Below are 55,002 nucleotides of genomic sequence, written 5' to 3' on the forward strand. Positions count from 1 at the left end.
ATGGGTGTCATTTTAAAATAAATAACAAGCGCTGCAGCTTCATGCAGCATACAGTGCTTGTTGGCATGTAATGCGTTAAACGCTAATTAAAACTCATAACTTATTTTGGCTGAGAAGTTACGTCCTGGTTGGGTGTATTGGCTAAAATCAGCACTTGCCGATTGCCCTGCAATTAGCTCAAAAGGAACATATTCTTTATCAAGCAAGTTAAGTACACCTACATTTAGCTGCCACGCCTGCCATTCGTAGTTTGCATATAAATCAACAACGCCGTAACCATGTCCTTGGGTGGTTTTGTCACCATTTGTATCAAGTACCACATCCGATTGCGATTTAGCTAAACGCCACGCAGCGGTCCAGTTAACATTGCCAAGCTCCGTGCTTAACAATACCGAGCCGTTTAGCGGGCTAATACTGGTAAGTGGCTGATCGGTTTCTTTATTTTCACCATCAACATAGGCCACATTTGCTTCCAGTAGTATATTTTCAGCGACATACATGGCAACTGCGGCTTCAACGCCGCTTATTTGGGTTTCACTAATGTTTTGATACTGAAACAAGGTTTTGTTTACGCCAGGAATATATGTTGGCTCAACACCCACTACGGCTGTTTCTATAAAGTCATCGTATGCTGCATAAAAAGCACTTAAATTTACGCTAATATCGCTGCTGGCGTATCTTAGCCCAAGCTCAAATGAGTCGCTGCTTTCAGGGTCTAAATCGGCGTTTGGTAATATTTGATAAAACGGCTCAACGCCGTGGCTTTGATAGGCTTGGTCGTGTGGTGGTATTTTAAAGCCTCGTACGTATTGCCCGTACCAAGATAAATTATCGTCAACTTGATATATAACACCTAGTTTAGGCGAAAAAGCCGATTCGGTAATATCATCAAGCTGCGCATCGGCGTATAGCTCATCACTTTTAGCCTCAAGGGTGTAGTAATCATATCGCACACCTGCAATAACCGACCAAGCACTGTTTTTAAAAGAAATACTGTCTTGTACGTAGGCACCCATTAAAGAGGTATCTGCCCCTGGGAATGCTTCTTGTTTTTGGTCTGTAAAATCAACCGTGCCATCGGCTAAAACACGGGTTTTAAAACGTGGGCGGGTGGTGTCGTATAAGTCTACATCAACCCCATATACCACTTCGTGTTCGGTAGTTTCTCCTTTTAGCCCTTTATTAAATACCGCTTTTAAACCTAAAATATTTTGCTCAAAACGATAGTCGTTATAATCGGTGTAGGTGCTTGCATCACTAACTTGGTCGCTTTGTTGCTCGTAACTGCTGTAAGACACTTGCCCGTGCCATTTATCAAACGCAGCGGTTGCTACCTGCGAATGATAATCGAGCGCCAGCGACCAATTAGTGTCGTCTTCTTCTGTTTCTTGAACGGCGGGAGTAATAACTTGCTCAGTTGTTTGATTAAAGTAATCGAGGGTGTATTTAAGTGTGCGCTTTTCATCCAGCTGTTGCTCAAGTTTAACTAATAAAGCGTCCGATTTCGCATCGTAGCCAGGTAAGTTCTCGTCATAGTTTTGTACTTCTTCGCTGTCGCGGTGGCTATAAACCGCGCTTACTGCAAAATCGGCTAAGTCTTTTGCTGCGGTAATATCACCGGCAACTTGATTGCTTTGACCTTGATACCCCAGCGCCATTTTTAAAAAGCTGCTGTTATCTTTTAAATAATCACTAGGGTCTTTAGTGGTTATAACCACAATACCACCCAGCGCATCAGAGCCATACAAAGACGATGCAGCACCTTTGGCTACTTCTACTTGTTTTACGCCTGCAACATCAAAGTAATTGCGGCCAACTAAATAGCCCCCTCCGCCTGCGTAACCGTCGTTAGTGCGTCGGCCATCTTTTATAAATACAACACGATTACCACCAACGCCACGTACAGTCAGTGTTTGCGCGCCTGCACCACTACCAGTAGTTGCAATGCTAGGATCGTATTTAAACATAGTTTGTAAATCTACTGCTAGCTGGCGTTCTATGTCTTGCTCGGTAATAACCGATACAGAGCCTGTTACATCTTCAAGCTTTTGTTCAAAGCGCGAGCCACTTACAACAATGTGATCTTCAATAATTTCTTCAGCAAGGCTTGTGCCTGAGCCAATTAATAAAGTTGCTAAAGCAGTAAATTTAAATGCAGAGGGGTTCATTTTAACTCCAAATGATAATAGTTATTATTTACACCAAGAATGTTACAACTAAGTCAAAATAAGATCAATTAATTATGATAATCATTTTCATTTAGATTTATTTAATTATAATAGCCAAAAAATAAAAACCGGAGTATGTAATGAAATACCTATTTATAGTGTTTGCTTTAATGGCTCAACCTACGTTTTCACAAGAGCGTGTTATTAGCGCAGGCGGCACCCTAACTGAAATAATTTATGCGCTAGGCAAACAAAATATTCTTGTTGCTGTTGATCAATCTAGCATCTACCCGCAGCAAGCTACGCAATTACCACAAGTAGGTTATTACCGCGATTTAGCAGCAGAAGGCGTACTTTCTATACGCCCAACTACCTTATTAGCACTTGAAGGCGCAGGGCGAAGCCAAGCACTTAAGCAAATTGAGGCAACAGGGGTTAAGCTCATCCATTATAAAAAACCGACCTCAGTTAACGAGCTACTTGCGCTAATTAAACGCTTAGGTGACGATTTAAACGCCAAACAAGAAGCACAGTCACTTATCACTCAAATTACAAACTCGCTGCCTGAAAAAGCAAAACAGCAAACGCATAGTGCACTATTTTTACTCTCCGCTAATGAGCGCGGGCTTGTTGCTGCAGGGCAAGAAACCGTGCCTAATTTATTATTTAGCTACGCAGGCATTACCAATATAGGCGCTACGCAATCAGGCTTTAAAGCAATTAACCGCGAGATGCTAGCTGTAAATCAGCCCGACTTTTTAGTCGCGCCAACGCATGTTGTAAATAGCCTTGGTGGTAAGCAGGCTTTTTGTAAGCAACCTTCATTGCGTTTATTAAAAGCCGCGCAAAACTGTAACTTACTTGTAATGGATAGCCTGCTCTCGCTTGGCATGTCGCCGCGTATTGCCAAGGCAATTAATGAGCTTAGCGAGTATAAAACACGCTTATGAGCACCCAAACATTAAGCAGCTTTAAACCTGTAACACTTAGCCATGCTCATAAATGGATGCTATTAGCCTGTGTGTGTATCTTTGCTTTAGCGCTACTTAGCATAGGGTATGGGCCTGCAGGCTGGGATTGGCGCTTAGCCGTTGCATGGCTTGCACCTGAGAGTTTTAGTCAGTTTGATGCGCTACAAATTAATGTGGTTATGCAAATTCGTTTGCCACGTTTTATGCTTGCTGTGCTTGTAGGGTTGGTGCTTGCCCAAACAGGCGCCTCAACACAAGCGCTGTGCCGAAACCCATTGGCCGACCCATCTATTATTGGCATTAGTGCGGGTGCGGCCATGGTTGCCGTTGCCTTTATTGCATTGAGCGCACAGCTAAATTTTAATGCTCAGCTTTATTTACCTTATGCCTCGTTTTTGGGGGCGCTTGGGGTAACCTCGCTGGTATATTTTATTGCTAAGCAACAAGGGCAAATTAATATCACCACACTTATATTAGTGGGGGTGGCTATTAACGCATTGGCATTTGCGGTTATTGGGCTATTGAGCTTTTTTGCCGACGACAGCGCTTTGCGGTTAATTAATTACTGGACTATGGGCTCATTAGCTGGAGCAAGCTGGGACACTATTGTACAAGCTGCACCATTGCTACTTATTAGCCTTATTGGCTTGTGGCGTTTAAAAGAGCCCATGAACCTACTACTTATTGGCGAATCCCAAGCTCAGTACCTAGGGGTAGACACCAATAAACTTAAGTTATACGTAATTATACTTGTAGCATTAGGGGTAGGTGCGGTGGTGGCGCTTACTGGCTTAATCGGGTTTATTGGCTTGGTAGTCCCGCATATTGCCCGCTTAATGGTAGGGCCGCATTTACGTAATATGCTGCCGCTTTGTATGCTAATTGGCGTAGTGGTATTGCTACTTTCTGACTGGTTAGCACGCATTTTAATTATGCCAGCAGAGCTACCCATTGGTATTATTACCGCACTGTTGGGAGCGCCATTGTTTATTTATTTAATTGTTAAAAGTAAGCGAGGTTGGTCATGATCACGTTTAACAATCTCAGCGTTGGTTTTGGCAGTCATAGCGTTTTAAACGCTATTAACGGCAGCGCTAAGCCAGGGCAACTAGTCGCATTACTTGGTGAAAATGGCGCAGGTAAGTCTACTTTGCTGCATACCTTAGCGGGTATGCACCCCTTTACCGGTAATGTGCTTTTTAATAACAAGCCGCTGGCCACTCACCCTAAAAAAAGCCTAGCCACACAGCGCGCAGTAATGATGCAAGCAAATCACGTAGGGTTTGATTTTACTGTATTTGAGCTTATTGCTATGGGCCGCTACCCATACGTAGAGTCGTTAAAAATGCAAAGCGAAAAAATACATAAATACGCCGCTATTATGGATTTAAGCCATTATTTAACTCGCCGCGTAAGTGCGCTTTCGGGCGGCGAGCAACAACGTGTGCATATGGCGCGCACTTTAGCGCAGCTAAACGCCTTTACACATTCGGCAGAGCCAAAACTAATACTGCTCGACGAACCAACATCAGCGCTTGATATGCGCCATCAGCATGCTTTGCTCAGCTGCGTTAAAGCATTTGTAGAGCAGGGCAACAGCGCTATTATTGCAATACACGATCTAAATTTGGCCAGCCTGTATGCAACCGATGCGATTTTACTGCACAACAAAAAAGTGCTGCAAAGTGGGCCAATCAACACTGTACTAACTGAACAAAACTTACAACAAATGTACGCCATGAAACTGCACGTAAACCCACACCCTTATAACGATGCACCCATGGTTTTTTCTCAACGTCAGGAGTTTTTATGAGAGAGCAAGCGTTAAACGATGCGCGTACCTTGGTTTACAAAACCAATGCCGGTGTCATGTCGACCATTTCTAATAATTTACGCGGCTACCCGTTTGGCTCAGTTACCCCCTATATGTGCGACGAACAAGGCCGTATATACTTTTTTATTAGCGATATAGCCCAGCACACTAAAAACTTAAAGCACGACTCCCGTATGAGCCTTACTATATTTGACGCCGCCGACAGTGGTGATCAAAACGAGTACGGGCGAGTAACGCTTGTAGGCGATGGCTTTGTTGTGCCAAGCGAGCAAGCACACACCTTACTTAATAACTATGTTGCCCTATACCCCGAAGCCGCTAGCTATCGCAATGCACACGACTTTCAATTATGGCAATTAGACGTAGTACGCGTGCGCTACATTGGCGGCTTTGGCAAAATATTTTGGCTTGAGCAAAACGAATGGCAAGGCGAGGCAAAAGGCTGGGACGAAAGCCAGCAGCAAAGCATGATTAACCACATGAACGACGATCATCAAGATGCTATGTCGCTTATATTAATGCAGCACTACAAGGTTGCTGATAACACCCCAATAATGAGCGGCTTATTACCCACAGGCTTTTATATTCAAAGCCAAAAGCGTAATTACTTTATTAACTTTAAAACACAGTGCAACAGCCCGTTAGAGGTTCGTAAAGCGTTGGTTGCACTCACTAATCAAGCCCGCTATAACTAAAGATATGACGACATAGTTAACCTGAGCCCTGGTTAAAAGATTCACTAACTATGTCGTTATTTTATAAGCAAACTGTTTGCTCGCCGCGTTTAGCTAACGCTTTAAAAGCGGCTTGTTGATGCTGTTTTTGCACATAACGAGGTGGCAAAGCGTTAACCTGCAACTGATACCCACTTTGATTAGTTTGCACACGTGTTACCGGCGATATCCAAACAACATTAAGCGATGGTGCTAACCGCTTAATAACGCGCGCTATACCTTCACCATTTTTTACATGAAAATCGCCGGCTATATGCATTACCTGCGCACCGTTATGATTATTTAAATAGTTAACAATAGACTCAGCCATGGTTTCATCCCAGGTAACTTGCGCAGCATAATAGTTTTCGTTTTGACTGGGCGAGCCGTGGTGCATTGATGCCATAAAGCGTTGTTTATAATCACTCGGAGAGGTATCAATAGTGCTGGCAATATAACTTTGCTGTGTTTCATCAAGTTTATTTAAGTAACTTACCCCTTGCCTGCCTATACAGGTAACTATATTTTTAGGGGCATTTGCTGCTATTACATCGCTATTGTTCGCTTTAGCCAGCTCTATAATTGGCCGATAATCGCTTTTGTAATTGGGCCACGCTTGGGTATTGTCAATTAAATATTGCTCGCCAATTTCCCCTTTAACGTACTGGTTTAAAATAGGCTGATCGGCACGGCTAAATTGCTCAAGCGACAGGGCAGTGCGTTTATTACTTTTGCTTAATTGCTCAAATAACTTTGCCTGAAATAAATGCACACCGGGGTGAGTATGCCACTCACCCACTAAAACTACATCGGCATTTAAAAGTGTTTGCTCTAATGATACAGACCCAACAGGCTTTGCTTGTGCATTGTAAAGTGCTGAATAATATAACGATGAGCTTTTATCGGGCAGCATCGTAGTTGTGCTACAGCCGCTCATACACGTCACTAACACCAAAGTTAACATAGACTTTTTCATACACACCTTTAAAACCGATTAATACAAATAATTATCAATATCATATATTTATAACACCCATTAAGCCACCCAGCAAAACACAAAAACCAACCAACGCAAATAAAAACAATTATCATTTGATCTATTTGTATTTCTGCTTTACAGTTTTAGCAAGTAAATAAATGAGGAACATAGTATGGCTTTGCCATTTTTATGCGCTAGGCATAAGCAACATGTTTTGTGCCAACCAGAACAAGCACTTATAGATATTGAAACTGCACAATTAAGTGGTGAGGCATTATTTAAACAAGCCCAGTTTGCACAGGCGTTACCGCATTTAGGGAGTGCACTAGAAAGCGTTACATTACTAACGCAAATGCATAATTACGCCGATAAAACGCAGCTTATCCAAATAACCTCACTCACTGAGCGCCTGTATGCCACGCTGTATTTTTTAGGCGAAAAACACGCAGCTCATAATGCCCTAGCGCAATCAATTAGCCTGCTATACGACCTTTTTTATTGTGACGACAAACTCAGTGACTTTGTATTTGCGTGTATTGCGCAGCTTAAAAAGCTCGCATTACAACACCCACAACACCTTACAGAGCACTAATATATGCACACTTTAAGCGAGTACCAGCAGTGGCAAAGCGATACAAAAGCAGGTAACGAATGCTTTAACAGTAGCAAAATTAAAAGTGCTAAAAGCCACTACCATGTTGCTTTATCGTTATCTAATACCTTGTTAAGCGCACACCCAACAGATAAAGCCGCTGTATGTGCTATGTTGGTCGCCCATCATAATTTAGCAGCGTTACTCGCACAGCAAACGCAATGCGACTCAGCCTACAGTTTATTAAAACAAGCCCAACAGCGCCGAGAAAAACAGCTTAGCTATAACCATAAGCACAACGACTTATCGACTTTATTGTGGGGGCTGAGCAAAAACCGCAGTGAGCTTATGGTGTTTGTTAAAACGCATTCATTTACACCCATCTCGTTTGCACCACAGAGTCTTAATTAAAGGAGATAAACAATTGAAAAACTTACTCGTTATTTTTATAGCTATGGTGAGCCTACCGCTTTTTGCCCACGAAGGTCATGACCACGCGCATTGGTCTGCTGCGTACTTACACCTACTGTTTTATGGCGCCATTATAGCCGTAGTAGCCGCATTTTCGTTTTCGTTTTACAAACGCACCAAGCGCAAAAAATCATAAGGAAATGCAGCATGCTTTACTCATTTATTAACAGCCTAGATAAACTTTTAAAATTTAAAAGTGCTGCAGCGCATTGCGATATTCCTTGCAAAATATACGACCCAAGCACGGCACAAATTGCAGCATTAAGTGTAATTAGATTTATAGATATTATTAACGAATTAGAACAACCGCTATCAGTGGCAAATAGCGCACAACTTGCGCGGTTAGTACGCGAAAAAGAAATTCATGCAGCTAAAGTAAAAGAAGAAGTACGCGTAATTTGGGGCGATTACTTTAAACAGCCTCAGTTTGATCAGTTCCCAGATACGCATGCATTAGTGCATTCAATTATGCTTACTGCATCAAAGTGTAAACAGCATATAGAGCGCGAACACGCTGAACAATTACTCGCGCTAGTCAATCAATTTGCAGACTCATTTTGGCAAACCAAAGGCATTGCAACCTATCAAGCAAAAAGCCCATACCCGCCAAGCGAGCTCGTGGTCTACCCAGACCTAAAAAGCGCCTAGCTCTCACGTTGTGTTAAAGTGCAACATAAGCAAAGTAAGGGGGCAGAGTATGTCTCCTACTTTTTTTGATTTAGATTATGTGCTAAGTATGTGCTGGCCAAATATAAACTACAAACTGGGTGATGTTGTACTAGTAGAGCACCCAAAATATGGCCGCATCATCAAACGTATTTGCCATATAGGATTGCATAATACCTACTTATTAAGCGGCGACCATGTCAGTAGCACCAGTACTAAAGAGCTTGGTTTAATCAAGCAAAGAAATATTTTAGGCCGCGTTATATTTCATATAAAACAGCCGCGCCACAAAAAATAAAAGTAAGGCTACTTTGCCAGCAGCTTAAAAAACTTTAGCTTGCTAATATAAGCAGCTTGTAGGGCGGTTAATGTGTTTAAGCTTGCTTGCTAAAATTGGCTTGGTATTTTTTGGTTAATACCAAAACAATAACGGCCAGTAATAAAGGGACAAACGATGCCCATAAAACGGTGTGCCAACCGTAAGCACTTAATAACCCACCTGATGAAAAAGAGCCTACCGCCATTAAGCCAAACACAATAAAATCACTAAACGATTGGGCACGGTTTTTTTCTTCTGGCTTGTGCGTTTCGAGCACTAATGCTGATGCCCCTAAAAAGCCAAAGTTCCAACCTATGCCTAACAAAATTAACAGCGTGTAAAAGTGATATACACCTTCACCTAAAAAGCCTATAACTGCTGAAATTGCAGTTAAAATAATACCAAAAACAGAAATACGAGCAGCGCCAAAACGTGCAATGAGTTTGCCAGTAAAAAAGCTAGGTGCATACATAGCAATAACATGCCACTGCATTCCTAAGTTTGCTGACTCTTGGCTATGTCCGTGCATATGCATTGCCAGAGGTGCCGATGTCATTAAAAAGTTCATCACCATATACGATGCTGCACCACAAATAACCGCGCTTATAAATCGTGGTTGCAAAGCAATTGTGCTCAACGGTCTTCCTGAATATACTTGATTTGCTAAAGGCTTAGCCAATTTAACGCCAAACAAAATAACACCTGCAAGAGCCGCGACAATGGCTTGCGCTATAAATGTGGCAGCAAACATTTTGTCTGACCACAGGTGCATGGTATGCGTAACTAACTGCGAGCCAATAACACCTGCAGCTACGCCACCTGCCATTACCATAGAAAGCGCTTGCGGGCGTTTATTTTCGGGCACGCCATCGGTTGCAGCAAACCGAAATGATAAGGCCACTGCCGAATAAGCGCCGCCTAATAGCGCAGATAAACAGTACAGCCAAAAGCTGTCTATATACAACGCTATAGCCGCTAATAGTCCGGTTAAAACACCGGCGCCAGTGCCAGCCATAAAGGCTGCACGGCGGCCATATTTTCGTGCTAATTCACCGGCGGGTAAAACACACAACGCCATGCCCAAAACAAAAATAGAAACAGGTAAAGTGGCTAAAAGTGCAGTAGGAGCAAGCAAGCTGCCCACTACCGCACCTGTTGCGTATAGCACAACGCTATTAGCCCCAGAAAGTGCCTGGGCTAACATTAAACGCCATAAGTTAGCTGTTTGAACTTGAGGATCGCTCGGCTCAAGCCTATCTGAGTCTATAGCGTTTAATTTTTGCATGATTTCACTTTCCTAAAAATATTCAAGGGGCTTAAAAGCGATTTATGGTTGAAGTATTTAAATGTCTAACGCCACTAAAAAGCGCGATACCATGTTATAAGCAGCCACAGTTGCTACCGCTTCTACAGTTTGCGTTTCGCCAAATAGTGCTTTTAAACGTTCAATCACGTCGCCATCAACATTTACTTTAGTGGTTGACTGCTCAGTAAGTTCAAGCAAAGCCAGCTCCTGCTCAGAGAATAACGCAGCATTTACTACCACGCTTTTAAGTGCAGTGGCTTTTTCATCGCTACCGCCAGCTTGTATGTATGCAGGGTAGTGCACATTCCACTCAAAATCGGCTTTGTTTAATACCGCCACACGCAGCATAATAAGTTCGCGGTACTCAAGCGATAAGCCAAAGTTTGCTCTAACGCGCCCTAGCAACTCATTCCAGCCTTTAGCTAAAGGAAAGCTTTTTAGTAATACTCTATCTATGCCTATTAGTTCACCGTTTGGACGACGACCTTGCATTTCGGCTAGTAGTTCGGCTGGGACTTGCTCGCCATCTTGCCATGGCGATACTCTTACTTGTGACATAATATTTACTCCTAATTAAACGCCACTTTAGTCATTAAAGTGGCTAACTTGGAGCAAAAGCTTACGGGGAATGAACGAGGTTAACCACAGAGATTATCTTTTACTATGGTAAATATTTTCTTTACTGCTGTATGTTATAAAAGTACTCCTGAGCTTTAATCTCTTTTAGCCCGCGGGTTTTCTACCTCTTTAAATAGCCATTCTTTAAATGCCTGTATTCTTGGCAGCTCAGCACATTCGAGGCGGTAAATAACGTAATACGCCAAAGGCGATTCAAAATAAATATCAGGGAATAACCTAACCAATCGCCCTGCGGCTAAGTCATCTTTAGCCATAACACTGCGTGCTAACGCCACGCCGTGACCATCAATAGCTGATTGCAATACAGCCGCTGAGTTATTTATTTGAATGCTTTTAGTAGTTAAGGGGCCTGTTACTCCGGCTTTTTTTAACCACGCCGACCAAGACGGAAAACCCGTATGATCGTCCATTGATTGATCGTGTATTAGGGTTTCGTTCAATAGTTTATCTAGGGTGTTTAAGCGATTTGAGTCTTGTAAAAACTTAGGTGAGCATACCGGGTATACCTCTTCATCCATTAGTTTCTCTGCACTCAAGCCTTGCCAAGTGCCTGTACCAAAGCGTATGCCTATATCTATACGCTGCTCAGTAAAATCAACAGGTTTTAAATTAGTGTTTAAATTTACACTGGTTTGCGCACATATTTCTTGAAAAAAATGCAACCTAGGTAATAACCATTTAGCGGCAAATGCAGGGCTTACTGCAACCGTTAACGCACCGCTTACGGCGTTGTCTTTTAAAATGTCTAGCCCTTGGGCAAGTTTATCAAACCCTTCGCGTATTAATGGCAGGGCACTTTGCGCGGTTTCGGTCGTTATTAGCCGTGTTTTACCTGAGCTCATTCTATGAAACAGCGGCGTGTCGAGCCACTCTTCTAATGTTTTTACCAACTGCCCAACGGCTGCTGGGGTTACGTTTAGCTCATCAGCTGCCGCTGAAAAGCTTTGGTGCCTTGCGCTTGCTTCAAACGCTTTTAATGCATTGAGATGTATAGGTGATTTCATACGGTAAACTTTTTCTTTATTGATGACTCAGATTATCTCGTTTGTTAAAGCAAGTAAATAAGTAAAAAATACCTCCCAAGCCAAACAGCAAGTTACTTGCTATTAGGCAACCCAAAACTTTTTATTTATATAACAAATACGGCACATAGTGGCGCTTGGAGAAATAATCATGACTAAGCAATTTTTAGGTAAGAAATTACTCGTTATTGGTGGTACTAGCGGAATGGGTTTTGACACGGCTCGATTAATTTTAGAGCAAGGCGGCCACGCTGTTATTGTTGGCCACCGTAAAGAAAAAGCCCAAGCAGCAAAAGAGCAGTTATCAGCTTTAGGCACTGTTGAGGTGTTAACCACTGATTTAACCAGCGACAAAGGCGTGCAAAACTTAATTAACACACTTTCACAAGACCACGCGGACGTCGATTTACTGGTAAATGCGGCCGGCGTGTTTTTCCCTAAACCATTTTTAGAGCACGAAGCGACTGATTACGATCAATACATGCAAATTAACCGCGCGTTGTTTTTTATTACACAAAAAGTAGCCGCTAATTTAGTGGCAGCAAAACGCGCAGGCGCCATTGTAAATGTGGGCTCTATGTGGGGTAAGCAAGCTATTGGTGCTACACCATCGTCAGCGTATTCAATGGCTAAAGCAGGCTTACATGCGCTAACGCAACATTTAGCAATGGAATTAGCAGCGCACAACATTCGCGTTAATGCAGTATCGCCAGCGGTTGTACAAACGCCAATTTACGAAGGTTTTATTCCTAAAGCACAAGTAAACGATGCCCTACAAGGCTTTAACAGCTTTCACCCAATTGGCCGTGTAGGCACAAGTGAAGATGTCGCTAACACCATTGCGTTTTTACTCAGCGACAAAGCCGCTTGGGTCACAGGTGCAGTATGGGATGTTGACGGCGGCGTAATGGCAGGTCGTAACTAAATACTGTAAACGCTAATGGGCTAAAGCAGCCCATAACTAAATTTAATCACTGGAGAAAAAATATGGTTTATTTACAAATTACATTAAGTGTTGACCACGGTAATAGAAAAGCAGCAACAGAGGTTTTTAATACCTACAAAGCCCCATTTTTAGACACGGTAAGAGGCGCAGTTTCAAAAGAGCTATTAGCGCGTGATGAAGATGTACAGGTACTTCACGGCTTTGAAACTATTGAGCACGCTCATGAGTACTTAGAAAGCGATTTATTTAATGCCGATGTAGTTACCGCGCTCGCGCCACTACTTACTAATGAACCAGAAGTTCGCATTTACTGCGTAGCTTAGTAAAAATTTAAGATAGGGGAGTAAACAAAAATGTCACAAGATTGGAACGCGTACCGCAGCGAAGTAATGAGCACTGTAGGTGCTTTTGCAAAGCAAAGCCCAGATACCCTAAGCGGACTAATGACAATGGATGGCGCTGGCGAAAAAACAGGTCACTTAACGCCTAAATTACATGAGCTAATAGCGCTCGCTGTTGCAGTAACAACACGTTGTGATGGGTGTATTGCGATGCACACTAAAAAAGCGGTTGAGCACGGCGCAACAATTGGTGAAATATCTGAAGCGTTAGGCGTTGCTGTAGCCTTAAATGCAGGTGCTGCGCTAACTTACAGTGCACGAGTACTTGACGCTCACGCACAATTACAAAACGCTTAATAAGCGTAAATTTATAGAGCAATAACTTATGTTATTGCTCTTATTTTATTTAGGTTGGACAAATGCGAGTCAATTCAGATTTTTCACAACAAGCTTCCATGCTAGCAAGTCAATATAGTTGGCAAACATCGCCTCAGGCGGGTGTTGAGCGGGTAATGCTCGACAGAATAGGCGCTGAAAAAGCCAGAGCAACGAGCGTAGTACGCTACGCGCCTGAGTCTACTTTTCCAAGCCATGCTCACCCAGGTGGAGAAGAAATAATGGTACTTTCGGGCACTTTTTCAGATGAGTCGGGCGACTACCCACAAGGCTTTTATTTACGAAACCCACCAGGGTCTTCACATGCACCTAAAAGTAAAAATGGCGCAACCATTTTTGTAAAACTGTGGCAAATGTGCGTAACAGAAACCGCCCCAGTGCGCATAAATACACACGATCCGGCTACGTGGATAACCCAAAATAGCCGCCTAATATGCCCGCTTTATAAAGATGATAACGAGGTAACTAAACTGGTTAAGTTAACCCCGCAACAGCCCCTATTTGATAGCCTAAAAGCATATAATGCCTTAGAGCTATTTGTACTAGGCGGCAGCGTAATACACAACGAGGCAGAATATTCAAAAGGAAGCTGGCTAAGGCTGCCAAGTAATAATAAAGCGTTAATATCAGCGGGAAATAACAGCGCTACAATTTACCTAAAAGTAGGAGACTTTAACAATATAGGCAAAAACATAGGCTGTGGAGGCTAAATAATGCGTACAAAAATTGCGATTATAGGCGGTGGGTTAAGCGGCGTGTATGCAGCTTACCAGTTAGAGCAACAAGGCATTACCGATTACATATTACTTGAAGCCAGAGACCAATTAGGTGGCCGTATTATGGACTTTACAAGCCTGTCGCAAGCGACAACAAATAGCTTTGATCTTGGCCCAACGTGGTTTTGGCCAGAGTTTCAACCGCAATTAAATGCGATTATTAAAACCCTAAACCTAGAAACATTTGCCCAGTACGAGCAAGGCAATACGTTAGTAGAGCGCTCACATACACAGCCGCCCATAGCAATGCCCGGTTATACGCATGCGCCTACGTCTATGCGGTTAAAAGGTGGTATGGGCACACTTATTAATGCCTTACATGCAAAGCTTAGCAACAAACAAATAGTGACCGGCGCTTTGGTTAAAACAATTACCCACCAACACGGTAATATTGAAGTTAACTTTAGCACCTCAAACACAACCGATAATAAAGTAAACGTTGAGCACGTAATGCTTGCGCTACCACCACGCTTAGCCGCAAGCCAAATAACATTTACCCCCGCATTGCCAAGCAATTTAGTATCGCAGTGGCAAAATACCGCAACCTGGATGGCACCCCACGCTAAGTATATTGCTGTGTACGATACGCCATTTTGGCGCAAACAAACGCTCTCGGGCAGTGCCCGCAGCAGCGTTGGGCCAATGGCAGAAATACACGATGCATCAAACCCACAAGGCCAAGCCGCATTATTTGGCTTTATTGGCATACCCGCCGATGATCGCAAACGCATTAGTAATGAAGATTTAATCACCCATTGCAGGGCGCAGTTAGTCAGGCTTTTTGGCGCACAAGCCGCCACTCCCAAAGCCGATATTATTAAAGACTGGTCACAAGACCCACTCACAGCAACACATTTAGATACACATGCTGCGAATACACATGCACCAGCACCTTACATAACTGCGCAAAATGGCCCGTGGCATCAAAGCTTAGTCGGGATTGGCAGTGAGTGGTCGGTGCAATTTCCGGGCTATGTTGCCGGTGCGGTTGATGCAGCAAACATAGGCGTTGAGCTGTATTTAAAAAATGTTAAGCGTGCTGTGTAATGGCTGAGAGTTGAGCTAAGCGTTTTAATGAATTGCTCATAACGGCTGGTGATGGGCGGTTATGAGCGAACTACGGAGATTAGACATAATTTTTGCGCAAATCCGCTACAGACAAAGAGCGGACGCTCAGGTTTCAAAACTCATAGTGCTGCTTTGTGCCAATAGAGGATCACCAGCCTAAACTCGTTTTTGCCCCAAAACGAGTTAACGTAAATGCTCTAAGGGTGGCTTTAAGCGGAGAGCAAAGAGTCGAACAAAATCATTTTTGGACAAAAGTGATTTAACGTAATTACTCTATAGGTCGCAAAGTTACCCTAAATTCTAGGCTTGCTCATCTGATACGGAAAGACCACTGTTAAATATTGACTTGGAACAGGTAAAAACTACTTTGAATTTAACTCTATCCCATTTGCCTCTGACCATTTTCTTAAATCATCTAAAATAGAAAGTGCTGATTTGCCAAAATCAGTAAGTTCGTATGTAACAGCTATGGGTCTATCGCTTATAACCCTTCTAATTACCATACCTTCTTCTTCAAGTTCCTTGAGACGTTGATCAACCATTTTTTTTGTTGCGCCGCCTAGCATTCGAGTCAAATCATTAAATCGGACTGGCTCATCTTTTAAATGATAAATGATTGATCCTTTCCATTTTCCACCGATCAAACGCATACCTTTTTCAATCGCGCAAGGCTCCATGCACGCGTTATAAACTTTTTTTCTTCCCTTACCATCTGTTTCTATTGAACTTTCCACAGTTTCTCTCTTATTTTCTTAAGGTTACTAAAAGTATACTAATTGATTGCAGTTAAAAGGTATATAAAATATACCACGGTTAGGCATTCAGAATAAATTTTATTTTTGGAGAAACACAAATGAGCAATATTTTAATTATTAATGGTCACCAATATTACCCTTTTTCAGAAGGCAAGCTAAACACTACGCTAGTAGAAAAAGCAGTTTCTATATTAGAGGCAAAAGGCCATAAAACTCGCGTAGTTACAATCTCAGAAGAGATTAATATTGAGAAAGAACTTGAAAATCATCAATGGGCTGACATCGTAATTCTTCAAACCCCGGTAAACTGGATGGGTGTTACCTGGTCATTCAAAAAATACATGGATGAAGTCTATACAGCGGGTATGGGTGGTGCACTATGTGTTGGTGATGGTCGTGACGAATCTGCACCTAAAAAGAACTATGGCATGGGTGGCACACTAACTAATACAAAATACATGATGTCTCTAACGTTAAATGCGCCAGAAGAAGCGTTTAATGATGAAAACGAATTCTTTAATGGAAAATCAATTGATGACCTATTATTCCCTATGCATATGAACTTCAAGTTTTTTGGTATGAAGCCTATGGAAACATTTGCATGCTTCGATGTGATGAAAAATGCAGAGATTGAAAGCGACTTCAAACGTTTTGAAGCTCACATTAACAAACATTTTTAAGGGGTAGTTATGAGCGTTGAATATACTACTAAATTACACGCGGGAGCTGACTTCCCTGTAATTGAAGCAAAGCTATTAAATGGTGATATTAAAAAGCTTTCTATTCCTGAAAATGGTTTGGATTGGAAGGTGGTTGTTGTTTACAGAGGTCAACATTGCCCTCTTTGTACACGATACCTGAACCAATTAGAAAACGCGAAAGACTTACTTGCTCAAACAGGCGTAGATTTGATCGCCGTTTCTGGTGACAGTAAAGAGCAACTCGAAAGTCACATGGAAAGACTTAATGTGGCTTTCCCTATTGCATACGGCCTTACCCTTGAACAAATGAAAGAGCTTGGGTTGTATATATCAGATCCAAGGTCCCTAGAAGAAACCGATCATCCATTTGCTGAACCGGGGCTATTTGTAGTCAATAGTGAAGGAAAAGTTCACGTAGCAGACATTTCTAACAATCCGTTTGTAAGACCTGAACTTCAGTCTCTAATTAGTGGCTTAGCTTGGATACGAAACCCTGACAACAACTACCCAATTCGTGGTATGCATAAATAGGAGCTACTATGAAAAAGGTTGTATTGACTGCTGTTATTTCAGCCCTATTACTTGGAAACGCATTTGCAGATGACACAATAGTCGAACCTGCTCACATCACATCCCCAAAACAATATAAACTTCTTCTTGAGAACGAACAGGTTACGGTGCTTAAGATGACACTTAAACCTGGAGAACAAGATAATTGGCATAAGCACAATGCTGAGACTGTTTACTTCGAAAAAGGTGGCAAGGCAACGATAATAACGAGTGAAAAAGACATGACTTTGGAGATCCCGGATGGCTACGTGATGTGGCATGACCAATGGGAACACCAAGTTAAAAATGTTGGTAACAAAACAATCACTGCAATTATCGTAGAGAAGAAATAATGATGTCAAAGACCCAAACTAACGATTGAAATCGTTTCTGGTGTGATATGTCCTAGGTGTGTAATTGGCTATAGTCGCTTAAAAGCAGCATTAGCCAATTGCCTTGCCCTGAATCTTTAGTCACTCTGTAGCATTGAATTAGAACGATTGGGACAGTTTGGTTTCCATTCTAATGAGCATAAACAATTTAATCATGAATGACTGCTCATGACACAGCACCGCCCTTCGCTCATAGTTGACCTCTGTCCCTAAAAGTGCAATTTCCGCAATACGTAATCTTCTGCCGCTTAATTACAAATAATCGAACACCAGCTTTTGGCACTCTCCAGCCCCTCAACAACATAAAATACTGTAATAATTGGCAAGGTATTTTAGTGTGTCGGATGGCGCTTCGCTTATCCGACCTACACAGGCACATACCTAACAGCTTAACTTAATACTCCCCCTAAATTATTAATTCACTTTAACGCTCTACATTTAACAGCAAAGCCATTTACACATTTGAGCGTGTTGATTCTATAAACCCTTTTACATAATCAAGCTGCAAGTCGCCATCGCGTACGCCTACATTCACGCTTTTTTGCAGGCCTTTATTACCTATGCTAATGCCTTTTATGCCTAAACGGCTTTCGTGCGACGATACTAGCCACTCGGGTAGTGCTGCCACGCCACGATTGGCAGACACTAATTGCAGCATCATTTCGGTGCTTTCTATGGGTACTCTGCGTTTGGGTTGCACGTTAGCGGGGTCTAAAAATCGAGTGTATACATCTAAGCGGTTGTAACCTACGGGTACGGTGTAAAGTATTTGGTCTTCGAGGTCTTGCGCTGTAACAAACGCTTTGTTGTATAACGGGTTTTGCTCGCTCACGACAATACATAAATTGTAGTTAAACACCGACCTAAAGTTTAAGCCTTTTATATTGATGGGGTCGGGGGTTATTAGCACATCTATTTCGTTGGCTTTGAGCGCTGCTATGCCATCAAATCTAAAGGCACTTTTTATTTCTACGTCTACCTCGGGCCATGCTTTTAAAAATTGCTGAATTTTACCCATTAACCATTGCTCACACGGGTGGCATTCCATGCCTATGCGCATGATTCCTCGGCGGCCTTGGGCAAACTCTTGTAATACTCGCTCGGCATATTCAAACTCGGCGACCATTTTGTCTGCAAGCGAAAGTAAATACAGCCCCGCCTGAGAATATACAAGCGTGTTACCTTTACGATGCCACAGTTTTACGCCAAATCGGCGCTCTAATTTAGCAATAGTATGGCTCACAGCCGATTGACTTAAGTTTAAACTTTCGGCCGCGGCGGTCACGCTTTTAAGGCGATTAACCTCTTTAATAATGTGTAGATGATTACGTTCAAGCATTATGATTTAAATTCATTCCAAAACCAGTTTTTACCATTAGTGTTCATAATTGTATTTTGGTAATATTATCACATTACATACCCAAGTCTATGCACTTTGCTGTTGTGCTATGTATATACACCAGCAAAACACCTCGCATTTAACGTATTACCAGGAGATACAGCCTATGTTTAGCGACTCTATCTATACTTTTATATTAATAGGTATAGGGGGCACACTAGTGTTAGATATTTACGCGGGGTTACTCGCTAAGTTTTTTGATTTACCCGCCACAAATTGGCGATTAGTTGGTCGCTGGGTGGGCCATATGAAGTCGGGGCAATTTTGTCAGCCTGCGCTACCTAAGGCCGAAAAAATACCGGGTGAGCTTGGTATTGGTTGGGTTGTACATTATCTAATAGGCATTGCGTACGGTTTAATACTAATGGCGTGTGTAAACACCCAATGGCTTAATTTACCAACCATACTCCCTACCTTACTGGTTGCGTGGTTTGGCATAGTTGCCCCCTTTTTTATAATGATGCCGGGCATGGGAGCGGGTATAGCTGGTGCAAAAACACCTAACCCAACAATTACGCGCATAAAAAGCTTTGCAGGGCACACTGTATTTGGCTTAGGCATGTTTTTAACCGCACTGGTTTTAGCATAATTTTAAGTAGGAAAGCAGACTATGAACATTTTAAATTTAAGCACCTATTCTACGCATATAAAAATAGTGGGCTTATTAGCTATTGTTATTTCAATAGCTGCGTGGAGCACAGATTTATTAGGCATAGTGTATGCGTGCCCCTATTGTAGAGTGCAGCGCACTGTAATAGGCCTGTTAGGCTTATTATTAATAACGCCTGCGGTTACACACTGGATAGGCAAATATTTTGCTTTAGTAATTGGCTTTTTTGGCGCAACAGTGGCCGCTAATCAGCACTTTATGAGCTGGAAAAAAATATCAGCAGGCACCTTTGAATTTAAAGATAACCTGTTAGTTGACCCCTTTATTTTATCGGCCTGTGCGCTAACAGGTATTATTGGGCTCACTTATTTAGCAGTAGCAGCCGCAAAATTACCTGCTAAAGCGGTTTAACATTAAATAACGTTACTAAAACCAGCAAGGCGCACTTTTATTAAAAGTGCGCCTTGTTTTTAATTTATGTAGTTAACTGCTCTAAATCTGTATATTTCAATCTACTTATTACCACCTATCTAAAAATAACTCACAGGCTTCTAATAGTTTTTCGCGTGCAATACCGTCTCTTGATTGAATAGAAAGGCCATTAATAAAGGTATCTAAAATTAGCATAAATTGCTCTACGGGCATTTCTTGTTGCCACTCTTGCTGGGCTGTTCCGCGCTCTATGCATTTTACAAGCGCTTTACGAATGTCGTTGCGTACCGACAGCGCCATTTGCTCAACTTCTTTATTTTCGTCGCCGCAATTTAAGCCAGATAAAACAATCATGCAGCCCGATGGTTGCTTAGTTGAGGTTTGCATATGAATGGTTTTAAACACCATGTTTTTAATCGCTGCTTTTGCAGGAACCGACTCGTTTTCTAACTCCGAAAAGGTCTCTCCACAGGTGCTGGTATAAAGTGCTAAACATTCACTGTATAGAGCTTGCTTTGAGCCAAATGCTGCGTAAAAACTCGCAGATGAAATATTGCCTAACACTTTGCGTAGCTCAGCTAAAGAAGTGGATTCGTAGCCTTTTTGCCAAAATAAATCCATTGCACTTTTTATTGCATCTTCACGGTTAAACTGGCGTGGGCGTCCGGTTCGGGCCATATAAATTACCTCAAGTAAGTAAATTTTAAATAAGTGTATTGTTAGTTAAAACACTCAAGCCCGAAATACTAAGTATTGTCGGGCATTGTGCTGATCATATCATAAGTTTTAAATACAGTTGCTGTGCTAAGCACCTAAGCGAGTAAAGTATTGCTCTACATCTAGTGCTGCTTTACACCCAGAACCTGCAGATGTAATTGCCTGCCTATAATGGTTATCGCTTACATCACCTGCGGCAAATACGCCAGGAATATTCGTTAATGTTTCACCATTTTCAAACCCAGAATACACATTAATGTAGCCATCGCGCATATCAAGCTGATCTTTAAAAATATGTGTATTAGGCTGATGCCCAATGGCAATAAACACCCCATTAACGCTCAGTGTTTCTCTATCTTGCTCCGGTAACGTTGATTTAATAGTAATTCCTGTAACGCCGTTAGCGTCACCCACTATTTCATCTACTTGGTTATTCCACTTAATAGTTACTTTACCTTGCGCTACTTTATCAAATAGGCGCTGCTGTAAAACCTTTTCGGCACTGAGTGAATCACGACGGTGAATAAGCGTAACGTGCGAGGCAATATTAGCTAAATATAAAGCCTCTTCTACAGCGGTATTACCACCGCCAACCACAGCTACGCTTTGGTTTTTATAAAAAAAGCCATCGCAGGTTGCACACGCCGATACACCCTTACCTTTAAACTCAGTTTCGCTTGGTAGGCCAAGGTACTTTGCCGATGCGCCCGTAGAAATAATTAACGCATCAGCGGTGTAAGTTTGCTGACCTTTAAGGACATACGGCCTTTGCTGCAGATCCACGTGTGTAATGTAGTCATGCACGATTTCGGTATTAAAATTTTCAGCATGTTCTTTAAACTGCCTCATCAGTTGTGGCCCCTGAATACCCGTTGGGTATCCTGGCCAATTTTCAACATCAGTTGTTGTTGAAAATTGGCCACCCACTTCAAGTCCAGTAATTAGTAATGGTTCAAGGTTTGCTCTAGCTGCATAAATTGCTGCAGTGTAACCAGCAGGTCCTGAACCCAAAATTATCAACTTTCGATGTGTACTCATTTACCACCTCTTTGGCGTACTAATCTTTTAAAATTAGCGCTTGTAGCTCTGGCGCAGGCATCATACCTACAGAGCGATTTACTTCTTTACCGTTTTTAAATACAACCACAGTAGGAATACTTCTTACCGCTAATTTGGCTGCAACTGATGGAAAATCATCAATATTAAGCTCACCCATAATAATGTTTTCATCGGTAAGGTTATCGGCTACTTGCTCGTAAATAGGCGACATCATTTGGCATGGAGCACACCACTCAGCCCATAGTCTTACAACTAATTTAGCGTCTTTTTTGTTTAGCGATTCGAAGTTTTCATCATTTAATTTAATTACTTGGTTAGTCATTTTAGTCTCCTAGTTAAAAGTAAAAATCGACCCACAGTGACACACCTATATTTCGCCTAACAGGGTATTTATATATGCAAACTACGCATAATAAACATCAGAGTTATAAACGTGTTTTAAAGAGAGACTAATTAAAAAAGAGGAACAAACTCTTAAAAGTCTCAACTTTAAACCCGTTACCCTACACACTTATGGATCGATTGATCCGAAATTTACACGCAAGAAGAGGGAGTGTCAACAACTTATAGAACACTCAATCCACAAATAAGTAAAATTAACACTTAAGAGGCCGTGCTAAGCTATTATCAGGAGGCAGGTATATTTTTATTTTTTAAATTAAAGCAATGAGTTATAAAGTAAAAAAACAGCACAGCTAGGAGCTGAAATTTAAAATAATTAATTTGTAGTTTTTAGGGTAACAGCAGGGTGAGTGAGCTATATACAATCGGCAGCGACAAAATAAATGAGTTAATGGCTAATTTTAATAACCGCTAACATATCGTCTTCGTCCTCATCGAGGCCCACTTCCTCAAACCCAAAGCCTGAATAAAACTCTTTAGCTATTGGGTTTTGCGGGTTGTAACAAATTTCGATTTGTTCAAGCTTAGGATTTGTTTTAATCTCTTTAATTGCCATAGCCAATGCTTTGCGCCCAATGCCTTTATTTTGATAATACCAACTCCATTAAGTATGTGTTCTAAATTTTACGCCGAAAAAACCATTCAGTTCTAGGCGTAAATTGATGTAAATGGTTGTTCCCTTTACGAAATTTAAAACAAAGAAATGGGTTGTTTTAGCAAGTAAAATAGAGCAGCTATTTATTGGAGTTGGTATAAGTTTTATCAACCATAAAGCGCCAAATAGAAACCTTTGTTGGAGTTTCTTGTACCCACATAAAAAAGCCTACTGGCAGAGCATATAGGTAAATCGCTTTACAGGTATACCCGCTATTATAGTGCGCCTCAACTAGTGATCACATATTACACGCTACGTATTCTTCTTGTGTTTTAGCAAGGCCTAAATCGCATACGGCTTCGTAATTATTGGCGGTGATGTCTTCCAATGAGAGTTTCATGTTTTTCCTTAAAAATACATTATTTATGTAGCTATAAACTTACCAGAAGCTGTACCTATAAAAAATAAGTGATTACTTAAAGAGCCTTAATTATTACCTTTTTAGGATAAAAACAATATGTTATATTATAACAATTAATGTATTTAGCTCTATTTAAGTAAGGCTTAGTTTATGAAAACGTTTATAAAAGGGTTGAGCATTGCTCTGCTAGTAGGGTTGGGTTTTAGCGCTCATGCACATACTCATAAACATGTGCATGGAGAGGGTGAGTTACTTATTGCCCAAGAGGGCAGTGTGCTACAAATGCAGTTTATTATTCCTGCTGCTGATGCGCTAGGTTTTGAGCACCAAGCTGCAAGTTCAACCGATAAAACTGCGATTAATGTACTTGCCCAGCAGTTAAAAAATAGCAGCCAGGCTATTGATATAGATGGACAGTGCATTTTACAGAGCACCGAAAACTCACTGGCTCACAGCCACAGTGAGCACGATGAGCACGATGAGCACGATCATCATAATGTTGAAGCGACTTACAATTTTAACTGCAAATCACCCGTTGTGGGCTTTTCGGTCACATTGTTTAAGTTAATGCCTTCACTTAATGCGCTTAACGTGCAGTGGATTAGTAACACAGGACAAGGCTTTAAAGAGGTGACGCGCAATAACCCTATCATTAATTGGCAAAGCTAATATTTGATCACCAACGCGTATTACTCCTACATAACCTGCTAATAAAAAGAGCCTATAAGCATGAAAAGCCAACTTATAAAAAATGCCAGTGTAGTAAATCAAGGTATAACAAAAACCTTAGATGTACGTATTACTAACCAGTTTATTGAATGCATTGCGCCTAATATCACCCCGAGCGAAAACGATGATGTAATTGACGCAAAAGGCGCGTACTTACTCCCTGGTATGATTGACGACCAAGTGCATTTTAGAGAGCCAGGGCTTACTCATAAAGGCTCTATATTAACTGAATCACGCGCAGCAGTGGCCGGCGGCATAACCAGCTATATGGAAATGCCCAACGTTAATCCTTCAACCACAAACAAAGCGGCACTTGAAGAAAAATACGCCATAGCCGAGCAGCACTCTTATGCCAATTACTCTTTTTACCTTGGCGCAACCGAGCACAATTTAGAGGATATTAAAGCGCTCGACCCTAAAAAAGTCTGTGGCGTAAAAGTGTTTATGGGGGCATCTACCGGTAATTTATTAGTAGAGAACCCACAAGCGCTTGAGGGAATTTTTCGTGAATGCCCCGTGCTGATAGTTACCCACTGCGAAGATGGTAAAACCATTAGCAAAAACACTCAGCGCTATGAGCAACAAGGCATTATACCAAGTATTACCGATCATCCTAAAATACGCGACGCAGAGGCTTGTTATGCTTCATCGTCGTATGCGGTGTCGCTTGCTAAAAAGTACAATGCGCAATTGCATGTATTACACATAACCACCGAAAAAGAGCTGAGTTTATTTACTAAAGGCGATATAGCCCATAAAAGCATTACCGCAGAAGCCTGTGTACACCATTTATACTTTAGCGAGCAAGATTACGAAGCCTTGGGCAACTTAATAAAATGTAACCCTGCCATAAAAGCTAACACCGACCGCGATGCGCTTATAAACGCGGTTAAAAATAAACAAATAGATATTATTGCCACCGACCACGCCCCGCATACGTGGCAAGAAAAACAAACCGATTATATTAACGCGCCAGCAGGTTTACCCTTAGTAGAGCACGCACTTTTAAGCTTACTTGAGCATGTAAAGCACAACCGCTTAAGCATTGAACAAGTAGTAGAAAAAACCGCGCATAACCCCGCGCTGCGTTTTAAAGTAGATAAACGCGGCTTTATAAAAGAAGGCTACTACGCCGATTTAGTGCTGATAAGTACACAGCAAACCACAAAGGTGAGCCACGACGCTTGCCGCTACCTATGCGGTTGGACACCTTTTGACGGGGTTGAGTTTTCTTCAAAAATACTCAGCACTTGGGTTAATGGCGAGCGCCTTTACGATGGCAAAACGCTCACTAAACCAAGCAAACCTGCTATGCCTCTTATTTTTAATCGTTAACCGGAATAGTTAAATTTATGAATGCTAAAAGCCATTTGCCCGATATTACTTCGCAGCCTAATTCTTTTAATGCACGCCCATTACAATGGGTGGGTATGGAAGAGGTTTCGCTGCCGTTACATATTTTAAACAACAAAGGTGAGCAACTACATACTCACGCCAAAGCAGGCATATTTGTTAGCCTTGATAAAGAAAATGCTAAAGGCATACATATGTCGCGCTTGTATTTATTACTTAATGAGCAATTGGCTAATAAGCCTCTTAACGGCCAAGTTTTAACAACGCTAGTTGAAAACATGCTGAGCTCTCAGCAGGGCTTAAGCTTAAGTGCCAAAGTAGATTTAGCTTTTGAGCTTATAATAAACAAGCCGGCGCTTTTGTCTAAACAATCTGGGTTTCAGGCGTATCCAGTGGCTATTAGCAAAACAATCAATAATGGCGTTTTTAATACCGAGCTTAGCCTAACAATTCCTTATTCTAGCACGTGCCCCTGTTCGGCCGCGCTTTCTAGGCAAGCGTTAAGCGACGCCGTAGCAGAGCAGTTTACAGAGCAGCAGCTTGATAAAAACACTTTATTAGAGTGGCTTACATCGCAGCAAGGCAGTGTAGCGACCCCGCACAGTCAACGCTCGTATGCGTATATAACTATGAGCTTACAAGGCGAGCAACTTCCTGATTTACCCACTCTTATTACACAAATGGAACAAGCCATAGGCACACCAGTGCAAACCGCGGTAAAACGAGAAGACGAGCAAGCCTTTGCCAAATTAAACGCCGAAAACTTACTGTTTTGTGAAGATGCCGCCCGCAGGTTAAAGCACGCCCTTGAGCAAAATACAGATATTTGCGACTACCACTTTAAAGTTGAGCACCAAGAAAGCCTACATGCGCACAATGCCGTAGTGTACGACCAAAAATTTGCATAGTAAGCGCGTTAAATAGTAAGGAGTAAACATGTTAAGAAAAAACCCAAACGGCCACATGCCAAGCGTAGCGCAAAGTGCATTTATAGACCCAACCGCCATTATTTGCGGTAAAGTGATTATTGAAGACAACGTATTTATTGGCCCCTATGCAGTAATTAGAGCCGACGAAGTAGACGACACCGGCGACATGCAGCCTATTGTTATTAAAAAAAATTCAAACATACAAGATGGGGTGGTTATTCATTCTAAATCGGGAGCGGCGGTAACTATTGGCGAGCGTACATCTATAGCGCACCGCTCAATTATACATGGCCCATGTAGTGTAGGTGACGATGTATTTATTGGCTTTAACTCCGTAGTATTTAGAACCGATATTGGTAACGGCTGTGTAATTAGGCACAACTGCGTAATTGATGGGCTAGATTTACCAAACAGTTTTCATGTACCGCCAATGACCAATATAGAGCCTGGTTTTGATTTAAACAGCATAAGTAAAGTACCGCCAGAGTACTCAAGCTTTTCTGAATCGGTGGTTTCGGCCAATCACGATTTAGTAAAAGGCTATAAAAAACTGGCAAACGAACTCTAACAACAAAGGATAAATTTCATGAACGTGCTTAATGCATTAACAATTACTTTTATTGGCGCACTTAGTATTGGCTGTACCTCTAGCGTAACACCTACAAATAGTGCCGCAGCTGAGCCTAGCGCACTAATGGCAAACACAGCGCAGCCATTCAAAGTAGTAACGTGGAACGTTGAGCACTTAGCTTACCCAATTAACACCGGCTGCAAACCCAGAACGCCTAGCGATATTGAGGCTATGAAAGCCTACGCAAATAACTTAAATGCTGATGTAATCGCCCTGCAAGAGGTAGCGTCTAAAGAAGCATTAAAGCAAATATTTCCCCAAAGTGAGTGGCAACTTATTGTGTCGAATAGGGCTGCAAGCCCAGCATACACATGTCGTAAAACGGGGGCTTTATCAACTCAGCAAAAAGTGGCTTTTGCAGTAAAAAAAAGCATTCCGGTGTTAAAAAGTATGCCCTTTGAAGCGCTAGGTTTAACAAAAGCAGGGCTACGTTATGGTTTACAATTAACAGTAAACACGCCACAGGGCGCCACCGATATACTTAACGTACACATGAAAAGCGGCTGTTTTGTAGATGACTACCTTAAAAGTGACTCGCCAGCATGTAAAACCTATGCCCAACAAGCACCGGTTTTAGATAGCTGGATAGCAAAGCGCGAGACAGCAAACACTCCATACATTGTACTGGGTGATTTTAACCACCGTATTTCTGCTCCCTATAATCGATTAACCCGCACTTTAATAAGTAATGAGCGCTCAACAAACATAACCACTAAAAATTTACCCGGTTGCCAAGCACGCTATCCTGCGCCTATCGATCATATAATTGTGGGTAAAATGGACGCTGAAAACATTGCAAACTCTGCTCAAGTGCATCTTTTTAAAAATATGCAAAAAGAGGCCATGCTGAGCGATCACTGTGCGGTGTCGGTGTCTATTGCCGATAACACAAACGCACTATCAGCATCGGTTTTGTGGCAAACAACTAGCAAAGAGTATGAGGCATTAACAACTTACATGTATCAACAAGCTCAATCAGCAGTGGCGCAATTACCACGCTCTGCAACTAATTGGGTGGCTGTGATGGATGTAGATGAAACCGTACTTGATAACTCGGCTTATCAAAAGCAAACCGAACTGAGCGGTAAAGGTTATACCTCAGATACGTGGCAAGCCTGGGTAAAAAGCGAAAATGCAACGCTAGTACCTGGTGCTAAATCGTTTATAGAAGCACTTTATGAGCAGGGCGGCAAAGTAGCCTTAATTACCAATCGCAGTAAAGCAAACGATGAACACACATGGAATAACCTTAAAGCCGTTGGCTTACCTATCACGGTTGAAAATACCTGTTTAATGGGCCGTTCTGAGGCTGATAAAACGGCTGTAGATGGCACACACTTTATTAACGATAAAGACCTTCGCCGCCAACAAATAACACAAGGTAAAGCCGACTGTTATAGACCTAAAGGCACGCAAAATAACTGGCAACAACCGCAGGTTATTAAATTTCAGATAGGTGATAATATAGAAGACTTCAGTGGCATCACCCAAGAATCGGCTAATATAGAAGCGTTACAACCAAAGCTTGGAAAGTCTTTATTTTTACTACCAAACCCTATGTACGGCTCGTGGTAGACACTATTTAACCAAAGCTCAGGTTATTTAAAAAGGAAAAAACATGACAGATAAACCTTCAACGCCAAGCAGTTCAGGCTGTACTAACACAAGCTGCTGCCCGCCACCGCAAAGCCCGATTACACGTGGCACGCCTAAAGTCGGGCGAAACGATCCGTGTGTATGTGGTAACGGCCGTAAATATAAAAAGTGTTGTGGTAAAAACGCATAAATTGCAGCAAAGCTGCTTTTAATTTAGGTATAAAAAAAGGGCTAACGTAATGTAGCCCTTTTTTAATTTATAAATTAAATATATTTAACTCGCTGTTACTTCTATTTTTTGCTCAAGTGTAAAAGGCTTTTCGTTTAAAAAGCCGCTTATTTGCACCAAAATTTCTGATCTACCGGGTTTACTAGCAACGTATTTTAAGCTGTGTATTCCACGATTACGCTCTAGTAGTATTGATGGCTTGCTGGTCAGCTTAATACCTTGTGGCGCTACAAATTTAACGCTTACCGCACTGTAACGTTTAGGCACTGAATAGCTAAAATTAGCCGTGCTTGTATCGCCGACATATACTTGTGCTTTTTTAGCGTGCTTTACAGAAAAACGTTCAAGTATAGGAGTTTGAAAGCTTTGACGCGCAAACGGATGAAATTGATTTAAGCCAACTCCAGAGTGAAACTCGCACGCATTAACGCCAACAGACGCACTTGCTAACACTAAAGAGCAGAGTAGGTATTTTTTATTCATATTATTCCTCGTACGGTAAAACTCGGTCTAACGTTAGCTCGTAAGCCGAGGTACCTAATTCGTTTTCTACGGTATTTATTGTTATTTTTCCTTCAAACCAAAATGCGTCGTAAAGGCTTTCAAGCTCAACGCCTTGCTCATATTTAACATATATTATTTGGTTTGGCGGCGGTGGCGGCATATGCAAACACGCCCCAAAGTAAGGCACTATAAAAAACTCACTAATGCGTTGACCTTCCTCAGATTCAAGCGGCACAATAAAACCAGGCACGCGAATCTTTTTATTATTATAGCTCTCAATCACGCGTGCAGAGCTTAAAGCTTGCTGGTAGCGTTTTTCTTGCTCGTTTTCGAATACTTTGGTGTTTAGGCTATCGAGTGTATCTTGCTCTGAGCCATCTTCAATTTCGGTTAAATACTCTGGCGGATTAAGCAGTGCGTTCAAATCGTCTTTAGGCATTAACTGAATCCACTCTATTTCTTCGTAGCTTGAACTGTTAGCCACTGACTCACAAGTAAATACTAAACTGGCCAAGGCTATAGCACACCAAGCAACCATTTTAGTTACATTTTTTGACATATTTTCATCTCAATTGGCTTAGGGCTTCAGAAAAAACGTTATAACATATCGACCATTATCAAACCATAGGAGTCTTCTCTTTGCCTAATATAGTCTCTTCGGCCTCAACTCCCTTTGCCATAGATATTAACCAACTTAACTACAAGTATCACAAAGCCGATAAAACCTCGTTTTATATTCCTACTTGGCAAGTAAAGCAGGGGGAACAGGTGTTTTTACACGGTCAATCTGGCTCAGGTAAAACCACATTGCTTAATTTATTAGCAGGGGTGCTTACACCACAAAGTGGCGATATAACCTTGCTTGAACAAGCGTTTTCAACGCTTTCATCAAAAAAGCGCGATAAGTTTAGAGCCCAGAACATTGGCGTGGTGTTTCAGCAGTTTAATTTAATACCATATTTAAGTGTTTTAAAAAATATTCAGCTGGCTAGTTACTTTGCCAAAACGGGCAATACGCAAATAGAGCAAGAGGCGAGTGCACTGCTTTTAGCGCTTAAGTTACCGGCTACTATTTTGCACAAAGCCGCAAATACACTAAGTGTTGGCCAGCAACAGCGTGTAGCTATTGCCCGCGCTTTAATAAATAAACCGAAATTGTTATTAGTGGACGAACCCACCTCGGCATTAGACGCCGCATCGCGCGATGCATTTATGACCTTACTCATTGATTTATGTAAGCAGCACAGCATAACGCTTGTATTTGTAAGTCACGATATGCACTTACAGCAATTTTTTAAACTAAGTGTTGATGTAACTTCGCTTTTAAAAGAGGAGGGCGAAAAATGCTAGTATCGTTAGCGTGGAGCAGTTTAGGTAGTCGGCGCAAGTCGGTCATACTCACGTTTTTATCATTACTTATAAGTATTAGCGTATTGTTGAGTGTTGAGCATATTCGCAAGCAAGCCAAAGAGAGCTTTAACAGAACCATTTCAGACGTAGATATGATAGTGGGCGCACCTAGCGGGCATTTAAACCTGCTGCTTTACTCAGTATTTAGAATGGGCAGCCCTACCAGTAATATTGATTATACAAGCTATGAAACCCTAAAGAGCAGCTCATTAGTAAAATGGGCAATTCCTATTTCGCTTGGCGACTCGCACCGGGGTTTTAGAGTAATGGGCACTAATAATAGCTACTTTGAACACTTTAAATACGGCACTAAACACCCCCTTACTTTTAGTAGTGGCCAGCCATTTAACACATTATTTGAAGCGGTAATAGGGGCCGATGTAGCCAAAAAGCTCAATTATAAAATTGGCCAAAGCGTAGTTATTGCCCATGGTATTGGTAATACAAGCTTTACCCATCACGACAACACCCCTTTTATAATTAAGGGCATACTAAGCCCCACAGGTACACCGGTTGATAAAACCATACATGTAAGCTTAAACGCCATTGAGGCCATACATTTATCACCGGCAAAACAAGCTAAATTACTTAATAATGTAGACTCGGTAAACACCACACCCGAGAGCATTACCGCAGTAATGCTGGGTTTAAAATCTAAGTTTTCTACTTTTAAATTACAGCGCGATATAAACAACTATAAAGCCGATAGGTTAATGGCCGTATTACCCGGTGTAGCCATGGCCGAGCTTTGGCAAATGATGGCAACGGTTGAAAACCTATTACGCATTATTGGTATTTTGGTGCTGGTATCGTCGTTATTTGGTTTATCAACCATGTTACTTGCCTCTATGGCTCAGCGTAAAAACGAAATTGCCGTGCTACGTGTATTGGGCGCAGGGCCAAGCGTTATTTTTAGCTTAGTACTGGTAGAGGCGTTAATTTTAGTACTACTTGCAAGCGCAGCTGCAACGGCTTTGCTGAGTTTAACCTTATGGCTTTTAGGTGATTGGCTAGGGGCTACTTATGGCTTATTTTTAAATGCAAACATGCTTAACCTTGAAACGCTAAAAGTAATCGCCGTTATTACTGTTGCGGCTATTATTACCTCAGCTATACCCGCGTATGAGGCCTATAAAAATGCCCTGCACAGTTCGCTTGGCGCTAAAAGTTAGCCCCTTTAAAAGTAGCACCACGTACTAAACAAAAAGGCCGCAGTAATAAATTCTGCGGCCTTTGTTTTTAGCTCAACCTTTTTAAACTAGTTCAGTTTAGTAAGCGCCTGCGCTGTAAATAAGCTCGTAGCTGTGGCTGTAAATCTCAAGGATGTTACCAAACGGGTCTTCCATGTAGATCATGCGGTACGGCTTTTCGCCAGGGTAGTAGTAACGTGGCTCTGGCATACGTTTTTTACCACCTGCAGCAACAATACGCTCCGCTAAGCCTTCTACATCTGGGTCTTGTACACAAAAATGGAAGATACCGGTTTTCCAGTATTCAAAGTTGTCTTTAGGGTTTTCTTGGTCTTTAAATTCAAAAATTTCTACACCAATACGGTCGCCTGTTGAAAGGTGCGCTATTTTAAATTTTTCCCAATTTGGACCAAATACATCGGTACACATTTCGCCAATTGGACTGTTATCTTCGGTGATCACGGTAGGCTCCATTATGGTGTACCAACCCATCACCTTAGTGTAAAACTCTACGGCTTTTTCAACATCCGGTACCGAAATACCAATGTGCGAAAAACTACGTGGATATGTATGACTCATAATATGCCCTCTTTAACTGTGATTAGTTGATGGAGTTAGTTTACGAATTAGCCGTTATTAAGTAAAATTATCATTAATCATCATTTTGAGTATGTTTTGTAATGATAAACCCGACATGGTTAAACACGTTTTGTACGTTAGTTGAGGTAAATCACTTTACCCAAACCGCCGAGCGCCTTTTTATGACCCAATCAGGCGTAAGCCAGCATATTAAAAAGCTAGAACAGCAAGTAAACTGCGCGCTATTAGAGCGCCACGGCAAACAATTTACCCTTACCGTACATGGGCAAAATTTGTATCAACAAGGCAGCTTGTTATTAAAAGAATGGCAAGTTTTAGAGCAGCAATTAAAAGATGACTCGCCATACAGTGGCCTAGTAAAAATACAATCGCCAGGTAGTTGTGGGCTGCAATTTTATAGCCAGTTGTTAGCGCTGCAGGCTAAACATACCGAGCTTAATATTGATTATCGCTTTGCACCCAATACCAGTGTAGAGCAAGCCGTGGCAAACCACAGTGCCGATATAGGCTTTTTAACCCAAGCTCCCACGCTTAGCGAAGTGACCAGCCATAAAATTGGTAAAGAATCTTTATTATTAGTAACCCCTGCACATATTAAAAACCCAACGTGGGCGGTTTTGTGTGAGCTTGGCTTTATTGGCCACCCCGATGCAAAGCACCACGCGCAGCTATTACTTAGCGAAAACTACAATGAGTTTGAACATGTTGACCAAATAAAGCGTACCGGGTTTTCTAACCAAATAAGTTTAATACTGGAACCGGTAAGTTTAGGGCTGGGGTTTACGGTTTTACCTGCGCACGCAGTAAGTGCTTTTAATAAACCTGCGCTTATTAAAACGCACCATTTAGCTAATCCAATCAGCGAAAATATTTATGTGTGTCATCATCGCAATAGGCCAATGGCAAAGCGCATGCACACGGTAATTGAGGCAATCAAAACAGGCTAGGGCGCGTATAACTGCGCCCGTAAAGCCCCTTTACAGTTTATGCTGCACGTTTAGATTTTTGCTTAAAACCAAGTAGGGTTAACTTAGTTTGCAAATACATTTTGTGAACTGCAAAAGTGAGTAAACTCATAAGCGCCATTAGGCACAACGTTGGCACAAGCGACTGCGTATGATAACCAAACACACCCATAAACCAGCAAATAAGCACCCATTGAATAACATACAAAGCGGTAACATGTTTGCTCGCATACAAAAGAGCCCGTGTAATAGGACCGTTGAATTTATTCGCAAAGAGATACTCTATTACCGCTAATCCAAATAAATTTAAACCGATTAAATAAATAATACCGCCGCCATTTAGGTGAAAAAAGTTACCAAACTGACCTTTAAAATCAATAAATAACCATGCTGAACCAATCACTAATAATGCAGCTCCTAACTTTGCGCACACGCTAAATAAGTACGCAGCATTATACTGGCTATTAATGTATAAACGCCCAAGCACGTACCCGGTTAATATAGCGCTTGCCCACGGAAATACCGGAAAGTAAACTTGGTAGTTATTAGCAAAAAACAAATCGCTAATATAAGGCGAAAGCGCAAACTGCTGCCCCCTTACAAACTGGCTTACAAGTGCAATAGCAACGGCCAAAAAAGCAATCCATGCAGTTTTCCAGCGGGCAATATTAAGCGCACCAAACAGCACTAAGCTAACCCCAGCAAGTTGTAAAATATCACCGGTTAACACCATAAATTGTAACTGCCCAGCACTCAATGGACTTTGCCAGCCGTACGCATTTATAAACGCCTCGGGCATGGTATTAAATACCTCAATGGGTAGCCAAAACTTTGCTGCATTCATTAAATACGCAAGCAGTAAAAGCTGTATGCCGCGCTTAATTAACAGCAAAGGGGTTTGCCTACGCGAAAGCGCCATCGATAGCCCCATAGCCACTAAAAACGAGGCGGTGCCTTTACCAAGTATATGAATTATAGCGCCAAATAGGCTTTCACTTTGAAGCGTTGTGTTTGAGTACATCCATAATGTGTGGACTAAAATCATAATAAAAACGCTCGCACCTCGGGCAAGGTCAATCGTTTTAAGACGTGTGTTCATTGGTTTTAATATCCTTTTTTGGGCAGGTTTGGCATTTGTTGTAACCTGCTAAATAATAGCGGCAGCACGTTAAGCGCTCGGCCGTTAATTTAAATGAGGTGTTTAAATTAAAGTGATTACTGATTAAGTTATGTAACTGTTGATGGCAATGTGTAATGTGCCCAGCGCTTGCTAAATTTAAGCTATGAGCGCGCGCAAATGCACTGTTTAGGGTGTCGAGTAATAAGCGCCCTTGCTCTTTTTTACTAAGCGCATAATCGGTATTTATCCACTTACCTGCAACACTTATAAACTCAATAAGCGCATTATTTTGCTCAGTTTTGCTTAATAAAGGCGCGCCTGTAAGGGTAAACCCTCGGCTATAAGCGCCATTAATTTTGAGCTGTAACTGCATGGGATCATGCGCGTTGTGTTTGCACGTATACCAATAACAATAGGCATAAATAGCTTGCCAACAAAGCTGCAAATATAAATGCCGGCTAATAAATTGCCCAGGCGCATGTGGGTAATGCACCTTGCAATAAATCGCTAATTTGCGCACAAAATCTAAGCTTGGGTAAGCCGCTGCAACCGGCTCATTTGGGCTAAATAAAAAGTGCGCAAGGGTTATGGGCCTAGCCATACAGCTTTGCCGATACCGGGTTATTTAAACTTCCGGCAAACTGTAGGCTGCCTGCGGGGTCGGTTAAATCAACCATTTGTTTATTATTGCCAAGCTGTAAGCGGTTTAAGCAAGAGTGCGCAAATTCATCACTAAAAAAGTCATACTCTTTAAAACGCGCATTTAAGGCTGGGTTGGCTTGTTGATACACTTTTACACTTTGCGCAACGCCTTGCCAAAATTCGTGCTCGGTTATGCGTTCTTCTCTTACTAAAATAGCGACTAGGTATCTAAAAAAGCAGTCAAATACATCGGTAAAAATACTCAGTAATTCAAGCTCTTTTGGCATAGCAATATGAATACGCGAAACCTCATCAGGTAAAGACTCAGTGCTATTAAGCAGCGCGACTTCTTCGCCTATGTCTTTCATGTAAGCGCCTACAGGTACTGAATTTTTAAGCTTTAAAATAAGGTTTTCGCCGTGGGGCATAAACACTAATTTATGGGCATAAAAACAATGCACTAACGGAATAAGATAGGCATTAAAATAGCTTTGTAGCCAAGCGTAAGTACTTAAACCGCTTTGATCTATTAATGCACCTGCCATACTTTTACCGCTGTTATCTAGGTGCAGCAATGCGGCCATGGTGGTGAGCTGCTCATTATTTTGTAAATTATGGTTTGGGTTTTCGCGCCATAAACACGCAAACATTTTACGGTACGGCGTATCGCCTAATGCGCTTTGCTCAAAGGTGTGATGCGCATACCCTAACGTGGCGTACTCTCTAAGCGCTGTAAAGTTACACGCGCTAAGTGTTGGGTCGTGGTTTACTTTATTAAACACCCAATCGTTTATGGCCGGAGTAACCGCCATATAAGCGCGCGAAAGCCCGCGCATAAAGCCCATATTTAAAATAGACAGCGCCACTTTTAAATACGGTTTATGCGGGTGCGAGCAATTATATAACGTACGAATAGATTGCTGCGCTTGATATAAATCCTCGCCTTCTCCTAAATACACTAAGCGATTATTGGCAAACTCGTTGGCAAATACCACACTTAATTTATGTTGGTACTGCCAAGGGTGGGCAGGTATAAATAGGTAGTCGTCAGGGTTTAGGTTTTGCGCTTGTAGCGCTTTGTTGAACGCATCACGAGTCGTTAAATCAAGCTCGTCACTAATGTGGCTTGGGTAGTCACTAAAATATTCACTGTGGGCAAAATCACATACTGTTTTGTGCGCCGCTAACCAAAGTACTTTAAACGGTTTGCCTACTTCTGGCGCATAGCGTAAAAAGTCGCTTTTGCTAAAGCCAATTCGGCCATTATTAGCCACAAACGCAGGGTGGCCTTCGCTCATTGCCGCCTCTATTTGTTGCAGCCCTAATTTCGCAAGTTCGGCTGCGCTAAGGGTGTTATTTTCGCGTTTATAACAGGCACTGACAAGGGTGGCATTAAGCTCTTCAAGGTAGGTGGCTAAACGCTCGCCAGTTAACCCCAGCGCAGGGCCTTGCACACTAAAAAAGTGCAGCACATCAAGCGCTACTTGCTCATTGTTCAGGTTATAAAAGCATAAACTTGGCTCGTCTATATCTATGTGGTTAAGCGCCATCGCGCGGCCGTTAAATAAAAAGTAACCCCCTTCAATATTTACTTTAAAACCGTGCGGGGTTTGCTTTGCAACCAATAAGCGCTCGTGTACAAGTTCGCTAATGGCTTTACTTTGTAAGTGCCTATTTGCCCACTGCCAATGATCAAACTTTACATAGTCGGTGTTTATGGGGGCTTGGATTTTGTGGTGTAAATTAACGTGCGTTTCAAACGCGGCTTTATTACAAAACCCAAGGTAGGCGTTTTTCTCACCAAGGGTTATTTGCTTAGTATGCACAAAGCCTAAACGCTTATTTAAGGTATGAATTTTACTATTGGCAATATCGGGCTCTACCACTACGCGCGCATTATCGTTATGGGTAAAAATACTGTGTAATACACACTGCATTATTTCAAAGCTAAAATGGCGTTTTGGCTGTGTATTTGGGGCAAGTAAAATATGCATGCCGGTATCGTTTGGCATTACCTCATAGGCAGCCGCAAGTAGCTTGTCGTACACGGGGTTGTAAAGCTCAACAAGGGCTAGTAGCTCATTATTTTGCTCAATAACATACGCATGATGATGCGGGTTGTTTATTATATCTTGGTAGGCGCTGCACATTTGCTCGGGTGTGTGTTTACTCATCCCCCAAAAATGCGCATAAGGCAGAGTAAGCCACTGACAAATAATAGGCATATCGCTTTGCTTTAGTAACCGCATAGTCACATTACCTGAGTGTTGTAACGTGGTTACAAAAGATGAAAAATACATAAAAACTCCTAAATCTATTTAATTATTAAGTGGCTGTGTGTGCGGCTTGGCTAACAAATTTAACGCGCCAGAGCAAAATAGCGCCAAGGCTTGCAAAGCCAATGGCAGCAAAGTAAAAAGGCACGGTGGTATTAAAATATTCCACACTCATTCCCACCAATAACGACGCTAAAATAACGCCAATATTTTGCGCAACATGCACTTTGGCAAAATCACTGCCGTAGTGAGCAGGCTCACTTTTGGCAAATAACATAACCTCTAATAAAACCATGACTTGAAACAGCGCAATACCGTATAGAGTGCGCGAGCTGACAACTAACCACACCGACTCTTGCGCCTGTAAATAAAGCCCAATAGCGCCAAAAATAAGCGCGCACAATAATGTGCTTGTGCGGCTAAATGTAGGAAGAGGTAAGTGCTGCCTAAAGTGATTAAACAACAGCATGAGTAGGGCTGCAAAAGCCGGAATGGCGTACACAAGCGCGCTTACAAACGTACTGCTTTGCGCGCTCATGCCCTGCCAATGGGTCGTAAAAAAAGGCCTAATTAAAAACGCGCTAAAGTGAACCACCACGCTTATAAAGCAAAATTGCCAAATAAAATAGGGGGTGCGAGTACGTGGTTTTTCGCTTTCAATCGCTTGCTGGTAAATACCTAGCTTTAAGCTCACCATTAAATAGGCGCACAGCAGCACTTGTACTACATCACCGGCCGCACTTAATAACAATGCATAACGCGGTTCGTTTAAGCTAAAAAAGTACCCGCCCACTAACGCGCCACCAATAGCACCGAAGTGCATAAGTACCGAAAACAAGCCAATAATAGAAAGGTGCTTGCTTTGCTGCTCTAAACGCAGTGCAAACGGATAAATAAGCAGGTAACTGGCTTTAAGCACCAACATAAGTTGATAATAAAACCAAAATTCCCACACATTAGTAGCAAAATAACAAAGCAACCCAAAGCAGGCGGCAATTACTTGGGTTACAAGCCAAAGAGCCAGCTCGTGGTATTTTTTGGCAACCTTTGCCCACATCGGTAATGCCAGCATAACCGTAATACAACAGTTAGCTACAAACACACCAATAAGCGTGGGGTTACTTACAGAAAATTCGCTGGCAAAAAATTGCGGATAAAACGGCAGTAATAAGGTGTCGCACACCACCGAAATAACCGTAAGCAAAATAAGCGCTAAACGTAAACTCATGCGGCGTTACTCTTTTGCTGTGAATGGGTTTCTACATCGCTTAAATCAAAACACTGAAAAGCAATTTTTTTCTCAACCTGATACGGCGCATAACCGAGTATTTCGCGCAAAATTATACTGTTGCGATAACACGCCATGCCTAAATCGGGCGTTACAAAACCATGGGTGTGCTGCTCTGCATTTTGCACAAATATACGCTTTTGGTCGGTATCTATTGCGTATTCACGGCTTACTATATAACGGCCTTGTTCATCTTCTGGGAGCTGCTGCGAAATAGGGTTTAAAAAAGCGGGGCGCTTGTATTTAAAGCCCGTGGCACAAATTAAATAATCGGTTTTTATTTCAAAGGCTTCATTTAGCTCTTGATGGTAAAACTCAGTCACTAAGCGCCCAGCACTTTTACGTGTATTAGTAAGCTTGCTGTTAGTTTTAAACGTAGTAGAAATGGGCCCATCTAAGCTTTGCGCGTAAAGGGTGTCAAAAATGTCGTTAATTAAATCGCCATTTATGCCTTTAAATAAGTTTTTTTGATTTTGATTAAGCCAGTCGCGTTGCTCGGTTTTTAAATTATAAAAGTAATCAACATATTCAGGAGAGGTCATCTCAAGGGTAAGCTTGGTGTACTCCAATGGAAAATAACGCGGCGAGCGGGCAATCCAATCTAGTTGCAAACCTTGTGGCACGGCTTGTTGTAATAAAGTGTGATAAATTTCGGCAGCACTTTGCCCAGCACCCACAACCGTAATGCGTTTAGCAGCTTTTAGCTCATCTAGGCGGTGGCAAAAGTCGCTACTGTGCAGAACGTTATTTGAGTTACTTTGCACTGCGCAATCAGGAATGTACGGGGCAGGGCCGGTGCCAAGCACTAAGTGGCGCGTAACATAGTGCTGCTCCCCATTTGGGGTGTTGCAGGTAACGGTATAGCACTCACTTTGCTGACAAAATTCAACCTTAGTTACACTTTGCTCAAAGCTTACGTTACTCAGCTGCGAGCACACCCACTGGCAATAGAGGTTGTATTCTTTACGCAGTAAAAAAAAGCTCTCGCGAATATAAAATGGGTATAAGCGGTTATTAAGCTTGGCATAATTTAAAAAACTGTACTTGCTGGTAGGGTCTGCAAGAGTCACCAAGTCAGACATAAATGGCGTTTGCAAAGTAACACCTTCTAGCATCATGCCGGGGTGCCAATCAAATTGGCTACGCTGCTCTAAAAATAAGCTTTTAACGCCCTCTAGTGGCTCACTTAAACACGCTAACGATAAATTAAACGGGCCAAGACCAATGGCTATAAAATCATAAGGTTGGTTGCTCATTATTTTTGCTCCTTATACGTTTGCCACGCAATAGTGCTAATTTGCTCAAGTACAGCGCGCACATCGCTCAATTGGCACTGGGCATTAAGTAACGTAAATTTAAGATAATGACGGCCGTTAATTTTGGTGCGTGCAATCATTGCGTCGCCGGTGTTTAAAAATGTTTGGCGCACGTGCAGGTTTAGGGAGTCGAGTAAATCGGGATTTTGTTTTAGCGCCTCTGGTGCAAACCGAAATACCAGTGCGCTAAGCTCTGGGTAATTTATAACTTCAAAATCAGGGTGGTCGTTAAGTACAATGTGGGTTTGACGAGCAAGGCCAATTACTTTATCAAACGCTCGCCCAAGTGGCGCCTCGCCCATGGTGCGCAGTGTTAACCAAAGCTTTAGGGCATCAAAACGGCGTGTGGTTTGTAAGCTTTTATCAACTAAATTTGGCGTGCCATTGCCGGCCTCAGCTAATGGGTTTAGGTAGTCGGCGTAAAGGGTAATATGGCTAAAGTGGCGTTTGTCACTTAATAAAAACGCACTACAGCTAACCGGTTGCATGAACGATTTATGGTAATCAATGGTAATTGAATCTACTTGTTCTATGCCATTTAAAGCACTACGGTGATGCTCACTTACCAATAATCCGCCGCCGTATGCGCCATCAACATGGCACCAAAGCTGCTCTTTTTTAGCAAGTTTTGCTATGTCTTCAATTGGGTCAATTGAGCCAAAATCGGTTGTACCGGCGGTAACAACTACGGCAATAGGTAAATCGCCCTTGGCTTTAGAATCGGCAATTGCGTGGTTAAGCGCATCCATATCCATTTGCATTTTATTGTTTGTGGTCACAGGTACTACCGCGTTATAACCTAAGCCCAATAACGCCGCAGCCTTTTGAATACTAAAATGCGCTACCTCTGAGCAGTAAATACGAAAACGCGAGGCTACATCAGGCAAACCTTGTAGTTTTACTTCATGATTTGGTGCATAACGACTCACAGCTACTTCGCGTGCAACTAACATGGCCATTAAGTTCGATTGCGTACCACCACTGGTAAAAACGCCATCGGCAGTGCTTGGCAGCTTTGCTTTTTCACAGCTCCAATCAATTAATTTTTGTTCAATAAGAGTCGCGCCAGCGCTTTGATCCCAAGTATCTACGGAGGTATTGATTGCGCCAATGATGTGCTCAGCCACAACCGCTGGGTAGGTAACAGGGCAATTTAAATGCGCCATATAACGCGGGTGATGAAAATACACAGCGTGATCTAAATACACACTTTTAAGCTCGTTTAATACCGCCGGGAAATCAGCAAGAGGTTTAGCTAAATCTACATCGTTAACAGTGGTGGCAAGTGTATTAACCGACACGCCAGAAAACGGCTTTTGCGCTTTAGCCATAGCTTGTTGTACAGCCGAAAGCCCCTGCAAAGACGCTATTTGGTAGTTAATAAATTGATCGAGATTAAATTGAGGAGGTAACCCGTTTTGCTCAAATATTGCTTGATTTTCGATAGGGCTGAGCTGCGCCGATTGTAATTGTGACATATTCGCTCCTTGGTTGTACTTATATTGGGGTTGAGGATCTTAATGGTAACAATTTTCATTTACAATAATGATTAAGGGTTAGATATCGGTTTATTTTCGCATTTATAAGTGATTGATTAGTTATAAGTAATTACATTCAAAACTAACAAAGTGTATAAAATGAGCTATGTGAAAGCGTAAAAGCGTGTGCTAAATAATTACAGTTTGTAAAATAAGTGTGGTGGGTGAAATACAAAAGTTGAGAATTGAAAAAATGGGGAGAAGAGAGCTAAAAGCTAACGTACTATAAAGGGGCAATACCACGATAAAAAGTAAGCCCCTTTACAACTCAGTTAAAGCTAAAGTATTAAAGAGGGGTATCAAAGTAAAAATGCAGCTTAATTGATCTCTTCGAGCTTGTTTTTCAAACCCACTAAATCAGTGGCAACCGTATTAGGCTGAATTTCCCACGGATCAAAAATAGAATCTTCTGAGCGCTTTATCCACGCACCGCGCATACCATGCGAAATAGCGCCGGTTATATCAAACGGATTACTCGAAATAAGCCACGTGTTTACACCCATTGAGTTGGTTTCGCGTAAAAAATGGCTGTAAACACCTGGGTTTGGCTTAAATGTTTTTATATCGTCGGCACTTACAACACCTTCAAAAAACTCACTAATACCAGCGGTTTCGAGCAATTTATTTACCGCATCAGCAGCGCCATTAGAAAACGCAAACAATCGGTAGTTTTGTGCTTTAAGTTGCTCAAGGCCTTTTTTCACATCGTCAAAGGCGGGTAAAATTTTATATTGCTCAAGCAGTTGCTGCTTTTGATCGTCACTCAGCTGCGTTTTATGCGCTAAACACGCGTAATCGAGAGCTTGTTTTGTACATAACGAAAACGGTATATAGTTTTGCATTAATCCGCGCCTAAAGGAGTATTGCAACTGTTTTTCGCGCCATGTATTTGAAAAGTTTTGCGCGTTATCGCCAATCATATCTTCAAGTAAGGTCAGTACGCCATGGGTATTTATAAGCGTGCCGTATACGTCAAATGCGAGTGTGGTTGCCATGTTTACTCCCAATAAATTTAAATTACTTGTAGGTTAGTCGCTCTGAGCTTAACTTACTTTGAACGATTGCTCAAATTAATAAAGCTTATTTGCTTTAAGCGCTAAAGTGTTAATTATCATATTGGTAAAAAGGGGCTATCTTTGTTGTTGATTACTTTGATAGCTGAGTAAAAAAGAGTGGAGCTTAGCTAGTTAAAAACCACAGGATACTATTTTTCAGTATTATAATTTGATTTAAAAATACACTAGACGAAATGTTTACGAATAGATATTATTTGTTCCTGTAAAATGTAAAAGGATGAACATTATGACTTGGAAGCACTCAGGGAAAGCATCGGCTTTTGAATATGTAGCCTTAGATGAAAGTGTAGCTCAATCTTATAACTTGATTTATAACCCAGTAGAACTAAAAAGTACTCGGATTTTAATAACGAAACAAGCTTTAGCTATGCTTGGCAGTTTAAATCGATTTGATCAACAAAAAGTTATCGAAGAAATTACTTTTGTTTGCAATAACCCCAATAGTTGTAGTTCAGTTAAACACAGCACTCTCCCATTTAAACGCTTATTTCGCTCTAAAAATCAGTTCAAGTCTTATCACTATTTAATTGACTTTAAAATCACTGCAGATAATCAAGTTGTGATTCACGATATATACTTCGATACTAATGCCACTGGACCAAAGCCAAGAGAAAGTCTAGAGCGTAACATGCTGTATAACGTCAAACGTCAAGGTGGACGCTTTAATGGGGCTTGGGATAGTGATGAGTTACAGCAAAGTAAAGATTCATGGGGATTATCTGGTTCTGGCGCCACTCAAGTATCTAATCAGCATGCCGCAGTTAATGGAATGCAGAATAGTCTAAATAAAGCTACTTGGTTAATGGGTGCTCATTTAGATGTAGCTTACCCTAAGGATAGTTTTGATACATACACTTTATTTCACAACCCAACGGATCGCATGCTCTATGACGTTGTTGAGTGCATATTTGATAAACGTAAAGGGACTAAATCACAAAATGCACAACATTTAGCGGCTATTTTTTTTCAATCTCAGCAACAGGGGAAAAAAATAAAATGGGTCGTGCACAGTCAAGGTGCTATTATCTTTACTGCGGCACTTGAAGAATATGCTAAAACCCACACTTTTAAACTAACTTCCCAACAAGTAGCCGTTCACTCTCCTGGAGCGTACCTTCCACGATTAAAATCCGCAGCTGCGAGGTTAGGTATGTTAGTGCATCAAGCTAATAGTAACCCGTTTGACTTAGTACCTAACCTGGCAGGACAAAATAATTTATCCCCAAGCAGTTTGGTACGTAGCTTAAAGTTTATGGGGTTAACTTTTTTAGGTACAGAATTAACTAGTCCCCATACGTTACCATATCTGGGGCTCGAGTCTTACCACACTCAACTACGCTTAGCTGGCAATCATCGTAGAGCACAAGATGTACTAAACTATATAGAAAAAAATACATAAAGCGGTTGTATTGAGAAGGATATTTAGATGCTATTGAAAAAAATACTCAGGAACTACCGCGGAGGCCCTGATTTTAAAAATATTCAGGAAGATTATTATTACCTTGACGGTGAGTTTAAATTAACAGTTGCACTTCCAGTTTGTAACCCATTAAAACCACCTAGAACAAAAATTATAAATTATCCTTATACAGAACCAAACTGGTTTGAGAATCATCATAGTCAAATTCGTCACTCGAAATATATTCCAATTCACGAGTCTTATTGGTTTTACTGGCCTCTATTTCGTACTCCAATGACAGGTGAGTTAGGAAACTTGCGTCTAAATATTACCCTTGGAAAGCTATTATCTCCCGTTGCTAGTAGTGAAGAACTTGGTCTTGCCATTCTGAAAGAATATAACGACTATTATAATTCACCCTCAATAGGAAAATATTTTAAAGGACATAACACTGAACTAGTTAATGAAATAGAAGCTCATTCTGCTCGTCGCGCCACACCATTTTCAGATGAAGAAAAGCAGGAGCAAATAGAGTCTCATATGTTTAATGCCGGCTTCCCTGAAATATCTCAATTTAATGAATATAAATTTAATAATATTGAGTGGATAAAATATACTGAGCTTCGTTCTAATGAAACAAAGAAAAAATACGTTTTTGCAACGTTATTAGATAAAAAACACTACCTTATGGCTAATTTTACATTCGATCTAAATATGTCCCATAATGATAAACCTTGGTATAAAGATGCCAATGCAGCTATAGCTCCTATAATGGAAGGAATTACGCTTAAACAATTAGAAAACATAAGTGAGGAAAAAAAGTTACTAAATGACTCTTTTGATAACTAAACAAATTGTAATTTAAAAATATAAAATCAAAGTCCTAGTTTCTTAAGAGCCCCCCCTAGCTTTATACCTTCGTTTAGTTACTCTAAATTAACCACTCTTGTAAACCCCCATTACACTTTGATTAAATAAACGACTAGGTGCTTGCATTGTACTGCTTAAGATTAATAAAACTTATATGCATCGAGCGCTAAAATATCCATTTCGGTATCACTAAAGAGTTTTTCAACCTGCGCACCGCCTGCACCCATTGCGGCAAATAATGGTAAAAAGTGCTCTTGAGTAGGATGGTTAAATAACACATGCGGTGCTTGGTTTAAATAATCTAACAGGGCGGCTGTGTTTTGCGCTAAAAGCGTTTGTTCAACCCATTGAGTAAATTCATTAACCATTTGAACGCGATTAGGCGTAGGTGGTTTTTTAAATAGTTCGGGTAGGTTGTGGCTAATGCCGCCGGAGCTAATAATTAATATATTTTGCTCGCGAAGTGGAGCTATTAATTGCCCATATTCATACATGGCTTTTGCGCCTAAGCGAGTATTTATAGACACCTGCACTATAGGAATATTAGCCTGTGGGTACATTAAGCGCAGAGGTATCCAAACTCCATGATCCCAACCTTGGGTTGCATTAAGCTCGGCCTCAATACCTTTGTCTTTAAAGCGCGCTGCAATATCGTTAGCAAGTGAAGGCTCGCCCGGTGCGGGATATTTAATGTTATACATATGGGCAGGGAAATTATAAAAGTCGTGAATGGTTTTGGGCGCTTTGCCTGCAGTAATCACTATGCTGTTGCTTGCGTCATTGTTAGCAACATCAAAATGGGCCGAAAAAATAATAATAGCGCTCGGTGTTTTAAGTATTTTACTAAGCGATGTTAGAAAATCAGAAGTGGGAGATTGCTTAATTGCCATTATTGGCGAGCCATGTGAAATAAATAAAGTGGGCTGAACCATACTATTTCCTAATGATACCAATGCGCAATAATACTTAATTATTTTTCGGGGCTAAACGTGCCGCTATCTGTGTTAAAAAATTCTCATTTACGACTGCATGGATGCAGAAGGTAGAGCAATGCAGGAGCAATTGCCGAGAACAACTAAATAGCAAATTTTTTGCCTAGCTATCAACACGTTTTTCCATCCTAAAAATAGATCACTTAATTAAGCGAATTGGTATTAGTTTATTTTGATATAGCCATTTTATTGCTTTTTAATTTGGTGATAAATATGCTATTTATTTATAAATTACAAACAACGTATTGTTAATTATGGACAAGCTAACCACCATGAAAACTTTTGTGAGCGTAGTGCAAGAGGGTTCATTTTCTAAAGCTGCCGATAAACTCGATATATCGCCGCAACTTGTGAGCAAGTATGTGTCTACGCTAGAAGAGGGACTTGCTACTCGCTTACTGCACCGTACCACAAGAAAAGTAAGCACTACCGAGGCGGGAGATCACTATTTTACCCGCTGCTTACAGGTGCTAGACGACATAGATGATATGGAAAACTCGCTCGATAACCTAAACGAAAATGTCTCTGGAGTGCTAAGCATTAGTGCACCTATGTCGTTTGGGGTTAGGCACTTAGCACCGCTATTGGTTGAGTTTCAAAAACGTTATCCAAATTTAAAATTAGATCTAAACCTTACCGACCAATTTGTTGATATTGTTGAACAAGGTATTGATATTGCGATTCGCATTGGCGAGTTAAAAAACTCATCCCTTATTGCTAAAAAAATAGCCCCTATTCGCTTAGCGGTCTTTGCATCGCCTGCATATTTAAAGCAGCACGGTACACCCACTACACTGCAAGAACTTCAACAACATAATTATTTACGCTACGCCAACGCAGAGCCGGCTAAAAGGCTTACAGGGGTTAATGAACTTAAAAGCGAGTTTAAACTTGAAAGTAACTTAGTGGCTAACAACGGCGACTTACTTCTCAATACCGCCATAGCTGGCGGCGGCATTGCTATGCAGCCAACGTTTATAGCTGGTGAGGCACTCGCGCAAGGTAAAGTGGTACGTATTTTACAACAGTATGAACCCGAGCCAATGGGGCTTTATATGGTGTATGCAAACAGGCAGTTTTTACCCAGTAAAGTGCGCGCATTTGTTGATTTTGCAAGTAATTATTACACCGATACACCGTATTGGGATTTAGGAGAATGACATGTCGATAACCAATCAATTAGCGTTATTTGTAGATGTAGTGCAACAAGGCTCATTTGCAAAGGCCGCCGCATTAAACGACATGGATAATTCATCACTTTCTAAGCAAATCAAAAAGCTAGAGAACCACTTAGGTGTGCAATTACTTAACCGGTCTACGCGCTCGTTTTCGCTTACCTCGGCAGGGGATGAAATACTCCAACAAGCGCACATTCTTATAGATACCCTTAGTGATATTCACAATATTGCCGACTCATACCAACAAAAACCTAAAGGCATTTTACGCATAACCTCGGGCATGTTTTTTGGGCAGCAATATATTCAGCCTGTTATTAATATATTTATGCAAAAGTACCCAGAGGTAAAAATTACCCTGATGCTTGATGATAAGCGCAACGATATTATTAGCGACCATTACGATTTAGCGTTTAGAATTGGCAAACTTGACGACTCAAACCTAATGGCAAAAAAAATATCTGATATGCACTTTGCACTAGTTGCTTCGCACGATTTTATAGCGCGCTATGGTATGCCAAACACACCTGAGGAGCTTTTAGCTTTACCTGCTGTCGTTTACGGCAATGGCGATGTAAGTTTAGATCAAGTTAAGTTAAGTACCCAGCCTCATGGGGATGAATACAAAACCCATAAAATGAAGGGCAATTATAAAGTAAGCGATGTACGCGCTATGCTTGATGCCACAAAAGCGGGGGTAGGGTATGTAATGCTTGATTTATTTAACCTAGAAAAACCCATAGACGAAATGGGGCTAGTGCCGCTGTTAACTAATTATAAGCTTTCGGCCTCTGGCGCGGGCATTTATGCATTGTATCCGCACCGTAAACAAACGCCACTGGTAAGCGAATTTATAAAAACCGTACAAGAGTATATTGGCAGCCCGCCATTTTGGGTAAGCCATATTCCTAATTACAAACAGCTTTATAATTAATACCATTAATCCGCATTAATACTTAATTATGCAGATTGATATAACAGGCACTAAAAAGCCCCGTTAGGGGCCTGTATACTCAAAAAAATGTTATAAGCAAGGTAGCTTAAAAACCTTCTAACACTACTTTGCCTTTAGCTGTTTGTGTTTCAAGGTGCTGATGCGCTTTGCGTAAATTAGCAGCGTTAATTTTACCTAAGTGCTCACCTACCGTGGTTTTAATTTGCCCTTGGTCAATCATAGTCGCGACATTGTTTAAAATAACGTGTTGCTCTTGCATGTCGTCGGTTTTAAATAACGAGCGAGTGAACATAAGCTCCCAATGTACTGACACGCTTTTATTTTTAAATGGCACAATATTAAGTGTTTCAGGGTCATCAATAAGTGCAAATTGGCCTTGTGGTTTTATCACTTTTTCAATTTCAAGTAAGTGTTGCTCTGTATTGTTTAAGCTTACTAAGTAATCTACTTCGCTTAAGTTTTTAGCTGCAAATTCTTCACTTAACGGGTTACGGTGATTAACAATCGTATCGGCACCTAAATCTTCTAACCACGATATAGTTTCAGGGCGAGAAGCGCTGGCAATAATATTTAATTTAGTACGCTGTTTTAATAGCTGCACCATAATTGATCCCACACCACCGGCGGCACCAATAACTAAAATGCTTTTAGAGCTATCGTTTTTAGCTACGTTTAAACGGTCAAACAGTAGCTCCCACGCAGTGATGCTAGTAAGCGGCAAAGCAGCGGCTTCACCATAAGAAAGCGAGCTTGGCATGTGGCCAACAATACGCTCATCAACTAATTGAAATTGCGCGTTACTGCCTGAGCGCGTAATGTCGCCGGCGTACCATACTTTGTCGCCTGGCTTAAATAACGATACGTTTTCGCCAACCGATTTAACAACCCCCGTTGCATCCCAACCAATTACTTTATATTCGCCATCTGCTGCTGGCATTGCTTGGCGAATTTTAAAATCAACCGGGTTAACCGATACCGCTTTAACTTCTACTAAAATATCGTGGCCATGTGCTGTTGGCGCTTCAAGTTCAATGTCTTGTAGTGATAATTCGTTTTCGATAGGTAAACTTTTTTGATATCCAATTGCTTTCATGGGAGTTGCCTCTTTAGCTAGTTAATACTCTGTGTTGATGACGCTATTTTGGCTTTACCAACGCTATTAAAAAAGAGACAAAACACCCAATTATTATGGAAATAAAATTCCATAATAAAATAGGTAAATAATTAAAATAACAATACTCATAGCTGTTATCGTTTTAAATTAGCAGCGCCTGTTTAACTGTAACGGGGGTTTACAGTTAGCTTATATTAAGCTCAGTTAATTTATTCCATACGCTTTCGCCACCGGGGTGTAAAGCCGCATGATATCTATAAGCATAGTAAGTGATTGGCACGCAGTGGTGCTTGCTACCTACCACTACTAAGGTATTATTTTTAAGCTCGTTCGATATAACGTAGTCAGGTAGCCAGGCAATACCATTACCCGCAACAGCATGCACTTTTAAAAGCTCCGTCATGGACGAAACAAACACTTTATTAAGCTTAGCGCCCGATATTATAGGTTCTAATTGCCTTCCCATGTAGGAGTCTAGGCTATAGGCTAAATGCGGTATTGTCGCATCGCTATCCAAACTATATAAAGCGTTACCCTGCTCATCACAGGCGCTAACAGGTAATAACTTAGCATTCCCTATTTTTTGATGGCTAAACGGGGGGAGTTTAAGGCGCTCGTTATCAAAAGCAATGAGCAAGTCGCATTCACCTTGCTCTAGCGCTTCGGTGGCTTTATCTACATCAATAGCTTCTAAATTAAGCACAATGTTGCGCTCATCTTGGGTTTGAAAATTAGCGAGTTTTAAGGTTAAAAAACTCGCTAAAGAGTGTGCAGCCGCCACCTTTACCGAGTAGTTTTGTTGCACCGACAACTCCTCAAGCATGCTAACTGAGGTATTCATTTGGTTAATTAAGTTACGCGCTGTTATATGAAATATTTTACCACTTGGGGTAAGGGTAATGGGCAGGTTTTCTCGGTCAATTAAGGCTGCGCCAAGGGCATCTTCAAGGGCTTTTATACGCCGGCTAAATGCAGGTTGTGTAACATGCCTAAGCTTTGCCGCTTGCGAAAAGCTTTTTGTGTGCGAGAGCGTTAAGAAATCGTCTAACCATTTACTTTCAATATTCATAGCGGTTACTTAGTTATGCAAGTTATGCATGGGTAGTAAAATAATAGCATTATTCAAACTAAATAAAACACTATAAATTAAGTCTATAAATTCAATAACCGGAATGCAATCATGCTCAGAACCCTTGGTGTATTAGGCGGAATGGGGCCTTTGGCTACCGCCTCATTTATGAATCAGGTCATCGCGCTATCGCCAGCTAAGAATGATCAAGAGCATATACCTATGTTTATAAGGAATATCCCGCAAATTCCTGACAGAACAAAATTTTTAATGGGTCTTGAAGATGAAAACCCATTTTTTGAGCTTAAAAAAGGCTTTAAAGAGCTAACAAGCTTAGGTGTAAGTTGTATTGTTATTCCGTGTAATACTGCGCATTACTGGTACGATGCGCTCACTAAAAATGCCGATGTTCACACCATCAGCATAGTAAAAAGTGTTATAAAACAAGTAAAAGCCACGGGCAAACAAAAGGTGGGTATTCTTGCAACTACCGCTACGCTTAATATGGGCATTTACCAAAATGCGTTTAAGCAGCACAATATTGATTTTGTTGAGCCAAACACTCAACAACAAGCAGCCATAATGGATGGTATAACCGCTGTAAAAGCGGGCGATTTAAATAAAGGTCGCCACTTGTTAAGCAAAGCATACGACTTAATGCTTGCTCAAGGTGCTGACTGCGTGTTGTTTGGCTGTACAGAAATACCACTTGTGTTAAATGAACAAGCCAAACACTCGCCAGACACCTGCCTAGATACCATTGCAATTTTAGCGCAAGAGTGCGTTAACTGGGCATATGCAAACGCCCATCAATCAACGCTCTCAAGTGTGGCATAAGTAAAATCTAGGTAAAGCTAATTAAGCTCTTCAGCAAAGTGTTTTCGATAGCGCTTGGTAAGCTTTGTAGCGCGTATTTGCTCACTTATTAAAGTAAAAATAGCCGAGGCATTTGTTTTAACGCGTTTGCCTTGGCCTACTCGGCGTATTTGCCTTTTTACCAGCGCCATAGTGGCAAGCCCAGCAAGTGTTTTGTCTTTAAAAGTAACACGTGGCATAAGCGGGTTTTGCATTGGTTGTGATTGCCAACAATTAACTAATTGTGGCTGATAGGCCAGTGCTGTCGCCATACCAACGAGCGCAACGCCTGAACTAATAACTTTATTTGCCACATCTAAACGGCTAATACCGCCGGTAGTCATAATCGGTATGGTTGATTGCTCGCTAATGGCTTTAGCAAACTCTAAAAAGTACGCCTCACGCGCAAGTGTTCGCTCATCCCCGGTTTGGCCTTGCATAGCAGGTGCTTCGTAGCTGCCCCCCGAAAGCTCTACAAAATCAACTTTTAATGCGCTTAGCATATCAACAACCGCTTGCGCGTCACTTGGTTCAAAACCGCCACGCTGAAAATCAGCAGAGTTTAACTTAACTGATACCGAAAAACTCTCGTTACAATGTGCTTTAACGCTTTTGGTAATTTCGAGTAATAAGCGGGCACGGTTTTCAAGGCTACCACCCCATTCGTCCTCACGCTTATTAGTAAGAGGAGATAAAAACTGTGCGAGTAAATAGCCATGTGCTGCATGTATTTGCACGCCATTAAAGCCTGCTTTTTCAGCCTGTTGCGCCGTGTGAGTAAATCGGGCTATCACATCATTAATCTCGCTCTTATCCATCGCTTTTGGCTGTGCGAATAAGTACGAGTGCTTACCTAAGTCAAGCGCAATATTAGAGGCACTAAGTGCTTTGCCACCCATTTTTTTAAACACTTGGCGGCCAGGGTGATTTATTTGCATTACCACTTTACAGTCGTTTTGCTGTGCTAAACGTGCAAGGTCTGCAAAAGGCGTTATATCTGTTTGTTGCTCAAGTGCAAGGCCCCCTGGCCCTGTCATTGCAAGGTGGTCGACCATAACATTACCGGTTATGAGTAATCCTGCGCCGCCTTTTGCCCATTCGCTATAAGTATTTTTAAGCACCTGCGATGGCGTTAAGTCAGCCTCTGCGAGATTTTCTTCCATGGCTGCTTTTACTACTCGATTTTTAAGTGTTAAACCACTTGGTAAAGTAAAAGGAGTAAATACGTAGTGTTGTTTATTTTTAGACATGAGATAAACCATTAATTGACATTACAGGCACTATAACCTTAAAGTCAACTTTAAGGTCAAGCCGCTTTTTATAGTAGAGGCAATAGTGAAAATAGGTGAACTTGCTAAACAATCGGGTATTGCAACAAGCACTATAAGGTATTACGAAAGCATAGGTTTGCTCCCTGCAGGCATACGTAATAGTAATGGCTACCGTCAATACACTGCATTTAGTGTTGAGCAACTAAAAATGATTAAATTTGCGCAAAGCTTAGGGTTTTCACTTGAAGAAATACCCACTTTACGTAAACCTAATGAAGAGCTTGATCACACAGCGATTATTGAGCGTCTCACTGAAAAGCAACAAGAGGCCAATGCTCTAATAGAGCAGCTTCAACAAAAGTCTGATCGTATTGGTAGTTTAATTACCCTGTTAAACACAAATTGGTCGGATGGAGAGTGCATTGGTGATGAAAAAATCAATGAGCTTTTAAATGAGGTACAGTATTAAAGGCACCCGCTTTTAATTCAGCGGCGCTTTACCATGAAAACGAATATAAAGCGTTTGTAAACTTTCCGGGACCAAGGGCCACCCAAGCGCAATAGTGTGGGGGCTTGCGCCCCAAAATAATGTTTCTACGTAATATACGTCTATGTGCTCAATTACTTTTGCCTCAGCGTTTATTAGTTTTTCAGCCATGTAATTTAAATAACGCACGGCTTGCTCCTCATTACCAAGCGCAAAAGCGTGTGTTGTGGCTTTAGAAAACGCCTCCATTTTAAACGAGGTTTCATCTTCATCATAGACGCTCATAAACGCGTTAACTTCAGGGAATTGAGTAATGATTTCATCTAACAAATTAAAAATCGTTTTCATATTTTTACCGTGAGCTCAATTAATTGCAGCCTAAGCAAAGAGTTTTGCTTGTAAAAAGTCGAGCTACTCCAGCTCTAATTGGGCTTTTTCTACGCTTTCGTTAGGTAGCTCTTTTTGAACCGATACACCTAACTCTTTAAATTCTGACGCTTGCTTAATTAAGTTACCTTTACCACGGTATAACTGAGAGAATGCTTTGTCGTAGCTATCTTTTGCGCGGTCAAGCTGTTTACCAACACCTTCCATACTTGTTAAAAAGCCATTGAGCTTGTTGTAAAAGCGCTCAGCACGATTTGCCAGCTCTTTAGAGTATTTTGTTTGCTCTTCAAAACGCCATAGCTGTTTAACAATATTAAGGCTCGTAAGCAGGGTAGTAGGTGTAGCTACTAAAATATTTTTTTCGATAGCTTGTTGGTAAATATCGCTTTGGTATTTAAGGGCTTCAACAAAGGCAGACTCTATTGGCACAAACATAATAACCACTTCGGGCGAGTTTATACCTGGGAGGCGATCGTACGATTTACTGGCAAGCTCGTTAATACGTGCGGTAACAGCATTTACATGCTCTTTAATTGCTTGGCTAGCCTCTAGCTCGTTTTCGGCATTAACGTAGCGGGTATAAGCATTTAGCGATGTTTTAGCATCAATCACTAAGTGGCGGTCCTGAGGTAAATACACCACTACATCGGGGCGCAGTCGGCCCTCTTCAGTATTAAACGATACTTCGCGCTTATAATCGGTGCCTGCGCGAAGGCCTGCGCTATCGAGTACGTTTTCGAGCATTAGTTCGCCCCAATTGCCTTGCGTCTTTTTTTGTCCTTGTAAGGCATTACTGAGCTTATCAGCTTGTTCGGTAATAGCTTGGCTTTTAGCTTGCAAATGTAAAAGCTCGGTTTTAAGGGCTGCACGTTGTTTTAAATCTTCAACGTGAATAGACTCCATTTTATCTCTAAAGCCTTTTAACTCCCCTTGCACTGGCTTTAATAGTTGCTCAATGCTTTCTTGGTTTAAGGTTTTAAAGCTTTGCGATTTTTCTTCTAAAATTTTATTTGCGAGGTTTTCAAACTCTTTTTTTAACACATTTTTGCTTTGCTCAATTTGTGCAAGCTGTTCGGTAAAGTTTTGCTGTTTTTGCTCAAGCGTAGTGCGCATATTATTAAGCTCAATATCGCGCTGATTATATTGCTCTCGCAAGGCTGTCAGTTCGCCTTCGGCTTTACGCCAAAAGTGGTTATATTGAACACTTTGTTTTTCTTGCTCACTAAAACGGGTTTTAAAATGCTGCGCTTCGTCGCGCTGTTCTTGATGTGATTGCTCGAGCAACTCGTGCTCATCAAGTAAAGCCGCGTATTGTTGTTGTTTATTGTCGTACTGGTTTTGTAATAACGACACTTGTTGCTGCTGCTCACTAAGGTGTTGTTTTAACTTATTACGAGAAGGGAGCGACACAAGGACATATAGTACTAGTCCTGTTGCGAGCCCTGCGCTGGCACTTAACCAATCAATATGTGTTATTAACTGAGTAAACATAAAATAAACTTATAAAATTTAGAGACATGCCATCATAACGAATAATAGTAGTGTGGGGTAGAGGAGAAATACAAGCATAAAAAAAGCCAGCTAAAACATAGCTGGCTCAATCATTACTAAATTTAGTAACCAATCAGGGAAATCAACATGAAGCTTGTGATAACTGCAATTATTCAACAAGCATAATAGTAGACGCCGATGCTTTAATTAAGTTCCAATAAAACTAAAAAATTTATAAGATAAATTTTGGACATAAAAAAAGCCAGCTAAAACATAGCTGGCTCAATCATTACTAAATTTAGTAAC

The 55,002-nt window shown here is 41.4% G+C and carries 60 protein-coding genes and 2 pseudogenes; 34 read left to right on the forward strand and 28 right to left on the reverse strand.

The features are described from left to right. Window positions 1–86 precede the first annotated feature (86 nt). A complete protein-coding gene (locus AABI99_RS05245) occupies window positions 87–2,168 on the reverse strand; it encodes a TonB-dependent hemoglobin/transferrin/lactoferrin family receptor (RefSeq protein ID WP_338364125.1) in 2,082 nt (693 codons plus the stop codon). Between the two features lie 140 nt (window positions 2,169–2,308). Here AABI99_RS05245 and AABI99_RS05250 point away from each other — a divergent pair, with 140 nt between their 5' ends. The 4 genes from AABI99_RS05250 to AABI99_RS05265 are packed head-to-tail and all read left to right on the forward strand — an operon-like array spanning window position 2,309 to window position 5,668. Next, window positions 2,309–3,118: an ABC transporter substrate-binding protein gene (locus AABI99_RS05250; protein WP_338364127.1), complete on the forward strand. Its 810-nt coding sequence runs from the start codon at window positions 2,309–2,311 to the stop codon at window positions 3,116–3,118. Continuing rightward, window positions 3,115–4,167, forward strand: a complete 1,053-nt coding sequence (locus AABI99_RS05255; protein ID WP_338364129.1) for an iron ABC transporter permease — start codon at window positions 3,115–3,117, stop codon at window positions 4,165–4,167. Before AABI99_RS05250 ends, AABI99_RS05255 begins: the two co-directional genes overlap by 4 nt. Further along, on the forward strand, window positions 4,164–4,952 hold the full coding sequence (locus AABI99_RS05260) for a heme ABC transporter ATP-binding protein (protein ID WP_338364130.1): 789 nt from the start codon (window positions 4,164–4,166) through the stop codon (window positions 4,950–4,952). The genes AABI99_RS05255 and AABI99_RS05260 overlap by 4 nt, the downstream gene beginning before the upstream one ends. After that, window positions 4,949–5,668 carry a DUF2470 domain-containing protein gene (locus tag AABI99_RS05265; protein ID WP_338364131.1) on the forward strand — a complete coding sequence of 240 codons (720 nt, stop codon included), beginning with the start codon at window positions 4,949–4,951 and terminating at the stop codon, window positions 5,666–5,668. Before AABI99_RS05260 ends, AABI99_RS05265 begins: the two co-directional genes overlap by 4 nt. A gap of 61 nt (window positions 5,669–5,729) precedes the next feature. On the opposite strand, the gene AABI99_RS05270 is transcribed toward AABI99_RS05265, so the two are convergent. Next, entirely contained in the window at window positions 5,730–6,662 is a 933-nt protein-coding gene (locus AABI99_RS05270) for a ChaN family lipoprotein (RefSeq protein WP_338364132.1), read from the reverse strand. Between the two features lie 175 nt (window positions 6,663–6,837). Between AABI99_RS05270 and AABI99_RS05275 the strand changes: the two genes are divergently transcribed. Genes AABI99_RS05275 through AABI99_RS05295 form a run of 5 tightly spaced genes read left to right on the forward strand, consistent with a single transcriptional unit; the run spans window position 6,838 to window position 8,692 of the window. Then, the gene (locus AABI99_RS05275) at window positions 6,838–7,257 is read left to right on the forward strand and encodes a hypothetical protein (protein WP_338364134.1); all 420 of its coding nucleotides are present in this window, start codon (window positions 6,838–6,840) and stop codon (window positions 7,255–7,257) included. A gap of 3 nt (window positions 7,258–7,260) precedes the next feature. After that, window positions 7,261–7,668 carry a hypothetical protein gene (locus AABI99_RS05280; RefSeq protein WP_338364135.1) on the forward strand — a complete coding sequence of 136 codons (408 nt, stop codon included), beginning with the start codon at window positions 7,261–7,263 and terminating at the stop codon, window positions 7,666–7,668. Between the two features lie 13 nt (window positions 7,669–7,681). Further along, on the forward strand, window positions 7,682–7,864 hold the full coding sequence (locus AABI99_RS05285; RefSeq protein WP_338364137.1) for a hypothetical protein: 183 nt from the start codon (window positions 7,682–7,684) through the stop codon (window positions 7,862–7,864). 11 nt (window positions 7,865–7,875) lie between these two features. After that, window positions 7,876–8,376, forward strand: a complete 501-nt coding sequence (gene sodN, locus AABI99_RS05290; RefSeq protein ID WP_338364139.1) for a superoxide dismutase, Ni — start codon at window positions 7,876–7,878, stop codon at window positions 8,374–8,376. Between the two features lie 10 nt (window positions 8,377–8,386). Further along, window positions 8,387–8,692, forward strand: coding sequence for a S24 family peptidase (locus AABI99_RS05295; protein WP_338364141.1), 306 nt, complete (start codon window positions 8,387–8,389; stop codon window positions 8,690–8,692). Between the two features lie 76 nt (window positions 8,693–8,768). Here AABI99_RS05295 and AABI99_RS05300 read toward each other — a convergent pair whose 3' ends face one another. The 3 genes from AABI99_RS05300 to gcvA form a co-directional block, all read right to left on the reverse strand. After that, window positions 8,769–9,998, reverse strand: a complete 1,230-nt coding sequence (locus AABI99_RS05300) for an MFS transporter (RefSeq protein WP_338364144.1) — start codon at window positions 9,996–9,998, stop codon at window positions 8,769–8,771. 57 nt (window positions 9,999–10,055) lie between these two features. Further along, a complete protein-coding gene (locus AABI99_RS05305; protein ID WP_338364146.1) occupies window positions 10,056–10,577 on the reverse strand; it encodes a carboxymuconolactone decarboxylase family protein in 522 nt (173 codons plus the stop codon). 155 nt (window positions 10,578–10,732) lie between these two features. Beyond that, a complete protein-coding gene (gcvA, locus tag AABI99_RS05310) occupies window positions 10,733–11,662 on the reverse strand; it encodes a transcriptional regulator GcvA (protein ID WP_338364147.1) in 930 nt (309 codons plus the stop codon). A 169-nt stretch (window positions 11,663–11,831) separates the two neighbouring features. Here gcvA and AABI99_RS05315 point away from each other — a divergent pair, with 169 nt between their 5' ends. From AABI99_RS05315 to AABI99_RS05335, 5 genes are all read left to right on the forward strand, one after another. After that, window positions 11,832–12,605 carry an SDR family oxidoreductase gene (locus AABI99_RS05315; RefSeq protein WP_338364149.1) on the forward strand — a complete coding sequence of 258 codons (774 nt, stop codon included), beginning with the start codon at window positions 11,832–11,834 and terminating at the stop codon, window positions 12,603–12,605. A 62-nt stretch (window positions 12,606–12,667) separates the two neighbouring features. Then, entirely contained in the window at window positions 12,668–12,949 is a 282-nt protein-coding gene (locus tag AABI99_RS05320; protein WP_338364151.1) for a hypothetical protein, read from the forward strand. Between the two features lie 30 nt (window positions 12,950–12,979). Then, the gene (locus tag AABI99_RS05325; RefSeq protein WP_338364153.1) at window positions 12,980–13,324 is read left to right on the forward strand and encodes a carboxymuconolactone decarboxylase family protein; all 345 of its coding nucleotides are present in this window, start codon (window positions 12,980–12,982) and stop codon (window positions 13,322–13,324) included. 62 nt (window positions 13,325–13,386) lie between these two features. Beyond that, the gene (locus AABI99_RS05330; RefSeq protein WP_338364155.1) at window positions 13,387–14,073 is read left to right on the forward strand and encodes a cupin domain-containing protein; all 687 of its coding nucleotides are present in this window, start codon (window positions 13,387–13,389) and stop codon (window positions 14,071–14,073) included. A 3-nt stretch (window positions 14,074–14,076) separates the two neighbouring features. After that, the gene (locus tag AABI99_RS05335; protein ID WP_338364157.1) at window positions 14,077–15,186 is read left to right on the forward strand and encodes an FAD-dependent oxidoreductase; all 1,110 of its coding nucleotides are present in this window, start codon (window positions 14,077–14,079) and stop codon (window positions 15,184–15,186) included. Window positions 15,187–15,569: 383 nt separating this feature from the next. On the opposite strand, the gene AABI99_RS05340 is transcribed toward AABI99_RS05335, so the two are convergent. After that, window positions 15,570–15,941: a helix-turn-helix domain-containing protein gene (locus tag AABI99_RS05340; protein ID WP_338364159.1), complete on the reverse strand. Its 372-nt coding sequence runs from the start codon at window positions 15,939–15,941 to the stop codon at window positions 15,570–15,572. Between the two features lie 119 nt (window positions 15,942–16,060). Here AABI99_RS05340 and AABI99_RS05345 point away from each other — a divergent pair, with 119 nt between their 5' ends. The 3 genes from AABI99_RS05345 to AABI99_RS05355 are packed head-to-tail and all read left to right on the forward strand — an operon-like array spanning window position 16,061 to window position 17,565. After that, window positions 16,061–16,642 carry an NAD(P)H-dependent oxidoreductase gene (locus AABI99_RS05345; protein ID WP_338364161.1) on the forward strand — a complete coding sequence of 194 codons (582 nt, stop codon included), beginning with the start codon at window positions 16,061–16,063 and terminating at the stop codon, window positions 16,640–16,642. A 9-nt stretch (window positions 16,643–16,651) separates the two neighbouring features. Next, window positions 16,652–17,194 carry a peroxiredoxin-like family protein gene (locus AABI99_RS05350; protein ID WP_338364163.1) on the forward strand — a complete coding sequence of 181 codons (543 nt, stop codon included), beginning with the start codon at window positions 16,652–16,654 and terminating at the stop codon, window positions 17,192–17,194. 8 nt (window positions 17,195–17,202) lie between these two features. Further along, window positions 17,203–17,565 (forward strand): hypothetical protein, encoded by a 363-nt coding sequence (locus AABI99_RS05355; protein WP_338364165.1) that lies wholly within the window; start codon window positions 17,203–17,205, stop codon window positions 17,563–17,565. 493 nt (window positions 17,566–18,058) lie between these two features. Here AABI99_RS05355 and AABI99_RS05360 read toward each other — a convergent pair whose 3' ends face one another. Next, on the reverse strand, window positions 18,059–18,943 hold the full coding sequence (locus AABI99_RS05360; RefSeq protein ID WP_338364167.1) for a LysR family transcriptional regulator: 885 nt from the start codon (window positions 18,941–18,943) through the stop codon (window positions 18,059–18,061). Window positions 18,944–19,109: 166 nt separating this feature from the next. On the opposite strand from AABI99_RS05360, the gene AABI99_RS05365 reads away from it, so the two are divergent. Both AABI99_RS05365 and AABI99_RS05370 read left to right on the forward strand, forming a co-directional pair. Further along, a complete protein-coding gene (locus AABI99_RS05365) occupies window positions 19,110–19,592 on the forward strand; it encodes a DUF2938 domain-containing protein (RefSeq protein ID WP_338364169.1) in 483 nt (160 codons plus the stop codon). A 21-nt stretch (window positions 19,593–19,613) separates the two neighbouring features. Further along, a complete protein-coding gene (locus AABI99_RS05370) occupies window positions 19,614–20,024 on the forward strand; it encodes a disulfide bond formation protein B (RefSeq protein WP_338364171.1) in 411 nt (136 codons plus the stop codon). 108 nt (window positions 20,025–20,132) lie between these two features. Here AABI99_RS05370 and AABI99_RS05375 read toward each other — a convergent pair whose 3' ends face one another. The 5 genes and pseudogenes from AABI99_RS05375 to AABI99_RS05395 form a co-directional block, all read right to left on the reverse strand. After that, window positions 20,133–20,723 carry a TetR/AcrR family transcriptional regulator gene (locus AABI99_RS05375; RefSeq protein ID WP_054982011.1) on the reverse strand — a complete coding sequence of 197 codons (591 nt, stop codon included), beginning with the start codon at window positions 20,721–20,723 and terminating at the stop codon, window positions 20,133–20,135. 126 nt (window positions 20,724–20,849) lie between these two features. Then, on the reverse strand, window positions 20,850–21,800 hold the full coding sequence (gene trxB / locus AABI99_RS05380; RefSeq protein ID WP_338364181.1) for a thioredoxin-disulfide reductase: 951 nt from the start codon (window positions 21,798–21,800) through the stop codon (window positions 20,850–20,852). A gap of 19 nt (window positions 21,801–21,819) precedes the next feature. Continuing rightward, complete coding sequence (locus AABI99_RS05385; protein ID WP_338364183.1) at window positions 21,820–22,143, reverse strand: thioredoxin domain-containing protein; 324 nt, start codon at window positions 22,141–22,143, stop codon at window positions 21,820–21,822. 468 nt (window positions 22,144–22,611) lie between these two features. After that, a pseudogene (locus AABI99_RS05390) lies at window positions 22,612–22,812 on the reverse strand (GNAT family N-acetyltransferase); the annotation flags it as partial. Between the two features lie 163 nt (window positions 22,813–22,975). Continuing rightward, window positions 22,976–23,218 (reverse strand): annotated as a pseudogene (locus AABI99_RS05395) (GNAT family N-acetyltransferase); the annotation flags it as partial. A 171-nt stretch (window positions 23,219–23,389) separates the two neighbouring features. Between AABI99_RS05395 and AABI99_RS05400 the strand changes: the two are divergent. The 6 genes from AABI99_RS05400 to AABI99_RS05425 are packed head-to-tail and all read left to right on the forward strand — an operon-like array spanning window position 23,390 to window position 28,667. After that, window positions 23,390–23,908, forward strand: a complete 519-nt coding sequence (locus AABI99_RS05400) for a DUF2796 domain-containing protein (RefSeq protein WP_338364185.1) — start codon at window positions 23,390–23,392, stop codon at window positions 23,906–23,908. Between the two features lie 60 nt (window positions 23,909–23,968). Further along, window positions 23,969–25,303: a dihydroorotase gene (locus tag AABI99_RS05405; protein ID WP_338364187.1), complete on the forward strand. Its 1,335-nt coding sequence runs from the start codon at window positions 23,969–23,971 to the stop codon at window positions 25,301–25,303. A gap of 17 nt (window positions 25,304–25,320) precedes the next feature. Further along, a complete protein-coding gene (gene folE2, locus AABI99_RS05410; protein ID WP_338364189.1) occupies window positions 25,321–26,229 on the forward strand; it encodes a GTP cyclohydrolase FolE2 in 909 nt (302 codons plus the stop codon). 28 nt (window positions 26,230–26,257) lie between these two features. Then, window positions 26,258–26,818 (forward strand): DapH/DapD/GlmU-related protein, encoded by a 561-nt coding sequence (locus tag AABI99_RS05415; RefSeq protein WP_338364191.1) that lies wholly within the window; start codon window positions 26,258–26,260, stop codon window positions 26,816–26,818. Window positions 26,819–26,836: 18 nt separating this feature from the next. After that, entirely contained in the window at window positions 26,837–28,456 is a 1,620-nt protein-coding gene (locus AABI99_RS05420) for an HAD family acid phosphatase (protein WP_338364193.1), read from the forward strand. 43 nt (window positions 28,457–28,499) lie between these two features. After that, window positions 28,500–28,667 carry an SEC-C metal-binding domain-containing protein gene (locus AABI99_RS05425; protein WP_338364194.1) on the forward strand — a complete coding sequence of 56 codons (168 nt, stop codon included), beginning with the start codon at window positions 28,500–28,502 and terminating at the stop codon, window positions 28,665–28,667. Window positions 28,668–28,751: 84 nt separating this feature from the next. Here the strand turns inward: AABI99_RS05425 and AABI99_RS05430 are convergent, their stop codons facing one another. Both AABI99_RS05430 and AABI99_RS05435 read right to left on the reverse strand, forming a co-directional pair. Further along, complete coding sequence (locus AABI99_RS05430) at window positions 28,752–29,189, reverse strand: hypothetical protein (RefSeq protein ID WP_338364197.1); 438 nt, start codon at window positions 29,187–29,189, stop codon at window positions 28,752–28,754. A 1-nt stretch (window position 29,190) separates the two neighbouring features. After that, complete coding sequence (locus AABI99_RS05435) at window positions 29,191–29,769, reverse strand: DUF3299 domain-containing protein (RefSeq protein WP_338364199.1); 579 nt, start codon at window positions 29,767–29,769, stop codon at window positions 29,191–29,193. 125 nt (window positions 29,770–29,894) lie between these two features. Between AABI99_RS05435 and AABI99_RS05440 the strand changes: the two genes are divergently transcribed. Together AABI99_RS05440 and AABI99_RS05445 are read left to right on the forward strand one after the other, a co-directional pair. Next, a complete protein-coding gene (locus AABI99_RS05440) occupies window positions 29,895–30,560 on the forward strand; it encodes an ATP-binding cassette domain-containing protein (RefSeq protein WP_338364250.1) in 666 nt (221 codons plus the stop codon). Beyond that, on the forward strand, window positions 30,554–31,792 hold the full coding sequence (locus AABI99_RS05445; protein ID WP_338364201.1) for an FtsX-like permease family protein: 1,239 nt from the start codon (window positions 30,554–30,556) through the stop codon (window positions 31,790–31,792). Before AABI99_RS05440 ends, AABI99_RS05445 begins: the two co-directional genes overlap by 7 nt. 96 nt (window positions 31,793–31,888) lie before the next feature. Here the strand turns inward: AABI99_RS05445 and AABI99_RS05450 are convergent, their stop codons facing one another. After that, on the reverse strand, window positions 31,889–32,389 hold the full coding sequence (locus AABI99_RS05450; RefSeq protein WP_054982007.1) for a lactoylglutathione lyase family protein: 501 nt from the start codon (window positions 32,387–32,389) through the stop codon (window positions 31,889–31,891). A 101-nt stretch (window positions 32,390–32,490) separates the two neighbouring features. Here AABI99_RS05450 and AABI99_RS05455 point away from each other — a divergent pair, with 101 nt between their 5' ends. Next, window positions 32,491–33,357 carry a LysR family transcriptional regulator gene (locus AABI99_RS05455; protein WP_338364206.1) on the forward strand — a complete coding sequence of 289 codons (867 nt, stop codon included), beginning with the start codon at window positions 32,491–32,493 and terminating at the stop codon, window positions 33,355–33,357. Between the two features lie 37 nt (window positions 33,358–33,394). On the opposite strand, the gene AABI99_RS05460 is transcribed toward AABI99_RS05455, so the two are convergent. From AABI99_RS05460 to AABI99_RS05490, 7 genes are all read right to left on the reverse strand, one after another. Continuing rightward, a complete protein-coding gene (locus AABI99_RS05460; protein ID WP_338364208.1) occupies window positions 33,395–34,474 on the reverse strand; it encodes a heparan-alpha-glucosaminide N-acetyltransferase domain-containing protein in 1,080 nt (359 codons plus the stop codon). Next, the gene (locus AABI99_RS05465) at window positions 34,458–35,096 is read right to left on the reverse strand and encodes a hypothetical protein (RefSeq protein WP_338364209.1); all 639 of its coding nucleotides are present in this window, start codon (window positions 35,094–35,096) and stop codon (window positions 34,458–34,460) included. Before AABI99_RS05465 ends, AABI99_RS05460 begins: the two co-directional genes overlap by 17 nt. Beyond that, entirely contained in the window at window positions 35,089–37,437 is a 2,349-nt protein-coding gene (locus AABI99_RS05470; protein ID WP_338364211.1) for a GNAT family N-acetyltransferase, read from the reverse strand. The genes AABI99_RS05465 and AABI99_RS05470 overlap by 8 nt, the downstream gene beginning before the upstream one ends. Before the next feature lie 25 nt (window positions 37,438–37,462). Further along, window positions 37,463–38,641 (reverse strand): MFS transporter, encoded by a 1,179-nt coding sequence (locus AABI99_RS05475; protein ID WP_338364213.1) that lies wholly within the window; start codon window positions 38,639–38,641, stop codon window positions 37,463–37,465. Further along, window positions 38,638–39,957: a SidA/IucD/PvdA family monooxygenase gene (locus AABI99_RS05480; RefSeq protein ID WP_338364216.1), complete on the reverse strand. Its 1,320-nt coding sequence runs from the start codon at window positions 39,955–39,957 to the stop codon at window positions 38,638–38,640. The genes AABI99_RS05475 and AABI99_RS05480 overlap by 4 nt, the downstream gene beginning before the upstream one ends. After that, window positions 39,957–41,495, reverse strand: a complete 1,539-nt coding sequence (locus AABI99_RS05485; protein ID WP_338364218.1) for an aspartate aminotransferase family protein — start codon at window positions 41,493–41,495, stop codon at window positions 39,957–39,959. The genes AABI99_RS05480 and AABI99_RS05485 overlap by 1 nt, the downstream gene beginning before the upstream one ends. 377 nt (window positions 41,496–41,872) lie before the next feature. After that, on the reverse strand, window positions 41,873–42,550 hold the full coding sequence (locus tag AABI99_RS05490; protein WP_338364221.1) for a haloacid dehalogenase type II: 678 nt from the start codon (window positions 42,548–42,550) through the stop codon (window positions 41,873–41,875). 307 nt (window positions 42,551–42,857) lie between these two features. On the opposite strand from AABI99_RS05490, the gene AABI99_RS05495 reads away from it, so the two are divergent. Then, window positions 42,858–44,030 (forward strand): hypothetical protein, encoded by a 1,173-nt coding sequence (locus AABI99_RS05495; RefSeq protein ID WP_338364223.1) that lies wholly within the window; start codon window positions 42,858–42,860, stop codon window positions 44,028–44,030. 27 nt (window positions 44,031–44,057) lie between these two features. Further along, window positions 44,058–44,879 (forward strand): hypothetical protein, encoded by an 822-nt coding sequence (locus tag AABI99_RS05500; protein ID WP_055017053.1) that lies wholly within the window; start codon window positions 44,058–44,060, stop codon window positions 44,877–44,879. Window positions 44,880–45,040: 161 nt separating this feature from the next. Here AABI99_RS05500 and AABI99_RS05505 read toward each other — a convergent pair whose 3' ends face one another. Beyond that, complete coding sequence (locus AABI99_RS05505; protein ID WP_338364226.1) at window positions 45,041–45,832, reverse strand: class III extradiol ring-cleavage dioxygenase; 792 nt, start codon at window positions 45,830–45,832, stop codon at window positions 45,041–45,043. 314 nt (window positions 45,833–46,146) lie between these two features. Here AABI99_RS05505 and AABI99_RS05510 point away from each other — a divergent pair, with 314 nt between their 5' ends. Then, complete coding sequence (locus AABI99_RS05510) at window positions 46,147–47,052, forward strand: LysR family transcriptional regulator (protein WP_338364228.1); 906 nt, start codon at window positions 46,147–46,149, stop codon at window positions 47,050–47,052. A gap of 1 nt (window position 47,053) precedes the next feature. Continuing rightward, complete coding sequence (locus AABI99_RS05515) at window positions 47,054–48,001, forward strand: LysR family transcriptional regulator (RefSeq protein ID WP_338364230.1); 948 nt, start codon at window positions 47,054–47,056, stop codon at window positions 47,999–48,001. A 106-nt stretch (window positions 48,002–48,107) separates the two neighbouring features. Here the strand turns inward: AABI99_RS05515 and AABI99_RS05520 are convergent, their stop codons facing one another. Beyond that, the gene (locus AABI99_RS05520) at window positions 48,108–49,115 is read right to left on the reverse strand and encodes a zinc-binding alcohol dehydrogenase family protein (RefSeq protein WP_338364232.1); all 1,008 of its coding nucleotides are present in this window, start codon (window positions 49,113–49,115) and stop codon (window positions 48,108–48,110) included. A gap of 205 nt (window positions 49,116–49,320) precedes the next feature. Then, window positions 49,321–50,205, reverse strand: a complete 885-nt coding sequence (locus tag AABI99_RS05525) for a LysR family transcriptional regulator (protein WP_338364236.1) — start codon at window positions 50,203–50,205, stop codon at window positions 49,321–49,323. A 111-nt stretch (window positions 50,206–50,316) separates the two neighbouring features. On the opposite strand from AABI99_RS05525, the gene AABI99_RS05530 reads away from it, so the two are divergent. Next, window positions 50,317–51,042 (forward strand): amino acid racemase, encoded by a 726-nt coding sequence (locus AABI99_RS05530; protein WP_004586294.1) that lies wholly within the window; start codon window positions 50,317–50,319, stop codon window positions 51,040–51,042. A 17-nt stretch (window positions 51,043–51,059) separates the two neighbouring features. Here the strand turns inward: AABI99_RS05530 and AABI99_RS05535 are convergent, their stop codons facing one another. Further along, window positions 51,060–52,310, reverse strand: coding sequence for an NADH:flavin oxidoreductase/NADH oxidase family protein (locus tag AABI99_RS05535; RefSeq protein ID WP_338364242.1), 1,251 nt, complete (start codon window positions 52,308–52,310; stop codon window positions 51,060–51,062). 85 nt (window positions 52,311–52,395) lie between these two features. Between AABI99_RS05535 and AABI99_RS05540 the strand changes: the two genes are divergently transcribed. Then, a complete protein-coding gene (locus AABI99_RS05540; RefSeq protein WP_338364244.1) occupies window positions 52,396–52,800 on the forward strand; it encodes a MerR family transcriptional regulator in 405 nt (134 codons plus the stop codon). 12 nt (window positions 52,801–52,812) lie between these two features. On the opposite strand, the gene AABI99_RS05545 is transcribed toward AABI99_RS05540, so the two are convergent. Then, on the reverse strand, window positions 52,813–53,166 hold the full coding sequence (locus AABI99_RS05545) for a hypothetical protein (protein ID WP_338364246.1): 354 nt from the start codon (window positions 53,164–53,166) through the stop codon (window positions 52,813–52,815). 63 nt (window positions 53,167–53,229) lie between these two features. Next, on the reverse strand, window positions 53,230–54,696 hold the full coding sequence (gene rmuC / locus AABI99_RS05550; RefSeq protein ID WP_338364248.1) for a DNA recombination protein RmuC: 1,467 nt from the start codon (window positions 54,694–54,696) through the stop codon (window positions 53,230–53,232). Window positions 54,697–55,002: the final 306 nt, after the last annotated feature.

This window comes from uncultured Pseudoalteromonas sp., from assembly GCF_963922945.1.
In the GTDB taxonomy this organism is placed as follows: domain Bacteria; phylum Pseudomonadota; class Gammaproteobacteria; order Enterobacterales; family Alteromonadaceae; genus Pseudoalteromonas.

What these genes read in the sequence shown, in the direction of transcription:
- AABI99_RS05245 (WP_338364125.1), bottom strand. Translation starts at nt 2,168, where the DNA reads ATGAACCCCTCTGCATTTAAATTTACTGCTTTAGCAACTTTATTAATT.
- AABI99_RS05250 (WP_338364127.1), top strand. Translation starts at nt 2,309, where the DNA reads ATGAAATACCTATTTATAGTGTTTGCTTTAATGGCTCAACCTACGTTT.
- AABI99_RS05255 (WP_338364129.1), top strand. Translation starts at nt 3,115, where the DNA reads ATGAGCACCCAAACATTAAGCAGCTTTAAACCTGTAACACTTAGCCAT.
- AABI99_RS05260 (WP_338364130.1), top strand. Translation starts at nt 4,164, where the DNA reads ATGATCACGTTTAACAATCTCAGCGTTGGTTTTGGCAGTCATAGCGTT.
- AABI99_RS05265 (WP_338364131.1), top strand. Translation starts at nt 4,949, where the DNA reads ATGAGAGAGCAAGCGTTAAACGATGCGCGTACCTTGGTTTACAAAACC.
- AABI99_RS05270 (WP_338364132.1), bottom strand. Translation starts at nt 6,662, where the DNA reads ATGAAAAAGTCTATGTTAACTTTGGTGTTAGTGACGTGTATGAGCGGC.
- AABI99_RS05275 (WP_338364134.1), top strand. Translation starts at nt 6,838, where the DNA reads ATGGCTTTGCCATTTTTATGCGCTAGGCATAAGCAACATGTTTTGTGC.
- AABI99_RS05280 (WP_338364135.1), top strand. Translation starts at nt 7,261, where the DNA reads ATGCACACTTTAAGCGAGTACCAGCAGTGGCAAAGCGATACAAAAGCA.
- sodN (WP_338364139.1), top strand. Translation starts at nt 7,876, where the DNA reads ATGCTTTACTCATTTATTAACAGCCTAGATAAACTTTTAAAATTTAAA.
- AABI99_RS05300 (WP_338364144.1), bottom strand. Translation starts at nt 9,998, where the DNA reads ATGCAAAAATTAAACGCTATAGACTCAGATAGGCTTGAGCCGAGCGAT.
- AABI99_RS05305 (WP_338364146.1), bottom strand. Translation starts at nt 10,577, where the DNA reads ATGTCACAAGTAAGAGTATCGCCATGGCAAGATGGCGAGCAAGTCCCA.
- gcvA (WP_338364147.1), bottom strand. Translation starts at nt 11,662, where the DNA reads ATGAAATCACCTATACATCTCAATGCATTAAAAGCGTTTGAAGCAAGC.
- AABI99_RS05315 (WP_338364149.1), top strand. Translation starts at nt 11,832, where the DNA reads ATGACTAAGCAATTTTTAGGTAAGAAATTACTCGTTATTGGTGGTACT.
- AABI99_RS05320 (WP_338364151.1), top strand. Translation starts at nt 12,668, where the DNA reads ATGGTTTATTTACAAATTACATTAAGTGTTGACCACGGTAATAGAAAA.
- AABI99_RS05325 (WP_338364153.1), top strand. Translation starts at nt 12,980, where the DNA reads ATGTCACAAGATTGGAACGCGTACCGCAGCGAAGTAATGAGCACTGTA.
- AABI99_RS05330 (WP_338364155.1), top strand. Translation starts at nt 13,387, where the DNA reads ATGCGAGTCAATTCAGATTTTTCACAACAAGCTTCCATGCTAGCAAGT.
- AABI99_RS05335 (WP_338364157.1), top strand. Translation starts at nt 14,077, where the DNA reads ATGCGTACAAAAATTGCGATTATAGGCGGTGGGTTAAGCGGCGTGTAT.
- AABI99_RS05345 (WP_338364161.1), top strand. Translation starts at nt 16,061, where the DNA reads ATGAGCAATATTTTAATTATTAATGGTCACCAATATTACCCTTTTTCA.
- AABI99_RS05350 (WP_338364163.1), top strand. Translation starts at nt 16,652, where the DNA reads ATGAGCGTTGAATATACTACTAAATTACACGCGGGAGCTGACTTCCCT.
- AABI99_RS05355 (WP_338364165.1), top strand. Translation starts at nt 17,203, where the DNA reads ATGAAAAAGGTTGTATTGACTGCTGTTATTTCAGCCCTATTACTTGGA.
- AABI99_RS05360 (WP_338364167.1), bottom strand. Translation starts at nt 18,943, where the DNA reads ATGCTTGAACGTAATCATCTACACATTATTAAAGAGGTTAATCGCCTT.
- AABI99_RS05365 (WP_338364169.1), top strand. Translation starts at nt 19,110, where the DNA reads ATGTTTAGCGACTCTATCTATACTTTTATATTAATAGGTATAGGGGGC.
- AABI99_RS05370 (WP_338364171.1), top strand. Translation starts at nt 19,614, where the DNA reads ATGAACATTTTAAATTTAAGCACCTATTCTACGCATATAAAAATAGTG.
- AABI99_RS05375 (WP_054982011.1), bottom strand. Translation starts at nt 20,723, where the DNA reads ATGGCCCGAACCGGACGCCCACGCCAGTTTAACCGTGAAGATGCAATA.
- trxB (WP_338364181.1), bottom strand. Translation starts at nt 21,800, where the DNA reads ATGAGTACACATCGAAAGTTGATAATTTTGGGTTCAGGACCTGCTGGT.
- AABI99_RS05385 (WP_338364183.1), bottom strand. Translation starts at nt 22,143, where the DNA reads ATGACTAACCAAGTAATTAAATTAAATGATGAAAACTTCGAATCGCTA.
- AABI99_RS05400 (WP_338364185.1), top strand. Translation starts at nt 23,390, where the DNA reads ATGAAAACGTTTATAAAAGGGTTGAGCATTGCTCTGCTAGTAGGGTTG.
- AABI99_RS05405 (WP_338364187.1), top strand. Translation starts at nt 23,969, where the DNA reads ATGAAAAGCCAACTTATAAAAAATGCCAGTGTAGTAAATCAAGGTATA.
- folE2 (WP_338364189.1), top strand. Translation starts at nt 25,321, where the DNA reads ATGAATGCTAAAAGCCATTTGCCCGATATTACTTCGCAGCCTAATTCT.
- AABI99_RS05415 (WP_338364191.1), top strand. Translation starts at nt 26,258, where the DNA reads ATGTTAAGAAAAAACCCAAACGGCCACATGCCAAGCGTAGCGCAAAGT.
- AABI99_RS05420 (WP_338364193.1), top strand. Translation starts at nt 26,837, where the DNA reads ATGAACGTGCTTAATGCATTAACAATTACTTTTATTGGCGCACTTAGT.
- AABI99_RS05425 (WP_338364194.1), top strand. Translation starts at nt 28,500, where the DNA reads ATGACAGATAAACCTTCAACGCCAAGCAGTTCAGGCTGTACTAACACA.
- AABI99_RS05430 (WP_338364197.1), bottom strand. Translation starts at nt 29,189, where the DNA reads ATGAATAAAAAATACCTACTCTGCTCTTTAGTGTTAGCAAGTGCGTCT.
- AABI99_RS05435 (WP_338364199.1), bottom strand. Translation starts at nt 29,769, where the DNA reads ATGTCAAAAAATGTAACTAAAATGGTTGCTTGGTGTGCTATAGCCTTG.
- AABI99_RS05445 (WP_338364201.1), top strand. Translation starts at nt 30,554, where the DNA reads ATGCTAGTATCGTTAGCGTGGAGCAGTTTAGGTAGTCGGCGCAAGTCG.
- AABI99_RS05450 (WP_054982007.1), bottom strand. Translation starts at nt 32,389, where the DNA reads ATGAGTCATACATATCCACGTAGTTTTTCGCACATTGGTATTTCGGTA.
- AABI99_RS05455 (WP_338364206.1), top strand. Translation starts at nt 32,491, where the DNA reads ATGATAAACCCGACATGGTTAAACACGTTTTGTACGTTAGTTGAGGTA.
- AABI99_RS05460 (WP_338364208.1), bottom strand. Translation starts at nt 34,474, where the DNA reads ATGAACACACGTCTTAAAACGATTGACCTTGCCCGAGGTGCGAGCGTT.
- AABI99_RS05465 (WP_338364209.1), bottom strand. Translation starts at nt 35,096, where the DNA reads ATGGCTAGGCCCATAACCCTTGCGCACTTTTTATTTAGCCCAAATGAG.
- AABI99_RS05470 (WP_338364211.1), bottom strand. Translation starts at nt 37,437, where the DNA reads ATGTATTTTTCATCTTTTGTAACCACGTTACAACACTCAGGTAATGTG.
- AABI99_RS05475 (WP_338364213.1), bottom strand. Translation starts at nt 38,641, where the DNA reads ATGAGTTTACGTTTAGCGCTTATTTTGCTTACGGTTATTTCGGTGGTG.
- AABI99_RS05480 (WP_338364216.1), bottom strand. Translation starts at nt 39,957, where the DNA reads ATGAGCAACCAACCTTATGATTTTATAGCCATTGGTCTTGGCCCGTTT.
- AABI99_RS05485 (WP_338364218.1), bottom strand. Translation starts at nt 41,495, where the DNA reads ATGTCACAATTACAATCGGCGCAGCTCAGCCCTATCGAAAATCAAGCA.
- AABI99_RS05490 (WP_338364221.1), bottom strand. Translation starts at nt 42,550, where the DNA reads ATGGCAACCACACTCGCATTTGACGTATACGGCACGCTTATAAATACC.
- AABI99_RS05495 (WP_338364223.1), top strand. Translation starts at nt 42,858, where the DNA reads ATGACTTGGAAGCACTCAGGGAAAGCATCGGCTTTTGAATATGTAGCC.
- AABI99_RS05500 (WP_055017053.1), top strand. Translation starts at nt 44,058, where the DNA reads ATGCTATTGAAAAAAATACTCAGGAACTACCGCGGAGGCCCTGATTTT.
- AABI99_RS05505 (WP_338364226.1), bottom strand. Translation starts at nt 45,832, where the DNA reads ATGGTTCAGCCCACTTTATTTATTTCACATGGCTCGCCAATAATGGCA.
- AABI99_RS05510 (WP_338364228.1), top strand. Translation starts at nt 46,147, where the DNA reads ATGGACAAGCTAACCACCATGAAAACTTTTGTGAGCGTAGTGCAAGAG.
- AABI99_RS05515 (WP_338364230.1), top strand. Translation starts at nt 47,054, where the DNA reads ATGTCGATAACCAATCAATTAGCGTTATTTGTAGATGTAGTGCAACAA.
- AABI99_RS05520 (WP_338364232.1), bottom strand. Translation starts at nt 49,115, where the DNA reads ATGAAAGCAATTGGATATCAAAAAAGTTTACCTATCGAAAACGAATTA.
- AABI99_RS05525 (WP_338364236.1), bottom strand. Translation starts at nt 50,205, where the DNA reads ATGAATATTGAAAGTAAATGGTTAGACGATTTCTTAACGCTCTCGCAC.
- AABI99_RS05530 (WP_004586294.1), top strand. Translation starts at nt 50,317, where the DNA reads ATGCTCAGAACCCTTGGTGTATTAGGCGGAATGGGGCCTTTGGCTACC.
- AABI99_RS05535 (WP_338364242.1), bottom strand. Translation starts at nt 52,310, where the DNA reads ATGTCTAAAAATAAACAACACTACGTATTTACTCCTTTTACTTTACCA.
- AABI99_RS05545 (WP_338364246.1), bottom strand. Translation starts at nt 53,166, where the DNA reads ATGAAAACGATTTTTAATTTGTTAGATGAAATCATTACTCAATTCCCT.
- rmuC (WP_338364248.1), bottom strand. Translation starts at nt 54,696, where the DNA reads ATGTTTACTCAGTTAATAACACATATTGATTGGTTAAGTGCCAGCGCA.